The organism is Polynucleobacter sp. UB-Piko-W3 (assembly GCF_018881635.1).
Lineage (GTDB): Bacteria > Pseudomonadota > Gammaproteobacteria > Burkholderiales > Burkholderiaceae > Polynucleobacter.
Genome location: NZ_JACVPY010000002.1, coordinates 426,559 through 484,229 on the forward strand (window position 1 = coordinate 426,559; position 57,671 = coordinate 484,229).

Annotated in this window: 51 protein-coding genes and 1 tRNA gene (2 of these 52 only partly in view); 37 read left to right on the top strand and 15 right to left on the bottom strand. The window is 46.2% G+C overall.

Annotated elements, in window-relative coordinates; all coding sequences use genetic code 11:
- The 10 genes from hflK to ICN31_RS02530 form a co-directional block, all read left to right on the top strand.
- Nucleotides 1–1,216 carry the 3' portion of an FtsH protease activity modulator HflK gene (gene hflK, locus ICN31_RS02485; RefSeq protein ID WP_216258248.1) on the top strand. The gene continues 290 nt to the left of window position 1, outside the view, so only the last 1,216 of its 1,506 coding nucleotides appear in the window; its start codon lies beyond the left edge, outside the window; the stop codon is at nt 1,214–1,216.
- Nucleotides 1,216–2,085, top strand: a complete 870-nt coding sequence (hflC, locus tag ICN31_RS02490) for a protease modulator HflC (protein ID WP_216258250.1) — start codon at nt 1,216–1,218, stop codon at nt 2,083–2,085. Before hflK ends, hflC begins: the two co-directional genes overlap by 1 nt.
- 20 nt (nt 2,086–2,105) lie before the next feature.
- Nucleotides 2,106–3,266 (top strand): ATP phosphoribosyltransferase regulatory subunit, encoded by a 1,161-nt coding sequence (locus ICN31_RS02495; RefSeq protein WP_216258252.1) that lies wholly within the window; start codon nt 2,106–2,108, stop codon nt 3,264–3,266.
- Nucleotides 3,267–3,323: 57 nt separating this feature from the next.
- Nucleotides 3,324–4,667, top strand: coding sequence for an adenylosuccinate synthase (locus ICN31_RS02500; protein ID WP_216258254.1), 1,344 nt, complete (start codon nt 3,324–3,326; stop codon nt 4,665–4,667).
- A gap of 51 nt (nt 4,668–4,718) precedes the next feature.
- Nucleotides 4,719–6,935 carry a malate synthase G gene (locus tag ICN31_RS02505; protein ID WP_216258255.1) on the top strand — a complete coding sequence of 739 codons (2,217 nt, stop codon included), beginning with the start codon at nt 4,719–4,721 and terminating at the stop codon, nt 6,933–6,935.
- Nucleotides 6,936–7,013: 78 nt separating this feature from the next.
- Nucleotides 7,014–7,511 carry a hypothetical protein gene (locus ICN31_RS02510; protein WP_216258257.1) on the top strand — a complete coding sequence of 166 codons (498 nt, stop codon included), beginning with the start codon at nt 7,014–7,016 and terminating at the stop codon, nt 7,509–7,511.
- Between the two features lie 427 nt (nt 7,512–7,938).
- The gene (locus ICN31_RS02515) at nt 7,939–8,622 is read left to right on the top strand and encodes a dienelactone hydrolase family protein (protein ID WP_216258260.1); all 684 of its coding nucleotides are present in this window, start codon (nt 7,939–7,941) and stop codon (nt 8,620–8,622) included.
- A 20-nt stretch (nt 8,623–8,642) separates the two neighbouring features.
- Nucleotides 8,643–9,140: a hypothetical protein gene (locus ICN31_RS02520; RefSeq protein WP_216258262.1), complete on the top strand. Its 498-nt coding sequence runs from the start codon at nt 8,643–8,645 to the stop codon at nt 9,138–9,140.
- Nucleotides 9,141–9,149: 9 nt separating this feature from the next.
- Complete coding sequence (locus ICN31_RS02525; protein WP_216258264.1) at nt 9,150–9,878, top strand: AzlC family ABC transporter permease; 729 nt, start codon at nt 9,150–9,152, stop codon at nt 9,876–9,878.
- Nucleotides 9,875–10,219: an AzlD domain-containing protein gene (locus ICN31_RS02530; protein WP_216258265.1), complete on the top strand. Its 345-nt coding sequence runs from the start codon at nt 9,875–9,877 to the stop codon at nt 10,217–10,219. Before ICN31_RS02525 ends, ICN31_RS02530 begins: the two co-directional genes overlap by 4 nt.
- Nucleotides 10,220–10,301: 82 nt before the next feature.
- On the opposite strand, the gene ICN31_RS02535 is transcribed toward ICN31_RS02530, so the two are convergent.
- Nucleotides 10,302–10,388: transfer RNA gene (locus ICN31_RS02535), tRNA-Leu, on the bottom strand.
- Between the two features lie 157 nt (nt 10,389–10,545).
- On the opposite strand from ICN31_RS02535, the gene rnr reads away from it, so the two are divergent.
- The 3 genes from rnr to ICN31_RS02550 are packed head-to-tail and all read left to right on the top strand — an operon-like array spanning nt 10,546 to nt 13,913.
- Nucleotides 10,546–12,927 carry a ribonuclease R gene (rnr, locus tag ICN31_RS02540; RefSeq protein WP_216258267.1) on the top strand — a complete coding sequence of 794 codons (2,382 nt, stop codon included), beginning with the start codon at nt 10,546–10,548 and terminating at the stop codon, nt 12,925–12,927.
- A 16-nt stretch (nt 12,928–12,943) separates the two neighbouring features.
- Nucleotides 12,944–13,711, top strand: coding sequence for a 23S rRNA (guanosine(2251)-2'-O)-methyltransferase RlmB (gene rlmB / locus ICN31_RS02545; RefSeq protein ID WP_216258269.1), 768 nt, complete (start codon nt 12,944–12,946; stop codon nt 13,709–13,711).
- A 19-nt stretch (nt 13,712–13,730) separates the two neighbouring features.
- Complete coding sequence (locus ICN31_RS02550) at nt 13,731–13,913, top strand: DUF2892 domain-containing protein (protein ID WP_216258271.1); 183 nt, start codon at nt 13,731–13,733, stop codon at nt 13,911–13,913.
- A gap of 25 nt (nt 13,914–13,938) precedes the next feature.
- Here ICN31_RS02550 and tal read toward each other — a convergent pair whose 3' ends face one another.
- Nucleotides 13,939–14,904 carry a transaldolase gene (gene tal, locus ICN31_RS02555; protein ID WP_216258273.1) on the bottom strand — a complete coding sequence of 322 codons (966 nt, stop codon included), beginning with the start codon at nt 14,902–14,904 and terminating at the stop codon, nt 13,939–13,941.
- 100 nt (nt 14,905–15,004) lie between these two features.
- Between tal and rpiA the strand changes: the two genes are divergently transcribed.
- A complete protein-coding gene (rpiA, locus tag ICN31_RS02560) occupies nt 15,005–15,715 on the top strand; it encodes a ribose-5-phosphate isomerase RpiA (RefSeq protein WP_216258275.1) in 711 nt (236 codons plus the stop codon).
- Nucleotides 15,716–15,975: 260 nt separating this feature from the next.
- Here the strand turns inward: rpiA and ICN31_RS02565 are convergent, their stop codons facing one another.
- Together ICN31_RS02565 and argA are read right to left on the bottom strand one after the other, a co-directional pair.
- Nucleotides 15,976–16,248: an oxidative damage protection protein gene (locus ICN31_RS02565; protein WP_216258276.1), complete on the bottom strand. Its 273-nt coding sequence runs from the start codon at nt 16,246–16,248 to the stop codon at nt 15,976–15,978.
- A gap of 32 nt (nt 16,249–16,280) precedes the next feature.
- Nucleotides 16,281–17,645: an amino-acid N-acetyltransferase gene (argA, locus tag ICN31_RS02570; protein ID WP_216258278.1), complete on the bottom strand. Its 1,365-nt coding sequence runs from the start codon at nt 17,643–17,645 to the stop codon at nt 16,281–16,283.
- Between the two features lie 53 nt (nt 17,646–17,698).
- Between argA and hrpA the strand changes: the two genes are divergently transcribed.
- The 11 genes from hrpA (at nt 17,699) to ICN31_RS02625 (ending at nt 31,658) form a co-directional block, all read left to right on the top strand.
- The gene (gene hrpA, locus ICN31_RS02575; RefSeq protein WP_216861389.1) at nt 17,699–21,697 is read left to right on the top strand and encodes an ATP-dependent RNA helicase HrpA; all 3,999 of its coding nucleotides are present in this window, start codon (nt 17,699–17,701) and stop codon (nt 21,695–21,697) included.
- Nucleotides 21,698–21,798: 101 nt separating this feature from the next.
- Nucleotides 21,799–22,788 (top strand): cytochrome D1 domain-containing protein, encoded by a 990-nt coding sequence (locus tag ICN31_RS02580; RefSeq protein ID WP_370624322.1) that lies wholly within the window; start codon nt 21,799–21,801, stop codon nt 22,786–22,788.
- Nucleotides 22,789–22,796: 8 nt separating this feature from the next.
- Nucleotides 22,797–23,585, top strand: a complete 789-nt coding sequence (locus ICN31_RS02585; protein ID WP_216258282.1) for a polysaccharide deacetylase family protein — start codon at nt 22,797–22,799, stop codon at nt 23,583–23,585.
- A 3-nt stretch (nt 23,586–23,588) separates the two neighbouring features.
- Nucleotides 23,589–24,560 carry a sterol desaturase family protein gene (locus ICN31_RS02590; RefSeq protein WP_216258284.1) on the top strand — a complete coding sequence of 324 codons (972 nt, stop codon included), beginning with the start codon at nt 23,589–23,591 and terminating at the stop codon, nt 24,558–24,560.
- Between the two features lie 44 nt (nt 24,561–24,604).
- Nucleotides 24,605–25,474 carry an EI24 domain-containing protein gene (locus tag ICN31_RS02595; protein ID WP_216258287.1) on the top strand — a complete coding sequence of 290 codons (870 nt, stop codon included), beginning with the start codon at nt 24,605–24,607 and terminating at the stop codon, nt 25,472–25,474.
- 4 nt (nt 25,475–25,478) lie between these two features.
- Nucleotides 25,479–26,333: a molybdopterin-binding protein gene (locus ICN31_RS02600; RefSeq protein ID WP_216258289.1), complete on the top strand. Its 855-nt coding sequence runs from the start codon at nt 25,479–25,481 to the stop codon at nt 26,331–26,333.
- A gap of 216 nt (nt 26,334–26,549) precedes the next feature.
- Nucleotides 26,550–27,965, top strand: coding sequence for a type I glutamate--ammonia ligase (gene glnA, locus ICN31_RS02605; RefSeq protein WP_216258291.1), 1,416 nt, complete (start codon nt 26,550–26,552; stop codon nt 27,963–27,965).
- 26 nt (nt 27,966–27,991) lie between these two features.
- A complete protein-coding gene (glnL, locus tag ICN31_RS02610) occupies nt 27,992–29,113 on the top strand; it encodes a nitrogen regulation protein NR(II) (RefSeq protein WP_370624323.1) in 1,122 nt (373 codons plus the stop codon).
- Nucleotides 29,110–30,561 carry a nitrogen regulation protein NR(I) gene (gene ntrC, locus ICN31_RS02615; protein ID WP_216258294.1) on the top strand — a complete coding sequence of 484 codons (1,452 nt, stop codon included), beginning with the start codon at nt 29,110–29,112 and terminating at the stop codon, nt 30,559–30,561. Before glnL ends, ntrC begins: the two co-directional genes overlap by 4 nt.
- Nucleotides 30,554–31,402 carry an exodeoxyribonuclease III gene (gene xth / locus ICN31_RS02620; RefSeq protein ID WP_216258296.1) on the top strand — a complete coding sequence of 283 codons (849 nt, stop codon included), beginning with the start codon at nt 30,554–30,556 and terminating at the stop codon, nt 31,400–31,402. The genes ntrC and xth overlap by 8 nt, the downstream gene beginning before the upstream one ends.
- Before the next feature lie 94 nt (nt 31,403–31,496).
- Nucleotides 31,497–31,658 (top strand): hypothetical protein, encoded by a 162-nt coding sequence (locus ICN31_RS02625; protein ID WP_161491197.1) that lies wholly within the window; start codon nt 31,497–31,499, stop codon nt 31,656–31,658.
- A gap of 29 nt (nt 31,659–31,687) precedes the next feature.
- On the opposite strand, the gene ICN31_RS02630 is transcribed toward ICN31_RS02625, so the two are convergent.
- From ICN31_RS02630 to ICN31_RS02645, 4 genes are read right to left on the bottom strand one after another with little or no spacing between them, the layout of a single operon-like run.
- Nucleotides 31,688–33,811, bottom strand: coding sequence for a M3 family metallopeptidase (locus ICN31_RS02630; protein ID WP_216258298.1), 2,124 nt, complete (start codon nt 33,809–33,811; stop codon nt 31,688–31,690).
- Between the two features lie 19 nt (nt 33,812–33,830).
- Nucleotides 33,831–34,685 (bottom strand): bifunctional methylenetetrahydrofolate dehydrogenase/methenyltetrahydrofolate cyclohydrolase FolD, encoded by an 855-nt coding sequence (folD, locus tag ICN31_RS02635; protein WP_216258300.1) that lies wholly within the window; start codon nt 34,683–34,685, stop codon nt 33,831–33,833.
- Nucleotides 34,686–34,691: 6 nt separating this feature from the next.
- Nucleotides 34,692–35,336: a response regulator transcription factor gene (locus ICN31_RS02640; RefSeq protein ID WP_216258302.1), complete on the bottom strand. Its 645-nt coding sequence runs from the start codon at nt 35,334–35,336 to the stop codon at nt 34,692–34,694.
- A 36-nt stretch (nt 35,337–35,372) separates the two neighbouring features.
- Entirely contained in the window at nt 35,373–37,889 is a 2,517-nt protein-coding gene (locus ICN31_RS02645; RefSeq protein ID WP_216258304.1) for a PAS domain-containing sensor histidine kinase, read from the bottom strand.
- Nucleotides 37,890–38,094: 205 nt separating this feature from the next.
- On the opposite strand from ICN31_RS02645, the gene aceE reads away from it, so the two are divergent.
- Genes aceE through lpdA form a run of 3 tightly spaced genes read left to right on the top strand, consistent with a single transcriptional unit; the run spans nt 38,095 to nt 44,219 of the window.
- Nucleotides 38,095–40,791, top strand: coding sequence for a pyruvate dehydrogenase (acetyl-transferring), homodimeric type (gene aceE, locus ICN31_RS02650; RefSeq protein WP_216258305.1), 2,697 nt, complete (start codon nt 38,095–38,097; stop codon nt 40,789–40,791).
- Between the two features lie 14 nt (nt 40,792–40,805).
- Nucleotides 40,806–42,428, top strand: a complete 1,623-nt coding sequence (gene aceF / locus ICN31_RS02655) for a dihydrolipoyllysine-residue acetyltransferase (RefSeq protein WP_216258307.1) — start codon at nt 40,806–40,808, stop codon at nt 42,426–42,428.
- 9 nt (nt 42,429–42,437) lie between these two features.
- Nucleotides 42,438–44,219 carry a dihydrolipoyl dehydrogenase gene (gene lpdA / locus ICN31_RS02660; RefSeq protein WP_216258309.1) on the top strand — a complete coding sequence of 594 codons (1,782 nt, stop codon included), beginning with the start codon at nt 42,438–42,440 and terminating at the stop codon, nt 44,217–44,219.
- Between the two features lie 81 nt (nt 44,220–44,300).
- Here the strand turns inward: lpdA and ICN31_RS02665 are convergent, their stop codons facing one another.
- A complete protein-coding gene (locus tag ICN31_RS02665; protein WP_216258312.1) occupies nt 44,301–44,675 on the bottom strand; it encodes a hypothetical protein in 375 nt (124 codons plus the stop codon).
- Nucleotides 44,676–44,792: 117 nt separating this feature from the next.
- Here ICN31_RS02665 and ICN31_RS02670 point away from each other — a divergent pair, with 117 nt between their 5' ends.
- Genes ICN31_RS02670 through ICN31_RS02700 form a run of 7 tightly spaced genes read left to right on the top strand, consistent with a single transcriptional unit; the run spans nt 44,793 to nt 51,094 of the window.
- Complete coding sequence (locus tag ICN31_RS02670) at nt 44,793–45,761, top strand: tripartite tricarboxylate transporter substrate binding protein (RefSeq protein WP_216258314.1); 969 nt, start codon at nt 44,793–44,795, stop codon at nt 45,759–45,761.
- 20 nt (nt 45,762–45,781) lie between these two features.
- Nucleotides 45,782–46,447, top strand: a complete 666-nt coding sequence (locus ICN31_RS02675) for an RraA family protein (protein ID WP_216258316.1) — start codon at nt 45,782–45,784, stop codon at nt 46,445–46,447.
- Nucleotides 46,444–47,394: a tripartite tricarboxylate transporter substrate binding protein gene (locus tag ICN31_RS02680; RefSeq protein ID WP_216258319.1), complete on the top strand. Its 951-nt coding sequence runs from the start codon at nt 46,444–46,446 to the stop codon at nt 47,392–47,394. Before ICN31_RS02675 ends, ICN31_RS02680 begins: the two co-directional genes overlap by 4 nt.
- 5 nt (nt 47,395–47,399) lie before the next feature.
- Nucleotides 47,400–48,365 (top strand): tripartite tricarboxylate transporter substrate binding protein, encoded by a 966-nt coding sequence (locus ICN31_RS02685; RefSeq protein WP_216258322.1) that lies wholly within the window; start codon nt 47,400–47,402, stop codon nt 48,363–48,365.
- Between the two features lie 36 nt (nt 48,366–48,401).
- The gene (locus ICN31_RS02690) at nt 48,402–49,421 is read left to right on the top strand and encodes an amidohydrolase family protein (RefSeq protein WP_216258324.1); all 1,020 of its coding nucleotides are present in this window, start codon (nt 48,402–48,404) and stop codon (nt 49,419–49,421) included.
- Between the two features lie 60 nt (nt 49,422–49,481).
- Nucleotides 49,482–50,105 carry an RraA family protein gene (locus tag ICN31_RS02695; RefSeq protein WP_216258326.1) on the top strand — a complete coding sequence of 208 codons (624 nt, stop codon included), beginning with the start codon at nt 49,482–49,484 and terminating at the stop codon, nt 50,103–50,105.
- An 8-nt stretch (nt 50,106–50,113) separates the two neighbouring features.
- On the top strand, nt 50,114–51,094 hold the full coding sequence (locus ICN31_RS02700; RefSeq protein ID WP_255530889.1) for a tripartite tricarboxylate transporter substrate binding protein: 981 nt from the start codon (nt 50,114–50,116) through the stop codon (nt 51,092–51,094).
- Between the two features lie 8 nt (nt 51,095–51,102).
- On the opposite strand, the gene ICN31_RS02705 is transcribed toward ICN31_RS02700, so the two are convergent.
- Nucleotides 51,103–51,636 carry a phasin family protein gene (locus ICN31_RS02705; RefSeq protein WP_216258328.1) on the bottom strand — a complete coding sequence of 178 codons (534 nt, stop codon included), beginning with the start codon at nt 51,634–51,636 and terminating at the stop codon, nt 51,103–51,105.
- A 202-nt stretch (nt 51,637–51,838) separates the two neighbouring features.
- Here ICN31_RS02705 and ICN31_RS02710 point away from each other — a divergent pair, with 202 nt between their 5' ends.
- Together ICN31_RS02710 and ICN31_RS02715 are read left to right on the top strand one after the other, a co-directional pair.
- Nucleotides 51,839–52,726 (top strand): DMT family transporter, encoded by an 888-nt coding sequence (locus ICN31_RS02710; RefSeq protein ID WP_216258329.1) that lies wholly within the window; start codon nt 51,839–51,841, stop codon nt 52,724–52,726.
- Nucleotides 52,727–52,795: 69 nt separating this feature from the next.
- The gene (locus ICN31_RS02715) at nt 52,796–53,836 is read left to right on the top strand and encodes a serine hydrolase (RefSeq protein ID WP_255530890.1); all 1,041 of its coding nucleotides are present in this window, start codon (nt 52,796–52,798) and stop codon (nt 53,834–53,836) included.
- Nucleotides 53,837–53,846: 10 nt separating this feature from the next.
- Here the strand turns inward: ICN31_RS02715 and ICN31_RS02720 are convergent, their stop codons facing one another.
- The 5 genes from ICN31_RS02720 to ICN31_RS02740 form a co-directional block, all read right to left on the bottom strand.
- A complete protein-coding gene (locus tag ICN31_RS02720; protein ID WP_216258331.1) occupies nt 53,847–54,671 on the bottom strand; it encodes an IclR family transcriptional regulator in 825 nt (274 codons plus the stop codon).
- 93 nt (nt 54,672–54,764) lie between these two features.
- A complete protein-coding gene (locus ICN31_RS02725) occupies nt 54,765–55,799 on the bottom strand; it encodes a quinone-dependent dihydroorotate dehydrogenase (RefSeq protein WP_216258333.1) in 1,035 nt (344 codons plus the stop codon).
- A gap of 9 nt (nt 55,800–55,808) precedes the next feature.
- Nucleotides 55,809–56,564, bottom strand: coding sequence for an arginyltransferase (locus tag ICN31_RS02730; RefSeq protein ID WP_216258335.1), 756 nt, complete (start codon nt 56,562–56,564; stop codon nt 55,809–55,811).
- Nucleotides 56,561–57,298, bottom strand: a complete 738-nt coding sequence (aat, locus tag ICN31_RS02735) for a leucyl/phenylalanyl-tRNA--protein transferase (RefSeq protein ID WP_216258338.1) — start codon at nt 57,296–57,298, stop codon at nt 56,561–56,563. Before aat ends, ICN31_RS02730 begins: the two co-directional genes overlap by 4 nt.
- A gap of 20 nt (nt 57,299–57,318) precedes the next feature.
- Nucleotides 57,319–57,671 carry the 3' portion of an NUDIX hydrolase gene (locus ICN31_RS02740; RefSeq protein WP_216258340.1) on the bottom strand. The gene runs 208 nt beyond the window's last position, so the window shows 353 of its 561 coding nt (coding positions 209–561); its start codon lies beyond the right edge, outside the window; its stop codon occupies nt 57,319–57,321.

Sequence of the window (57,671 nt, forward strand, 5' to 3'; positions counted from 1 at the left end):
CAGCACTGATATTCCGCCGCCATCCCAGCGCGGTGGTGGCAATGGTGGCGGTGGTGGCATGAGTGCACCAAACTTTAATTTCACGAATCCCTTTGGTTCCAAGGCTAGCATCCTGATCAGTGCGGCAGTTGTCTTCTTTATTTGGATTTGCAGTGGATTTTTCATTATTCAAGAAGGTCAGGCTGGCGTGGTTTTGACCTTTGGTAAATATGCTGACACCGCTAAGCCTGGCATCAACTGGCGTATGCCCTGGCCAATTCAGTCGGATGAAACAGTGAACCTTTCTGGTGTTCGCTCTGTTGAAGTAGGTCGCCCAGTACTCATTAAGGCAACGAATCAAAAAGATTCCTCCATGCTCACTGAGGATGAAAACATTATTGATGTGCGCTTTGCTGTTCAATATCGCTTAAAAGATCCAACGGATTATTTATTCAACAATCGTGATCCAGATGCTGCAGTGATACAGGCTGCCGAAACTGCCGTTCGTGAAATTGTTGCTCGCAGCAAGATGGATACCGTGCTCTATGAAGGGCGCGAAAAGATTGGTATTGATTTAGCAAGCTCTATTCAGAAGATATTAGATAGCTATAAGAGCGGTATCTACGTTACTAGTGTGACGGTACAAAACGTACAGCCGCCTGAGCAAGTGCAAGCTGCATTTGATGATGCAGTAAAAGCCGGTCAAGATCAGGAGCGCTTGAAGAGCGAAGGTCAGGCCTATGCCAATGACATCATTCCACGTGCTAAAGGTACTGCAGAACGCTTAATTCAAGAGGCTGAAGGTTATAAGGCGAGAGTGGTAGCGACTGCAGAAGGCGATGCGACTCGCTTTAAGCAAGTATTAGTTGAATATGCCAAGGCGCCACAAGTGACGCGTGATCGGATGTACATCGATAGCATGCGCGAGATGTACAACAATGTGACCAAGATCTTGGTGGATACAACTAAGAGCAATAGTCTTTTATATTTACCGCTTGACAAGATTGTTGCTCAAGTCAGCGCAGAAAGTGCGCAGGCTGCTAGTTCTCAAGTAAACCAATCCAACACGTCTACTCCAACTGGAAGTGTGACAGTGGGTGGTGCAACTGGATTGAATAATCCAGCCCCAACGAACAGCGGTAATACAACATACTCAGCACCCGCTGTTAATAATGCCAATGATCGCTCCTTAGATAAGCGCGATGGTTTTCGTAGTCGTGATCGGGACCCTAGATAATGAATGCAAATCGCTTAATCGCTGCAGGTATTGCCTTCGTTGCGGTGATCTATGTCTTATCGTCCAGCATTTTCATAGTGGATCAACGTAAATTTGCGGTTGTTTTCGCATTCGGCCAAATCGTCCGCGTGATTGAAGAGCCTGGCTTGCGCGTGAAACTGCCAGCCCCATTTGAAAGCGTACGGTTCTTTGATCGTCGTATTCTGACAATTGATAATCCAGAGGCAGAGCGCTTTATTACTGCAGAGAAGAAGAATCTCTTGGTGGATTCTTTTGTGAAATGGCGCATTGTTGATCCTCGTAAGTTCTTTATCAGCTTTAAGGGTGACGAGCGCTTGGCACAAGACCGCTTAACTCAGCTAGTGCGTTCTGCTTTGAATGAAGAGTTCACGAAACGCACTGTGCGTGAGTTGATCTCTGATCAGCGTGAAGAGGTCATGCAGGGGATTCGTAAAAAAGTGGCTGATGATGCGGCTGATATTGGCGTAGAGATTGTGGATGTTCGCTTAAAGCGTGTAGACCTCTTAGCTGAGATTAGCGATTCGGTATATCGCCGGATGGAAGCAGAGCGTAAGCGGGTAGCTAATGAATTGCGCTCAACCGGTGCTGCTGAGTCTGACAAGATTCGAGCCAACGCTGAACGTCAACGCGATACGATTTTGGCTGAAGCCTATCGTGATGCTCAAAAGATTAAAGGAGCCGGAGATGCTAAGGCAACCGCTTTGTATGCTGAAGCATTTGGTCGTGATGCACAGTTTGCTCAGTTCTATCAGAGCTTAGAAGCCTACCGAAGCTCTTTCAAGGATAAGAAAGACATTATGGTGGTTGAGCCTAATGGCGAGTTCTTCAAGTTCCTGCATAAAAAATAAGAAAGTGAATCATCTAGATCATGAATCGTTGGTTGCTTCCTGAAGATATTGCAGACGTTTTGCCGGCCCAGGCTCGCAAGGTGGAGACTTTGCGTCGCGCTATCTTGGATCTCTATCAAACCTACGGTTATGAACTAGTTGCTCCACCGATTTTAGAGTTCTTAGATTCTTTATTGACGGGCACTGGCTCGGATCTCAATCTCCAAACCTTTAAGTTGGTAGACCAAATGTCGGGTCGCACCTTAGGCTTACGTGCCGACATGACTCCACAAGTTGCGCGGATTGATGCCCACTTATTAAATCGCGCAGGAGTCACCAGGCTTTGCTATGCCGGCTCTGTAGCGCACGCTCGTACCCCAGTGGGTAGCTCTGCTCGTGAAGATTTGCAGTTAGGTGCAGAGATTTATGGTTGCGCTACCTGGGAGGCTGATTTTGAGGCTATCACTTTGCTGCTCAAAACACTCTCTATTGCAGGCGTCGATAAGGTTTATCTTGATCTATCTCACGCCGGTATCTTGAGCGGTATCTTGGCTGACCAGAAGCTAGACAAAGAGACTATTGAAACCTTGTATGGCCTATTGCAGACCAAAGATCGTCCGGGTCTTGGCAAGTGGGCTGCCTGCTTGCCGGCCAAAACGACTGATGCGCTGATGGCGCTCACAGAACTGAATGGTCCTTGCGCTGAAGTTTTGGCAAAGGCTAAAAAAGTATTGCCGCAGCATGCTGCAATTGATCAAGCTTTAGCAGGCCTCGAGCGCTTAGTTGTCGCAGTGAGTTCATCTAGTGGCTTAGAGACTAGTATTGATTTAGCAGACTTGCGTGGCTATCAATATCACAGCGGCGTGATGTTTGCAGTCTATGTAGACAAGCTGCCACAGCCGATTGCCAGAGGTGGACGCTATGATCACGTAGGTCAAGCCTTTGGCCGCGCACGTCCTGCTACTGGATTCTCATTAGATTTGTTGACTCTGGCTAATCTATCGCCATTGAAAGTACGCAAGCTAGCAATTGCAGCGCCTTGGCTTGAAGATATTAGTTTAAGCAAAGCGATTACAGCTTTACGTGATTCTGGTGAAGTGGTTGTTCAGGTGATGGCTGGTGAAAAAGTAGAGGCTGCCGAATATGAATGTGATCGAGAGCTAGTAAAGCAGGGTAACTCTTGGGAAGTAAAGAAAAAATAAAGCAAAGCAACATAGCTAACTTCAACCAATTTTGTAATTATCTTTTTGGATTTCAATATGTCTTCAAAGCAGCAAGCTAAAGGTCGTAACGTAGTTGTCATTGGCACTCAGTGGGGTGATGAAGGCAAAGGAAAAGTAGTTGATTGGTTAACGGATCATGCAAAGGCAGTAGTTCGCTTTCAGGGTGGTCACAACGCAGGCCATACCCTCATCATTGGTGGCAAGAAAACGATTCTTCGTCTGATTCCATCTGGAATCATGCACAAAGAGGTGATTTGCTATATCGGTAACGGCGTGGTTCTATCCCCCGAAGCGCTCTTTAAAGAAATTGGTGAGCTTGAAGCTGCTGGTTTGGATGTTCAGTCCCGTTTGAAGATTTCTGAAGCAACGACTTTGATCCTGCCGTATCACGTGGCAATTGATCATGCTCGCGAGAAAAAGCGTGGTGAAGCAAAAATTGGTACGACCGGACGAGGCATTGGGCCAGCATACGAAGATAAAGTAGCACGTCGTGCTTTGCGCGTTCAGGACTTATTCTATCCAGAAAAGTTTGCAGTGCAATTGCGTGAAAACTTGGAATATCACAATTTCATGCTCACTAACTACTATGGCGCAGAGCCAGTCGATTATGAAAAGACGCTAGCAGAGGCAATGTCCTATGCGTCGCGCATTAAGCCCATGGTAGTGGATGTCTCTAGTGCACTATATGCAGCTGAGCAGGCTGGTCAAAATCTCCTATTTGAAGGGGCGCAGGGTACCTTGCTTGATATTGATCACGGCACCTATCCCTATGTCACCTCTAGCAACTGCGTAGCAGGTAATGCTGCTGCTGGTTCTGGTGTTGGACCAGACTCTTTGCAATATATATTAGGCATTACTAAAGCGTATTGCACGCGCGTTGGTGCTGGCCCATTCCCAAGTGAGCTCTATGACCATGACAACCCAGCAAAGCAAGATCCCATTGGTATCCGTCTGGCTGAAGTCGGTAAAGAGTTTGGCTCTGTAACGGGTCGCCCACGCCGCACTGGTTGGTTAGATGCAGCCGCATTGAAGCGTTCAATCCAGATCAATGGTCTTTCGGGTTTGTGTATTACTAAGTTAGACGTACTCGATGGCTTAGAAACTATTCGCTTGTGTGTTGGCTATAAGCTCGATGGCAAGACTCTTGATGTATTACCACGCGGCGCTGAGTCTGTTTCACGCTGCGAACCGATTTATGAAGATTTCCCATGCTGGAAGGGTACTACCTTTGGCATTCGGGAGTGGGATAAGCTCCCAGTAGAAGCGCAAAAGTTTTTGCGTCGTATTGAAGAGGTTGTTGGTAAGCCTATCGCCATGGTCTCAACGGGACCAGAGCGCGATGAGACCATCTTGCTCCAGCATCCTTTCCAGGAATCATAGAAAATAATTTATTCACCCTTTTTATTCACTTTTGCTTAAGAAAATATCAACATGACTGCGCGCACTACCTGTAATGGCCTTCAAGTAGCAACTCCCTTGTACCGTTTTATCGAAGACAAAGTACTACCAGGTACTGGCATTAAAAGCGCAGATTTTTGGAAGGGTTTTGATGAGATCGTCAAAGACTTAAGCCCCAAAAATGAGGCCTTATTAGCTAAGCGTGATCGCCTACAGGCTGATTTAGATCAATGGCATAAAGCCAATCCAGGCCCCATCAAAGATATGCCTGCATATCGTAAATACCTCAAAGAAATCGGTTATATCGATGAGGTACCAGATACTATCTTGGCCACCACTCAGAATGTAGATGATGAACTGGCGCTCCAGGCTGGCCCTCAACTTGTAGTGCCTGTACTAAATGCACGTTACGCTTTAAATGCTGCTAATGCCCGTTGGGGTTCTTTGTATGACGCCCTATACGGTACAGACCTGATTTCAGAAGAGGGCGGGGCTACTAAAGCTGGAGACTACAACCCCATTCGAGGTGCAAAAGTAGTTGCCTATGCACATCAGTTTTTAGATGAATCTGCTCCCCTAGCTAAAGCTTTATATAGAGATGTAGTGGCCTATAGCGTTGTAGATAAAAAGTTGTCCGTCAAATTAAAAGACGGTAGCACTACCGGCTTAGTTGATGAAAAACAGTTTGTTGGTTACCAAGGCGATGCTGCTACACCAAGCTCTATTTTGCTACGCAATAACGGTATTCATATTGATATCGAAATTGATAAGACCAAAACCATTGGCGCTGCTGATCAAGCTGGTGTAAATGATGTAGTGCTTGAAGCGGCCCTCTCCACTATTTTGGACTTAGAAGATTCTGTTGCAGTAGTTGATGCTGACGATAAAGTACTGGCTTATGAAAACTGGTTAGGCATTCTTAAAGGTACTTTAGTTGAGGAGGTGAGTAAGGGCGGCAAAACCTTTACTCGTTCACTGAATCCAGACCGTAAATACACAGCAGGCATTGGTGCAGTCAATGCTAAAGATGGCGTTGTGACATTGCATGGTCGATCACTTTTGTTTCTCCGTAACGTAGGTCATCTGATGACCAATCCTGCCATCATCACCAGTGAAGGTAAGGAAATCTACGAAGGTATCCTAGATGCAGTAGTGACAGTATTGATTGCTTTGTATGACATTAATCGCCCAGCGACTCAAGCGATTGGTAATACTCGTAAAGGCTCTGTATATATTGTGAAGCCAAAAATGCATAGCCCAGAAGAGGTGGCATTTGCGAGCGAGCTCTTTGGCCGTGTTGAGAAATTGCTTGGCTTGCCAGAGAACACAGTGAAGTTGGGAATCATGGACGAAGAGCGCCGCATGAGCGTCAATATTAAAGCGGCCATTGCCGCTGCTGGCGCACGCGTTGCTTTTATTAATACTGGGTTCTTAGATCGTACTGGCGATGAAATGCATACCGGAATGCACGGTGGTGCCATGGTGCGTAAAGGAAGAATGAAGATCGCTAAATGGTTTGGAGCCTATGAGCGCCGTAACGTATTAGCAGGTTTAGATTGTGGCCTTCGTGGTCGTGCACAGATTGGTAAAGGTATGTGGCCTGCGCCAGATCTCATGAAAGAGATGGTGGAGCAAAAAGGTGCACACCCTCAAGCTGGCGCTAATACAGCTTGGGTGCCATCACCTACCGCCGCTACTTTGCATGCAATGCACTATCACCAGATTAATGTTGAGCAAATCCAAAAGGATATGGAAAAGCAAGATACCAAAGCTGAGTATGAAGCTCTCATGGACAACCTCTTGACTGTTCCCATTGCGCTCTTTCCTGATTGGACTAAAGAAGAAATTCGGGAAGCGCTGAATAACAATTGCCAAGGTATTTTGGGATATGTAGTTCGCTGGATTGATCAAGGTGTTGGTTGCTCTAAGGTGCCCGATATCTATAACGTAGGGTTAATGGAAGATCGCGCCACCTTGCGTATTTCTAGTCAGCATATTGCTAACTGGTTGCTACACAAATATGTGACTAAGGCTGAAGTGAACGAGGCTCTGCAACGTATGGCGACTATTGTTGACATGCAAAATGCAGGCGATCCCCTCTATAAGCCCATGATGCCGAACTATAAAGATTCCTATGCGTATCAAGCCGCAAGCGATCTGATCTTTAAGGGCCTTGAGCAGCCAAATGGTTATACCGAACCATTGCTACATGCTTGGCGCTTGAAAGTAAAAGCAGCGCAAGCGAAGTAACTTCATGAGTACTTGAGATCAAAATGGATTTGCCCGCAAAGCAAATCCATTTTTTATTAGGCACATTAATAATCCGATATGTTTAGCTTTCTAAATCCATTCGCTAGGTCTTCGCAAACTTACCCCCTTCAATTGAATGACGGGGGTAGGGAGCAGGCTGGCTTTAAGGGTGGGGCTGGGGACTGTGTTGTGAGATCAATCGCTATTGCTGCCAAACTGCCCTATATGCAGGTCTATGAAGACTTAAGAAATGCTAATGAAACCTATGCCCAACTTCGGAACGATCGTTTGGCAAGGCGCCTTAATGACAAGGGTGCATCCCCTCGAAATGGGAACCATCGCAATGTCTTTCATGATTACATCCTAGGGCTAGGGTTTGAGTGGGTGGCAACGATGAAGGTGGGGGCGGGCTGCCAAGTTCACTTGCGGCCTAGCGAGCTTCCAGATGGGATATTAATTGTGAAGGTTTCCAAACACTTAACTGCAATAGTTGATGGAGTGATTCAAGATACGCATGATCCATCGCGACGTGGAAATCGCTGTGTTTATGGCTATTACATTTTGAAATCAGCTTAAAAGTACCCAATAAAAAAGCCCCGAAGCATAGCTCGAGGGCTTTTATGAATATCTAGCTGAAAACAGCCAAATTTAGCTATAAATCAGCAATAAATTACCAATTTGCGCTGTTTTTATGACTTTTCTGTTCCAGAGTCTTGGCTTCTTCCCACGCAGCAGATATTAGGGTAAAAAAGTCCCGAATTGCGTACAAAGGCTTAAAGCTAAGGTTACTGTTCTGTAGAAAACCAACTGAGTTTGAGTGTGACATTGAGAATCTCCTTAAGGGTATACCCTAATAATACACCTAATGCCAAAAGAATGCTGCGTAGCAACAAATCAACCTTTTAAAGGTTTCTTCATTTGGTGTTTGAGCTTCAAAGTCCCCCAAGGGGATTGCATACAGGGCCATTCAAGTAAAGTGTTCGGATATAGGTAAGGAGATCACATGATTCAATTTAAAAGACCCGATGGTAGTTCCGTTGACGGGTATTTAGTCGAGCCGACTGATAAAGCAAATGCCCCTGGCGTGGTGGTCATTCAGGAGTGGTGGGGTTTGGATGAAGAAGTGAAGTTAGTAGCAGAGCGTTTGGCTCAAGCTGGCTATCGTGCCCTAGTCCCTGACCTGTATCGCGGTAAGGTAGCACTCGAAGCAAATGAAGCTGAGCATTTAATGAATGGTTTGAACTTTGGTGATGCAGCCACACAAGATATCCGCGGCGCAGTTCAATACTTAAAAGCGACTGGCAGTAAGAAGGTTGCTGTGACTGGATTTTGTATGGGTGGTGCATTGACTATTCTGTCGGCATGCAATGTACCCGAGCTCGATGGCACGATTGTTTGGTACGGCTATCCTCCTTTGGAGTATGTTGATGCGGCCGCTATTAATAAGCCAATGTTGGCCCATTGGGCATTGCATGATGAGTTCTTTTCGATTACAGGTGTAGACCAACTAGAGGATAAGTTGAAGCAGGCTGGTACCAGCTATGACTTTCATCGTTACGATACCAAGCATGCCTTTGCTAATCCAAAGTCTGCTATTCGTGGTCTGCCGCCTTTGGAGTACAACGCCGAGGCAGCAAAGCTAGCCTGGGAGCGAACAATGGAATTCTTAAAAAAGAACTTGGCTTAATTACTCAATAAGACTTCACGATGCATTTGTTCTCTGAAAATCTCGCTTTAGAAATTGCTTCTTACTATCGCAATCTCGCCCTAGCGCATGGCGTAGTACCAAAAGTGTTCACCTTGGTGAATGGCGAGGGGGATCAGTTTCTATTCTTTATCGATGATCTCAAAATGGAGAAGGAAGAGGAGGATCAGTTCTTGGCGTATATCGCCAAAGAGCACGATGCCGTTTCTTATGCCCGTGGTACCTTAGTGATTATTGAAAAGAGCCAGCAATATATTGAGTTTGCAGTGGTAGATCGTGATGATGAGGAGGCCATTGTCTGTTCTGCAGAACTCACACGAGATATGGACGATAAGCCAATTGGCCTTACTGAGTTTGACAAAACAGCAGTCAAGAAGAGCTCCATTGTTTTTGGTGGACTTTATGCGCCAGTTAAACTAGCACACGAAAAAATAGAAGACTTTGAAAGTCTATGGGAAGAGATGAAGCCCAAGATTTTGCATCGCTCTATGGGCATTTAAACTGTCCATATGACGCCAGCACAACAGCGAGAATTTATCCGTGGCTTTAGGGGGATGTCCCATTCTGCCGTGACCATCGTGACATGGAGTGTTGTGACAGGCATTGCCATGGCCAAGTCTACATTAACCGTACAACAAGCCATTGCAATGAGTCTGCTGGTCTATGCCGGTTCAGCTCAACTTGCCGCACTGCCTTTGATTGCTGTGGGCGCACCCATTTGGGTGATCTTGGTGACTTCTTTCATGGTGAACTTGCGCTTTGTTATTTTTAGTCTTGGACTGCAGGCGCATTTTTCTTATCTATCCACCTGGCGCAGAATTCTGCTGGGCTACTTCACTACCGATTTCTCTTATCTAGCGCATCTCAGACGCTTTCCAAAGCCAGAGACCAAGGAGGAGCTAGCTGCTGATCCAGAGCATTTACGCTTGTATTCAATGATAGGTTTTCAATCCGCTAACTGGATTGCTTGGCAGATCGCCTCTATCACAGGAATTTTATTGGCTAGTCAAATTCCGAATGATTGGGGATTGGAGTTTGCTGGTGCTGTTGCTTTAGTTGTCATTATTGGGCCGATGCTAGATCGGACCTCAGCCAAGTGGGCCGCAGTCACGGCGGGAGCTGTTGCGGTGATGACGTATGGTATTCCATACAGACTCAATATTATTCTGGCAATTGCTGCTGCATTATTCGTGGGGATCATATTAGATAAATCTCCAAAACAAAGAGTACTCTCATGAGTAATGACGCTAGCATGAGAATTGCCTATCTCATCATTGGACTGGCTGCGGTGACTTTTGTCTCGCGTAGTTTCTTTATTCTGCTTGGTAATCGCATCAAGGTTTCAGAATGGGTCTTGGAGACAATTCGTTATGCGCCTTTGGCTGCCTTGATTGCTATTTTGGCGCCAGAAATCTTTTTGCCTGTAGGTGCCTCCAGTATTACGGAATTCAATCTACGACTTCCGAATATCTGGGGTGGAATGGCGGCGATGATTGCTTTCTACTTCAGCAAGAAAATGATTCCAACCCTGGTGATTGGCATGGCAGTCTTTACAGCAGCACGGTTTTGGTTTGCCTGATAAAGAGTGTGGAAGAGGAGAGGAAAACAAGGCCACTTGCAATCCGCTGATTTGACCCCATATAAGGTCAAGTGAGAGTGTTTGGTGCCCAGGAAGGGACTCGAACCCCCACAACCTTACGATCGCCAGCACCTGAAGCTGGTGCGTCTACCAATTTCGCCACCTGGGCATGCCTCTATTATAGGGGGATGGCTGTTTCAGAGGCTGATCTAGGCTAATTTGGCTTTTCCCCTGCAGACTCAATGGTTTGATACAGTAGGCTTATTCATAACAAAAATAGATATCAATAGATAAATAGCAAGGGCATGTATTGCCGAAGGAATTAAATGCGTAAAGCAAAAGACTTGGTGCCACGTGAGGCTGATCGTTTAGGAACAGTCCAAGGCCACCGAGATGGATTTGGGTTTGTCATTCCCGATGATGGTGGTGAAGATATTTTTCTCTCTGAACGAGAGATGTCTCGCGTCATGCATGGCGATAGAGTCAACGTCAAAGTATTAGGAACAGACCGACGTGGCCGCCCAGAGGGGCAGATCGTCGAAGTAGTACTACATGCAAACAAAGTCGTGATTGGTCGCCTCCTCAATGAAAATGGCGTACTCATTGTTGCCCCAGAAGATAACCGCATTGGCCATGACATATTGATTCCTCCTAAAGGGCAGGGTCAAGCAAAACTGGGTCAAGTCGTTAGTGTGGAGATCATCGATTACCCAGATAGCTATCGCCAAGCCCTTGGTCGCGTGGTTGAAGTCTTGGGCGAGATTGATGATCCAGGCATGGAGATTGAGATCGCTGTACGTAAGTATGGTGTGCCCCACGAGTTTTCAGCTGCCGCCATGAAAGAGGCCGCCGCACTCCCAGATTCTGTGCAGCAAGAAGACTTAGAGGGTCGTGTTGATTTACGAGATATCCCTTTAGTCACAATTGATGGCGCTGATGCCAGAGACTTCGATGATGCTGTCTATTGCGAGCCGATCATGCACGGCAAGACCAAGGCCTGGCGTTTAATTGTTGGGATTGCTGACGTTTCCCATTACGTCAAGCCAGGTCACCCATTGGATGATGAAGGTTTGTTACGGGCTACTTCGGTCTATTTTCCAAGACGCGTCATTCCGATGCTCCCCGAGAAGATCTCCAATGGCTTATGTTCCCTCAATCCTAATTTAGATCGTCTATGCATGGTCTGTGATTCCGTAGTGGATAACAACGGCATTGTCTTAGCCTATCAGTTCTATCCTGCGGTCATGCATTCTGCCCAGCGTTTCACCTATGACACGGTTTGGGAGATTCTCTCGAATAGTAAGGGGCCTGAGGCTGCACGTTTTGCACAGTTCAGCCCATTGCTTGGCAATCTGTACTCCTTATATAAGATTTTACTAGCGGCTCGTGAGAAGCGGGGCGCTATCGAATTTGAAACCACTGAGACTCAGATCATTAGTAATGAGCTTGGCAAGATTTTGCGGATTGAGCCACGCCTTCGTAATGATGCACACCGCTTAATTGAAGAGTGCATGTTGACGGCCAACGTTTGCGCTGCTGACTTCATTGATAAAAATAAACACTTAAGTTTGTATCGCGTCCATGGTGAGCCTTCTGAAGAGAAGTTATTGACCTTACGCCAAGTATTAAGAACCTCCAGCCTTTCACTAGGTGGTGGTGAAAAACCAAAGCCACGTGATTTTGCAAAATTGATGCGTGAGATCAAGGATCGTCCTGATGCCAATATGCTGCAGTCAGTAGTCTTGCGCTCTATGCAACAAGCGATGTACCAGCCAGATAACGAAGGCCACTTTGGCTTAGCTTATCCAGCGTATTCACATTTCACCAGCCCCATTCGCCGCTATCCAGACCTACTCACGCACCGTGTGATTAAGTCGATTCTGCAGAAAAAGCCTTATGTCCCGGCATTGTCCCCAACGGTCCCCTTAAATTTAACGCTACCTCGCAAAGGCAAGGGTCGTCTAAATGCAGTCAATGCCAAGAAGTCTCATAGCGATGCGAAAGCCGATACCGCTAAAGGGGTTAAAACACCTAAAGGGGCTAATGCAGCCCTCCCTATTTGGGGTCAATTGGGCGTGCATTGTTCATCGAATGAGCGTCGTGCTGATGAAGCTTCGCGTGATGTTGAGGCGTGGCTCAAGTGCTATTACATGCGAGACCATTTAGGTCAAGAATATGCTGGCACTGTAACGAGCGTTGCGAACTTTGGGTTATTTATTCAGCTCGAGAATCTCTTTGTAGAAGGTATGGTCCACGTTACTGAACTTGGGGGCGATTATTTCCAATATGATGAGGCTAGGCAAGAATTACGCGGAGAGAGAACTGGCATTCGCTATCGCTTGGGTGATCGCTTACATGTTCTGGTTAGTCGTGTAGATCTAGATGCCCGTAAGATTGAATTTAGTCTGGTGAAGTCGATAGGCGCTGAAGTGGGTGGCTCATCTAGCCGTCGCCAGCTAATACTAGCGACTGATACTGGAAGACCCAATAAGAAAGCCGCATCCAAGAAGAGTCGTCCTTCCAGTAAAGCTCCCCAAAAGCCTAGCGGCATTAATGTAAATGCTGCAAAGTCTGCAGGTAATTTGAGTGCCAATCAATCGAAGAGCAAAGCTAGTCGTAAGAATGGAAAAGCAAAGCCAGGCCGATCTGTTGGCAAGCCTGCTGGCAGTAAGCCGCCAGTCCGCAGTACTAATGCCCGCCGCAAATAAAGAGTAAATAAAACACATGAAACAAATATTAGTTGGCTTTCATGCAGTTCAGGCGCGTTTACGCGTTGACCCAGATAGCCTGAAGTCGGTGTACTTTGATCCTAGTCGTCGCGATAGAAGGATGGGTGATTTTTTAAAACAAGCTGAAGAGATTTTGGGTGAGCGCTTGCATGCTGCTGATGCTGAACGCTTACATAAGTTGACTGGTCATGATCGTCACCAAGGCGTTGTTGCCTTAGCTGAAAAAATGACGATTGCGCGAACTATCACTGAAGTAGTTGAGGATGCTGAGAGTGCACAGAAGAAATCCTTATTCCTCGTTTTAGATGGTGTTACCGATCCTCATAACTTTGGCGCCTGCTTGCGTGTTGCAGACGGCGCAGGGGTTGATGCTGTCGTGATTCCAAAAGATCGTTCTGCTTCAATTAATGCAACGGTAAGTAAAGTATCGAGCGGCGCATCTGAAGTAATGCCAGTCATTACTGTGACTAACCTCGTACGCAGTATGAAAGAGATGCAAGAAGCTGGCGTCTGGCTAGTGGGTACCGATGATGAAGCTGAAAAGTCTATCTATGACCTTGATCTCACCGGCCCTATTGCCATTGTGATGGGAGCAGAGGGTGAGGGCATGCGTCGCCTGACAAAAGAGACCTGTGATGAGCTCGTCCGCATCCCAATGCAGGGTGTAGTTGAAAGTTTGAATGTTTCTGTTGCAAGTGGCGTATGCTTGTATGAGGCATTAAGACAGCGCCTAGCGAAAGCAAGCAACAAAGCTGCCAAGTAAGTTTACTGAAAGGCCTTATATGAAATGCAATATTGGCAACACTGACCGTATTCTGCGCATTACCGTTGGCGCTATTCTCATCGGTTTAGCAGCCTTTGGCATTGCTGGACCGTGGGCATGGATTGGAATCATTCCTCTAGTAACTGGCGTATTCAGAATTTGTCCAGCCTATAACTTGCTAGGCATTAATACTGCTAAATAGCAAGACAAGCAGGCAGTTAGAAGCTTTACTTAGCGAGCAAGGCTTCTAGTTTTTCTGTATCGATACAAAAATTACGAATACCCTCAGCCAGCTTCTCAGTGGCCATTGCATCATGATTTAATTGCAGGCGAAAACTGGACTCATCGAGCTTCAATGGAGTGATGTTTCCATGGCGAGCACTACCTGCATCCAGCTTTTTGCTAACTACAGTACTACTAGTTTGTAGTTCTGCCAAAAGCTCTGGACTAATCGTCAATAAATCACAGCCTGCTAACTCCAGAATCTGGCTGGTATTGCGAAAGCTCGCACCCATGATTTCAGTAGAGATACCAAAGTGTTTGTAATAGCTAAATATTTTCTTGACTGAAGTCACGCCAGGATCATTTGCAGCACCATGACTAGCATCATTCCAATTGGCGCCGAGCTTTGCTTTATTCCAATCAGTGATGCGTCCCACAAATGGGGAAATCAACTTTGCATTTGCTGCACCACAAGCTGCCGCTTGCACTAAGGAGAAGAGCAAAGTCATATTGCAATGGATGCCTGCGGCTTCTAATTCTTTTGCAGCCGCAATGCCTTCCCAAGTGCCAGCAAGTTTGATCAAGATGCGTTTGCGATCAATCCCATGTGACTCATACAAAGAAATCAGGTGCTTGGCCTTAGTAACGGTCGCTTTGGTATCAAAAGAAAGCCTTGCATCAACCTCGGTAGAAACGCGACCTGGAACAATTTTGAGGATCTCCAAACCAAACGCAACCAGAATGTAATCCACCAAATCAGTGGGACTCATTCCTGGATGGGCATCTTTAACGGACTGCACTAGGGATTGATAATTACTTTGCTGGGCCGCCTTGAGAATGAGCGATGGATTGGTTGTCGCATCCTGCGGTTGGAACTCTTGCATGCGCTCAAAGTCGCCCGTGTCGGCAACCACCGTGGTGAGCTTTTTAAGCTGCTCTAGTTGGTTAGGGGCTAAAGAGGTGCTATTCATGGATTATCTTGTTTGCTGAAGTGAGTTTCTTTTGAATATCATATGATAGATGTATTAATGACTCCATTCCAGTCAAGGCATAAGGGCGTTTAGCAGGCATATGAACCAAGATCAACTCAAACAAATGGTGGGCGAGGCAGCGCGGGATGAAGTCTTAAAACTGCCTGCCGGGCAAATTTTAGGGGTTGGCACAGGCTCAACCGCCAATTGCTTTATTGATGCTTTAGCCCCTCATAAAGATCATTTCGCAGGAACGGTATCGAGCTCAAACGCAACAACCGAGCGCTTGCTCAAGCATGGCTTTCAGGTTCTAGACCTCAATGACGTGACTGATTTACCTGCCTATGTCGATGGTGCAGATGAAATTGATCCAGCAGGTCACATGATTAAAGGTGGCGGTGGGGCTCTGACGCGCGAAAAAATTATCGCATCGATGGCTAGGCAATTCATTTGCATTTGTGATTCATCAAAGCAGGTTGCCGTTCTGGGTAACTTTGCGCTGCCAGTAGAAATCATCCCCTTAGCAAAGGGCATAGTGAGTAGAGAATTAGAAAAATTGGGCGGTAAGGTCACGCTCCGCCTGGCTAAAAATACCCATGCTGATTTAAATCAAACTCCAAGCGAGCCCTTTGTTACGGATAACGGCGGGTGGATTTTAGATGTGGCAGGTTTAAAGATTGCTGACCCCATCAAGATGGAAGCGCAAATCAATCAAATTGCAGGCGTGATCACAGTTGGACTCTTTGCTAAAGAAAAAGCAAACCTCTTGCTGGTCAGCAATGCTTCTGGCTTAGAAAGATTAGTGCTTTAGAGATAAAAAAACCCGACGGGGCATCCCCATCGGGTTGTTTGCCATGGTTTGCATGGCGCAGGCGCTCGGAAGGTATTTAGTTCCTTAGCCTATGAGTGCATAGATGTACTCATTCTGAAGTGGCTTTCGCCAATGTAGCGGGGCACTATATCTGCCTTGCTACGATTACATCCTATGCCTAGCTATTCAGAGAGTCAACAGCTGGGAACAAGTTTTATGTATTTATTAATGCTGTGCTGCAATAGCTCTCAAGCAGTAGCTTATTCTGCTGGCGGGGTGTAGCCTTCTGCCATATCCGCGCCACCTTCAAAGAAGTACTTCTCAACCTGCTTGAGAAGATACTGGCGAGCACGAGGATCAGCCATATTGAGGCGGTTTTCATTAATCAACATGGTTTGATGCTTTAACCATGCAGCCCAAGCTTCTTTGGATACTTGATTCCAAATCTTTTTGCCCAGCTCACCTGGAAGCGGGGCAAAATCCATTCCTTCGGACTCTTTATTGAGCTTGATACATTGAACCATGCGTGCCATCTGTAATACCTTTCTGATTGATCTCTTTTTTCTTATAGATCTTTAGTTAAAACCATGGACTTACGGTCCCAGTTGTAAATCTGTTTTCTTTCTTCGGGCAAGTCTTCTACTGTTGCCCGCTTAAAGCCACGCTTTAAGAACCAATGCTCGGTTCTCGTAGTGAGAACAAATAATTTTTTAATGCCTTCTTGTTTGGCGCGCATTTCAACTCGCTTCAAAAGTCGCTCGCCATCGCCTGAGCCTTGAACATCAGGATCAACCGCCAGGCAAGCTAGTTCACCAACGCCATTCGGAAAAGGGAAGAGGGCAGCGCAGCCAAAGAGAACGCGGTCATGTTCAATCACTGAGAAGCGCTGAATATCACGCTCAATCACATCTTGACCACGAGCTGCCAAGATACCTTCATCCTCTAGTGGCATCGTCAATTGCAAAATACCGCCCACATCATCTTGATTGGCTTCGCGCAAGTTCTCAATATCAGAAGAAGCCAGCATCATGCCGATACCATCGTGGGTAAAGAGTTCTTCAAGTAATGCACCATCTTGATTGCATGGCAAGAAGTGAACACGACTTACTCCTGCTTTGATAGCTCTTCCAGAGATATTGAGCAAGCTCTTCATGCCGATATCTAAATCCTTCTTCTGGGCCATATAGTCTTGGAGTTGAGGTAATGACAGCTCGGTAATCAAATCACCTTCTGCATCATGAAGCCCTTTATAGGGGCTTAAGAAGATCAACTTATCTGCCTTAAGAGCGGCAGCAGTAGAGGCTGCCACATCCTCATAGGCCAGATTGAATGCCTGCCCAGTAGGAGAAAAACCTAAAGGTGAGAGTAAGACAATCTTATTGCTATCCAAAGACTGCGTAATAGAAGTAGAGTCCACCTTACGTACTAAACCTGTATGGATGTAATCAGTGCCCTCAACAACACCTACTGGCATTGCAGTGATGAAGTTTCCAGAGATAACGGAAATACGCGATCCTGCCATTGGAGTATTTGGTAAGCCACGACTAAACGCAGCTTCGATATCAAGACGCAATTCACCAGCGGCTTCTTTGACACACTCAAGTGCAGCGGCATCGGTAATCCGATAGCTATGCATAGCGGTCTTGCCAAACTTACTCTTAATCTTGCGTAAGGTCAGCTGCTCTTCAATCTGTGGACGAATGCCGTGGACCAAAACAATTCGCATGCCCATGGCATGCAACATGGCGATATCTTCAATCAGATTCTCAAGACCAATTTCCTGAACGAGCTCACCAGCAAAGGCGATGACAAAGGTCTTTTCACGGAAGCTATGGATGTAGGGCGCAACATCGCGCAACCACCCTACAAAGGGGAAGTTGGAGGTAGATTCTTCGGCACTTGAGGCCTGGTTCGGTGCATTTGTTGGCATAGTGAGAAAATTATAGGGTGCAAGAGCCCATAAACCAACAAAAACCCAAAGCAATGCCAAAGCCTGTGCCTGCTTCCAACACCTCACGCAGGCTAGAGATCCGCTTTCCGGAAGAATTGCCCGTCTCTGGTCAAAGGCAAATCATCAAGGATGCCCTGCAGAATCACCAAGTAGTGATTGTTTGTGGAGAGACCGGCTCAGGTAAGACTACCCAGCTACCGAAGATCTGTTTGGACCTTGGTAGAGGCACCATCAACGGCGGCAAGTTGATTGGCCATACCCAGCCTCGCCGCATAGCAGCTACTGCCACAGCCAAGCGAATTGCCCAAGAGCTAGGCTCCCCCATTGGTCAGGATGTCGGCTATCAAGTGCGCTTCGCAGATAAAACAAGTAATACCGCTTCGATTAAGTTGATGACTGATGGCATTTTGCTAGCAGAGACGCAGCGCGATCCTCAGCTCAATGCTTACGACACGCTCATCATCGATGAGGCCCACGAACGCAGTCTGAATATTGACTTTCTTCTGGGTTATTTAAGGCAGTTACTTCCCAAGAGGCCCGATCTTAAATTGATTATTACCTCAGCCACGATCGATGCCCAGCGTTTTGCAGAGCATTTTGCGATCAACGGTAAGGTGGCCCCCGTGATTGAAGTGAGCGGCCGTCTCTTTCCGGTGGAGCAACGGTATTGCCCGCTGGAGCCGGACTCTAAACCCGACGGTAAAAAAGAATCTAAGACTGCTAAGGAAATCCCAGAAACAGTCGCAGAAGAAATCGCCAATGTTTGGCGTGAAGGCGCATCAGGGGCTGGAGATGTACTGGTCTTTTTACCAGGCGAGCGGGAGATCCGGGATTGTGCAGAGGCGCTGCGCAAGGATCATGTTTTGCAACAACGCTTTCATCCAGAAATTCTCAGCTTGTTTGCCCGTCAATCGGTAGCCGAGCAAGAAAGAGTCTTTAGCCCCGGTAATGGTCGTCGCATCATCCTGACAACCAACGTTGCCGAGACATCCTTAACAGTGCCGAACATTCGCTATGTGATTGATAGTGGCTTAGCTAGAGTCAAGCGTTATTCCTATCGTAATAAGGTGGAGCAATTACAGATTGAACCGATTTCGCAAGCGGCCGCTAATCAAAGAGCGGGGCGCTGCGGCCGGGTATCGGATGGTATTTGCATTCGTTTGTATAGCGAGCTTGATTATCAAAGCCGCCCTAAATTTACTGACCCAGAAATTCTGCGTAGCTCATTAGCAGCGGTACTTCTGCGGATGAGTTCACTCCGTTTGCCAAAAATTCAGCACTTTCCATTTATTGATAAACCATTGGGCAGAGCCATTACCGATGGCGTACAACTGCTTGATGAATTGGGTGCTATTGAGTTTGATGAATCCGATGCCTCTGATGGCAAAGACATTAACAATAGCTTTAAGCTCACGGCAATTGGTAAGCAGTTGGCTGACCTACCGCTAGATCCTCGGATTGGCAGAATATTATTGGCTGCTAAAGAGCAGAATGCCTTAAGAGAAGTGACTATCATTGCCTCTGCCTTGGCAACCCAAGATCCGCGTGAGCGACCGATGGATCAGGGCGCTGCTGCAGATCAAGCGCACCTGCTGTTTGTAGATGAACGCTCTGAGTTCCTTAGTTTTGTAAAACTCTGGCATTGGTATCAAGATGCTTTGCAACATAAACAGAGCAATCGTCAACTAGAAAGCTTATGCAGAAGTAAATTCTTATCGCCACGCCGTTTACGTGAGTGGCGAGATGTGCATAGTCAGCTGCACACCATGCTTGCGGAAAAAGGCTGGAAAGAAAATGGCCTTGCAGCAACTTATGAGCAAGTCCACTTATCTCTACTCACAGGCCTTCTAGGTTATGTTGCTAAAAAAGAAGAAGATGAAAAGTCTCAAGACCGCAATAGTAAGACTGGTGGTTATGTGGGTGCCCGTGGCATTCGGCCGTTTATCTGGCCAGGCTCAACGATTGGCAAAAAGGCAGGGGCTTGGATATTGGCAGGTGAGCTACAAGAAACCAGTCGTATGTATGCTCGCACGATTGCCAAGATTGAGCCGCAGTGGGTTGAGAGGGTTGCAGCGCATCGCCTGATTAAATCCCTGAGCGACCCCTTTTGGGATAACCGTCAGGGTGAGGTCATGGCATTTGAACGTGGCACCTTATATGGCCTACCGATCTATCATGGCCGACGGGTGCGCTATGAACCGCACAATCCAGAAGAAGCCAGAGAATTATTTATTCGCCAAGCTTTAGTGCAAGAAGAAATGTTCGGGCGTATGGATACGCCAGCCCTCTATCGTGAAACAGAGGCTGATGCCAAAAAACAATATCCCGGACTCTTTGGGTTCTTCTGGCATAACTGTCGCCTTATTAAAGAAATCGAAGCACTGGAGCATCGCTCACGGCGTCCCGATGTCTTGGTAGATGATGATCTGCTCTTTGCTTTCTATGAGTCACGTATTCCGAAAGAAGTTTGTAATCGCGAAGGACTCAAAGCCTGGTTTAAGAAAGAACTCAACCTAGATAGCCAGTTACGACTTGAAAAAGCAGACTTGATGCGCCATGAGGCTGCTGGCATTACGGTTGATCGCTATCCTAAAAAGATGTTGGTAGGCGGTGCGGAGCTTAATCTGACGTATCACTTTGAGCCGGGTAGCCCAAAAGACGGAGTTACTTTAGTAGTGCCGCTCACGCAACTTAATCAAGTCGATGGCCGTCGTTGCGAATGGTTAGTGCCAGGCATGTGCGAAGAGAAGGTGCTACTACTACTCAAATCCCTACCGCAAAAATTACGCCGTCATTGTGTGCCACTCCCTGACTATGCAAAGTCATTCCTAGAGCGCAAGTTAGATGAAAAACAATTTGGCATGGGCGACTTTTTAGATAGCTTAATTAGCGATATTCGTAAAGAGCGTGGTTTAGAAATTAAGCGTACTGACTTTAGGCCTGAATCGCTTCCTTTGCATTCGTCAATGAACTTTAGGCTCATAGACGAGCATGGCCGTCAACTTGAAGTCGAAAGAAATCTCGCCCGTCTTCGTGCTGAGTACGGAGAAACTGCTCGTAGTGCTTTCCAGGCAATCGCCCAAGAGACTGCCCAAGTGGAGCTGGGAGTTGATCCTCCTAAAGCTACCGGCACCCAATTTCATGAGAAGGCTCGCTCAGTTGAGCAGGGCGGCTATCGCTCTTGGGAGTTTGGCGAGCTACCGGAAACTCTAGAAATTCAAAAAGGGAATAAAACCTTGTTCGGTTATCCCGCATTAGTTGACCGAGGAGACTACTGTGATCTAGAAGTCTTTGATGACTTGCTAGAAGCGAGAAAACAGCATCACCTAGGATTACGTCGACTATTTACTCTCAGTAACAAAGACACCCTAAAAGCATTGCAAAAACAATTACCTGGTATTCGAGAATTAGGATTGCTCTTTATCAATATTGGTTCAGTAGAGGGATTAATCGAGCAAATTCTCAATCTGGCACTAGAGCGTGCATTTATGAGTGAGCCACTTCCAGTCAATGCGGAGCAATTTACAGAACGCTTGCAAGCTGGTAAACCCCGATTGGCGCTGATTGCTCAAGAGGTCTCACGCCATGCCTTAAATGCCTTACAAGCTCATGCTGATTTGCAAAAGAAGATGGCTAGTGCAAAAGCATCCTCAACGGCAGCTTATGCAGATATGCAAACCCAAATACAAGCTTTGATCTTTCCCCAGTTTGTTGCCCAAATTCCTTATGGACAGCTTGTGCATTTACCGCGTTATCTCAAAGCGATTGCCATGAGAATCGATAAGTTACGCTCTAATCCCAGCCGCGATGCCCAATGCCAAAAAGATTGGGAGTCAGTTGCAAGACCTTGGCAAAAGTTATTACAAGGAAGCAAGGGATCTGCCTCCTATGCCATGACCGAGGATCAAGCTTTGCAGGATTTTCGATGGCAGCTCGAGGAGTTGAGGGTGGCTTTATATGCTCAAGAGCTCAAAACTCCCACCCCAATGTCCCTAAAGCGACTCGAAAAGGTATTAGCTAGCTTGCGCTAGTTAAAATCCATCAGGCTTTAGAGGTCTTTAATTGAGTCTTGATTGCTTACAATAGCGGAATGTACACATTTATCACGATTAGAGGTTTTCGCAATATTGCAATTATCTCTTTATTGACCCTATTCTCAGCAAATCATTTTGCTATTGCGCAAACTGCTCCCATACCAAGTTCTGGGGCTAATCAGCCAAAGCTAGCAGTGATTCTCAATTCAGGCGAAGCATCAGTGAGTTTGATTGATATGCCAAGCCGCCAGGTGATTAAAACAATTCCTGTTGGTAAGGAGCCCCATCATCTGATGTTGACCCCAGATGAAAAAACACTATTGATTGCCAATGCCGTAGGCAATGATGTAGTGTTGATGAACCCAAGCACTGGTGAATTAACCGGTAGAATTCCAAACATCATTGATCCTTACCAAATTGGGTATTCACCCAATCACAAATGGTTTGTAGCAAACGGCAATCGTTTAGACCGTGTCGATATTTATGCAGCTAATGGCGCTGATCTCAAGCTAGCTAAAACAGTGAAGTTAGCAAAGACACCGAGTCATATTGCATTTACAGCAGATAGCAAAATTGCTTTCATTACATTACAAGATTCCAATCAGCTTGCAGCAATTGATCTAGAAACACAAAGTGTGCTCTGGGTGATGCCTACAGGTAAGGTTCCTGCTGGCTTATGGATGACACCAGGCGATCAGTATGTATTAGTGGGCATTACTGGCGAAGACTTTGTCCAGGTGATTGACTGGAAGGCGCGCAAAGAAGTCAAGCGTATCCTCACTGGCAAGGGCGCCCATAACTTTCGCCCACTAGGTGATAAGAAGCATGTATTTGTCAGCAATCGTATTGCATCCTCTATTAGCCTAATCAATATGCAAACTCTAGAGAAGATTGGCGATATTACTGGTCTTCCTGCTGGTCCAGATGATATGGAAATTACTCCTGATGGCAAAACCTTGTGGGTCACGCTACGCTTTGCCAAAAAAGTCGGCGTGATTGATATCCCCTCCATGAAATTAATGACGGTGATTCCAGTGGGTAAATCTCCGCATGGCGTATTCTTTTACCCCAGAGCTTCCTGGGAATAATATTCACCATGAAGTACGGGCAACTTACCCAACTCACAGTAGCGCTGCTGATCACTTTTTTGGGATTGAGCGCCAACGCCCAAACAGCTAACTGTAATAAAACGACTTACCTCACATTTGATACTGGCAATATGGCTGTTGCTGAAAAAGTGGCTGAGATACTCAAGCGCCAAGAGGTCAAAGCAACTTTTTTCCTCTCCAACGAAAAGACTTTCCGTGGCGACTTTGCCTTTGATGATGCCTGGAAAGTCTATTGGCAAGAGCGGCTTAAAGAAGGACACCACTTTGGCAGTCATACCTACGACCACACTTATTTAGTCAAAGATGGACCCCAAGGCGAAGTTTTTGTGAAGCCTCAGTTTGGGCCTAAGGCTGGCATGACAATGCTTTACAACGAAGCATCCATGTGCAAAGAGATTCGTCGGGTAGATCTTCGCTTTGTAGAGTTAACAGGCCAGCCATTGCAAAAGATCTGGCGCGCGCCTGGCGGTAAAACCTCACCAAACTTGATTCGGATGGGGGATATGTGTGGCTATCAACACTTTGGCTGGGCGCCGAGTGGTTTTTTGGGGGATGAGCTCAACTCTGATAAGTACCCAAATAGCACTCTTTTGGAAAAGGCTAGTCGCGAGATCAAAGATGGTGATATCACCATGGCCCACTTAGGTATTTGGTCCAGAAAGGATCCTTGGGCTCCGGCCGTATTAGAGCAGCTCATCATTAATCTCAAGAGTCGCGGCTTTTGCTTTGGCGTATTGCCCAAGGCGAACAAAAATTTGGCAAATCAGTCAAAATAAAGCATGGACTTAAGCTTAACCACTTCAGCAATCTCCAGCGCTTATGGCAGCGTTCAGGAGTTTTTGTTTGCTAATATCGTTGGACCTCTTCTATATCAGTTTGATTTGATATCTTGGGCAGAAGATATTTTTGATGGCATCGATTGGTTTTTATTTGGCTGCATTCAGATTTTTCTGATTATTGCTCTATTGAGAACTTGGGAGCGTGTAGCCCCTGCAGAGACGCAAGAGCGTTTTGCTAAGAGTAGTAGGGCAGATGTGATCTATACCTTATTTCATCGACTCGGTATTTTTCATGGTTTGATCTTCATTGCTTTGTCGGGCTTCTTTTTTCAGATGGATGCCATCTTGCATGATTTCCGTTTTGATCGCCTGAATGTGGAGTCTTGGTGGCCTGGTGTGACTTCAATACCGCTAGTCAGTTTTCTAGTCTACTTGGTCCTTCTCGATCTGGTGGGCTATCTCTACCATCGCGCCTCACATGCATTTCATTGGTGGTGGCAGTTGCATGCTTTGCATCATAGTCAAACGGTCATGACTGCTTGGTCAGACAATCGTAATCACATCCTAGATGACATCATGGATGCAGCAGTGACCGCATTTTTTGCACTCCTATTTGGGGTGTCCCCAGGGCAATTCATTATTCTCATTGCATTGAGTCAATTTATTCAAAGCTGGCAACATGCCAATATCAAGGTCCATCTAGGTAAGGCGCAATATCTTTTGGTATCGCCGATGTTTCATCGCATGCATCATGCAGTAGGGTATGGCCATGAAGCACAAGGCAAGCCTGGTGTATTGGGTGGTTGCAATTTTGGTATTTTGTTTCCCTGGTGGGATATGCTGTTTAAAACAGCCATATTCCCTAAAGAGGTCTATCCTACAGGTGTCAGAAACTTGGTCGTATCGCACAATGTCTTTGCTCAACAATGGCAAGGCTTGCTACGTGCAGTGAAAGAGCTTAGAGCAAAGTAAATCAATGAAGTAAGGCATACGAGTAGGTATGTAATAGGAGCTTTATGGTTGGACTGCCACAAGTATTTAAATCATTTGGATTGGCTCTAGTGGGAACGATGCATCCCAGAATGCTGTGGCTTAGCTTGCGACCATTCCTAATCGTATCGATTCTCTGGGGTTGCCTGATTTGGCTCACATGGACCCCCGCACTAGCAGTGCTTAGTGAGTTTCTGACCAACTCCCTGTTTACGAATTGGATTCAAGAGGGCTTGATCTGGGCTGGCTTTGAAAACGCTAGAGCTTGGATTGCGCCTTTATTTTTTGTCATGCTGATTATTCCGCTGATCACCATTAGCTTGTTGATGTTCATTGCTTTTACAACGGTACCCACTATTGTGAAGATTGTGGTGAGGCAAGCGCACTATCAAGATTTAGAGTGCAAACGGGGCGGCGGTTTATTAGGCAGTCTGATTTATACCTTATGGTCAGCGCTTATCTGTCTTGCATTGGTCATGCTGACATTGCCAGTGTGGTGGGTCCCACCACTGGTAGCAGTGTTACCGCCATTGCTCTGGGGATGGTTAACGATGCGTCTGATGTCTTATGACGTGCTTGCTAAACATGCTAGCGTAGAAGAGCGTGATCAGCTATTGGAAAAATTCCGTTGGCCTTTACTTTGTATGGGCATCGCTTCCGGAATGCTGGGTGCGGTACCCACATTCTTCTGGGCTACATCAGCATTAGCCTTAGTACTGTTTCCAATCGTCAGCTTTGTTGCTCTCTGGATTTATTCTTTAATCTTTGTGTTTGCAGGTCTGTGGTTTAGCCACTTCTTATTAGATGCTCTTAAAGAGCTACGCCAAGAAGCATTGGATCAAGCATTGACAGTACAAGCGCGTGTAGTTGAAGCGAAGCTTCCTTCCCATGGCTGATGTAATGAACAAAGTTGAAATAGATGCCCCAAAAGATGGAGTAGCTCATGCGCAACGCCGCTTTGGTCTAATTGTGATTGGTGATGAGATTCTATCGGGTCGTCGTCAAGATAAACATATGGCCACATTGATTGAGCTACTCAATGAGCGTGGTCTAAGCCTCGCATGGGCGAAGTATGTAGCTGATGATCCCAAGCAGATTACTGCAACACTCAAAGAAAGTTTTGCAAGTGGTGATGTGGTGTTTAGCACTGGTGGCATTGGTGCGACACCGGATGACCACACCCGTCAATGCTCTGCATTGGCACTGGGAACCAAAACGCAATTACACACCACTGCGCGAGAATTAATTGCAGGTCGCATTCAGTCAACGGCAGAAGGCGATCCCGTCAAGGCAGATTTAAATACGCCAGAGAATCAACATCGCTTCAAGATGGGTGAGTTCCCCATTGGTAGCGATATCATTCCCAACCCATATAACCAGATTCCGGGATTTCGAATCAAGGAACACCACTTTGTTCCTGGCTTTCCAGTCATGGCAGCGCCCATGATGGCTTGGTGCTTAGACACCTTCTATAAAGACCTCTTTCACCAAGAGAACTGGGCAGAGCAAAGTTTCATTGTTCCCAAGGGTATTGAGTCAACTTTGACGCCTTTAATGGAACGTATTGAAGCTAATTTTCCGGGGGTTAAGGTGTTTAGTCTGCCTTCTGTTGGTGATGCTGCAAAGGGAGGTGTCTATGCTCAGCGTCACATCGAGTTGGGAATCAAGGGTAACGCCAACCTTTTAGAGGACGCCTGGCTTGCACTCAGAACGGGCACCCAAGAGCTAGGCTATGAAATTCACGATATCAAATAAACAGCAAAACCCTTTATTTGCACCAAATAAGTGCAAATAAAGGGTTTTTAGGCTGACCGGGAGTAAATCGAGCACTTTAATAGTGCAATAATAAGTGTTCCCATTTGTTTGCTTCAGTAAATTACATACATCCATTAGGCATGTTTGATGCCTGGAATAAACAGGGGTGTATGCCTTAGGTTTGAATTCCGAATTTAGTTAATAGAGGAGATTTGCATGACGAAGACCGTCGCTGATGTGATGAAGTTAGTTAAAGAGAAAGAGTGTACTTTCGTTGATTTCCGTTTTGTAGATACAAAGGGTAAAGAGCAACACACTACAGTTCCGATTTCTGCTTTTGACGAAGATAAATTTGAGAGCGGTCATGCATTTGACGGCTCTTCTATCGCTGGTTGGAAAGGTATTGAAGCTTCTGACATGTTGCTCAAACCAGATCCAACAGCTGCTTACATCGACCCATTCTATGAAGAGCCAACTTTGGTGTTGACTTGTGATGTGATCGAGCCAGCTGACGGCAAGGGTTATGACCGCGATCCACGCTCTATTGCAAAACGTGCAGAGGCGTATTTAAAGAGCACTGGTTTAGGTGATGCCGCTTACTTTGGTCCAGAGCCAGAGTTCTTTATTTTTGACGGTGTTCGTTGGGGTGCCGATATGCAAGGTTGCTTCGTGAAGATTGATTCCGAAGAGGCTCCATGGTCATCAGGTGCAGAAATTGAAGGTGGTAACACCGGTCACCGTCCAGGTAAAAAGGGTGGTTACTTCCCAGTTGCTCCAGTAGATACATTCCAAGATATGCGTTCTGAAATGTGTTTGATCTTGGAGTCACTTGGTATTCCAGTAGAAGTGCATCACCATGAAGTTGCTGGTCAAGGCCAAAACGAATTGGGTACCAAGTTCAGCACATTAGTACAGCGCGCTGACTGGACTATCTGGCAGAAATACGTTGTGCATAACGTTGCGCATGCTTACGGCAAGACTGCAACCTTTATGCCTAAGCCAGTAGTGGGCGATAACGGTTCTGGTATGCACGTTCACCAATCTGTTTGGAAGAATGGCGAGAATTTATTTGCAGGTAATGGTTATGCTGGTTTGTCAGAGTTTGCTCTGTTCTACATCGGCGGCATCATTAAGCATGCGAAAGCACTTAATGCCATTACCAACCCAGGTACAAACTCATATAAGCGTTTGGTCCCAGGCTTTGAGGCGCCAGTGAAGTTGGCATACTCAGCACGTAACCGCTCTGCTTCTATCCGTATTCCACACGTACCAAATCCTAAGGGTCGTCGTATTGAAACTCGTTTCCCAGATCCATTGGCTAACCCATACCTCTGCTTCTCTGCATTGTTAATGGCTGGTTTGGATGGCGTGCAGAACAAGATTCATCCGGGTGAAGCTGCTGACAAGAACTTGTATGACTTGCCACCAGAAGAAGATGCAAAGATCCCAACGGTTTGCGCAAGCTTGGAAGAAGCCTTGGATGCCTTGAAGAAAGATCACGAGTTCTTGACTCGCGGTGGAGTATTCACTGAGTCCATGCTCGATGCCTATATCAATTTGAAGATGGAAGATGTCACACGTTTCCGTATGACAACCCATCCAATCGAATTTGATATGTACTACTCCCTGTAAGCGAAGGAGAGAGATTGAGCGCAGGTCTGTTGCGCAATTCGTTCAAGGGAGCAGCTACGGCTGCTCCTTTTTTTCCGACATTGCTTGATCAGATGCCCAATGCCATCGTGGTATTTGAGGCGGAGACCCAACAATTGGTTTATGTGAACCCAGCTGCTGAGTCAGCGCTGGATTTATCCCGTAAATCACTTGAGGGTCAATCTGTGCATGATTTATTTGGTGATACGGGCGCTTTGAATGACATGATCTCAGAAGTGAAGCTTGGACATGTTTCCGCTCAACGCCAAGAAATGGTTTTACATTCCTTACCAGGTAGCATCCATCAAGACTCTATCCAGGCGCATGTCGTTGTCGCTGCACTGGATGACCCCGATCTCATCATGATGGAGTGGTTCCCAATTGACCAACAGTTGCGCAGTGAGCGCGATGAGCGTGTGACACAGCAAGTAGAAGCCAATAAGCAATTAATGCGTAATCTGGCGCATGAGATTAAAAACCCTTTAGGTGGGATTCGTGGGGCTGCTCAGTTATTAGAGTTTGAGTTGCCTGAAAAAGGTTTGCGTGAGTACACGCAAGTCATTATTAAAGAGTCCGATCGTTTGCAGGACTTGGTAGATCGTCTCTTGGCGCCGCATCGTAAGGCTCATGTTATTGAAGCATTCAATGTGCATGAAGCGCTTGAGCGAGTGCGTAGTCTAGTATTAGCAGAGTTCCCAAAGGGCCTGAAGATTATTCGTAATTACGATACTAGCCTTCCAGATGTGATGGGTGATCGCGAGCAATTGATTCAGGCGACTCTGAATATTGTGCACAATGCAGCGCAAGCACTCTCCGAAGAGATTAGTCAGGGCATTGCCCAAATCGAACTGAAAACTCGTGTCGCACGTTCGGTCACGATCGCAAAGCAACGTTATAAATTGGCGATGGATTTACACGTGATCGATAACGGACCCGGCATTCCAGAAGAAATGATTGAGCGCATCTTCTTTCCATTGGTATCGGGAAGAGAAGGGGGTAGTGGCTTAGGTCTCACCCTAGCGCAGACTTTTGTACAACAACATCAGGGCTTTATTGCTTGCGACAGCCGCCCTGGACGAACTGATTTCCATATTCAAATTCCATACCGTAGGCAGGAGAGAGCATCATGAAACCAATTTGGATCGTCGACGATGACCAATCAATACGCTGGGTTCTAGAGAAAGCCTTGGCGCGAGAGAATATTCCGCATAAAAGCTTCTCTAATCCTAATGATGTCCTCAATGCGCTCGAGAAAGAAGCTCCTCAGGTGTTGATCTCAGATATTCGGATGCCTCGCGGGAATGGCTTGGACTTGCTACAGCATGTCAAATCAAGTCATCCCAATCTACCCGTCATTATCATGACTGCCTACTCTGATCTTGACTCTGCAGTTTCCTCATTTCAGGGTGGTGCGTTTGAGTATCTCACCAAACCGTTTGATGTCGAGAAAGCCGTTGAGTTAATTCATCGGGCAATAGAGCAGGGCATTCGCAATGATTCAGGAGCAAAGGAGCTATCCACATTGAGACAAGATGCTTCTGAAATTATTGGCCAAGCGCCTGCGATGCAAGAAATCTTTCGTGCGATTGGTCGCTTAGCTCAGTCTCATGCAACCGTGCTGATCACTGGTGAGTCTGGTACTGGTAAAGAGTTAGTAGCGCATGCATTGCATAAACACAGTCCCAGAGCCAAGGGACCATTTGTATCACTGAGTACTTCAGCCGTCCCTAAAGATCTACTCGAATCAGAATTATTTGGTCATGAGCGTGGTGCCTTCCCAGGCGCACAGACCTTGCGTCGTGGTCGCTTTGAGCAGGCCGATGGTGGCACTTTATTCTTAGGTGAAATTGGCGACTTACCATTTGATTTGCAAACTCGACTCTTGCGTGTTTTAACTGATGGGCACTTCTACCGCATTGGTGGTCAAGATCCCATCAAAGCGAATGTTCGCATTATTGCCTCAACCCACCAAAACCTAGATAGCAGAGTTGCAGCAGGTTTTTTCCGGGAAGATTTATTACATCGCTTGAATGTCATGCGTTTGCGCATGCCTTCACTGCGTGAGCGTAGTGAAGATATTCCGATGCTGGCAAGACACTTTATGCTCAGTTGCGCTAAGTCATTAGGTGTTGAGCCTAAGAAGCTTTCTGATGAGGTATTAAAAGAGATGACAGCGATGCCATTTCCAGGCAACGTTCGTCAGTTAGAGAACTTATGTCATTGGCTGACAGTCATGACGCCCGCAAATATCATCGGCGTTAGTGATTTACCTTCAGACATCATGGCGCAAGCTGGTGAGCAGCCTGTCATATTGCATGGCGAATCTGCCCCCACAAACCCAGCTGCTGCAAAATCGGCTGCAGGTGATTGGGAAAGCGGGCTTGGGCGCTTAGCCACCAAAATGCTGCAGGATGGTGATAAAGAGGTTTACGATGCGCTATGCTCGCGGTTTGAGAAAGCAGTGTTGCAAGCCGCGCTGGAAGTAACGCGTGGTCGCAGGGTTGAGGCAGCACAACGCCTTGGCATCGGACGCAATACGATTACACGTAAATTGCAGGAACTGGGGATAGATGACTGATTCAATTCGAATTGCGGCGTGGAATGTCAATTCCTTAAAGGTTCGCCTTCCACACGTGCTTCGTTGGTTGCAAGATCAGGAAAAAAAGCAGCAGTCGATTGATGCCTTGTGCCTACAAGAACTCAAGCTCACTGATGACAAGTATCCCCATCAAGAGCTAGAGGCAGCGGGCTATCTTAGTATCGCCGCAGGGCAAAAGACTTATAACGGGGTTGCCATCATTGTGCGTAAAGCTGCTTTAGCAGCAATTGCCTCTGATACAAGCACAACCTTTCTCAAGCCCACTAGAAATATCCCCGGGAATGATGATGAGCAGCAGCGCATCCTTGCCGCTACTATTCCGTTTGCAGGAACAAAACCTATTAGACTGGTCTCAGCTTACTTTCCAAATGGACAATCACCCGATAGCGATAAGTTCATTTACAAACTAGATTGGTTAAACAAACTACACACTTGGTTAACAGATGAGCTAGAGCAAAACCAACGCTTAGCACTTCTCGGTGACTACAACATTGCGCCAGAAGATCAGGATGTGCATGATCCAAAAGCGTGGGAAGGGCAGAACCTGGTTTCACCACTAGAAAGAAACGCTTTCCAAGACTTAATCAATCTTGGTTTATCTGATTCCTTCAGAATGTTTGAGCAAGCGCCCAAAACTTATAGTTGGTGGGACTACCGCATGATGGGTTTCAGAAGAAATGCCGGCATGCGCATTGATCACATTCTATTAAGTGAAGCCCTTAAAGAAAAATGCAGCGCCAGCATAGTCGATAAGGAGCCTAGAACCTGGGAGCAGCCTTCTGATCATGCGCCTGTGATAGCTGTTATTCAGAAAAATTAGACAAAAGATTGACTGTTACATCCTCCAAAGCATGAAATCGCTTTTTGTCTTAAGATTACGCTTTATTAAAAAATGATCTTTTTAGGGAATCAATATGTTTGCTAAAACAACAGTCAGCGTTCTTGCCCTTGGCATAGTCATCGTGGGCTTGCTGCAATTTTTTGACGATGGCAGTTATCTCGTCTTCGTCCTTGGCATGGTAGTTTATTTCTTGGCGACTATTTCTGATTCTATTTGCAAAAGAATAGGCAAATAAACCCTTCCATCTTGGATGGGCTACGCTATTTAAGCTAGCCCGCCATGCCGTAGTAAAGCATCTATACTCGGCTCTCTACCGCGGAAGGCTTTAAAGGATTCAGCAGCAGGGCGACTACCGCCCACCTCCAGAATTTCTTCTCTATATCGAGTTCCAGTTTTAGCATCCAGCACACTGCCAGTCAGTTTTGCTGCTTCCTCAAATGCAGAGTAAGCATCTGCAGAAAGAACTTCAGCCCATTTATAGCTATAGTAACCAGCGGCATAGCCACCAGCAAAGATATGGCTAAAGGAATTAATCCAACGAGAGATTTCAGGCTGTGGAATGATGTTGTATTGATTCGCAATACTTCTTGAAACCTCAAGCACTGCATGACCATTAGCGCCTTTCGCATCAAAGCTCGAATGTAAGCGCCAATCTGTTAAGGACATCACAATTTGACGCAAAGTTGCTAAACCATTCTGGAAGTTTTTGGCAGCCAGAATTTTGTCAAAGAGCTCGCGCGGTAATGGCTTACCAGTTTGCGCATGAGCTGTCATTTTCTCGAGCACTTCCCATTCCCAGCAGAAGTTTTCCATAAATTGACTTGGCAATTCAACCGCATCCCATTCAACACCATTGATACCTGAAACTCCTAAGGCGCTCACCTGGGTGAGGAGATGATGCAGGCCATGACCACTTTCATGAAAGAGGGTAATCACATCATCATGAGTAATCGTAGGCTGGCGCAATATCCCATCCACTGTTACTGGAGGAGCAAAGTTGCACACGAGATAGGCTACTGGTATCTGGATTTCTCCATTGGCTAGTTCTCTACGACCACGAGCGTCATCCATCCAGGCGCCACCACGTTTACCAGGGCGTGCATAGGGATCTAAATAGAAATAAGCCCGTATTTTTCCAGCCAGGTCTTTCACAGCAAAAGACTGCACATCCGCATGCCAAGTCGGTAAGTCAGCAGCTTCAATCTTGACACCAAAGAGTGTCTGAATCACTTTAAATAAGCCATCTAATACTTTGGGTAATGGGAAATACTGCTTGAGTTCATTTTCGGAGAAGGAGTAGCGCGCTTGCTTTAAACGCTCAGCGGCAAACGGAATATCCCAAGGCTCAAGGCCATCTACAAATCCAAGCTCCGCCTTTGCGAACTCACACAGTTCTTCCCAATCCTTCTGGGCAAATAGTTTTGATTTAAGCGCAAAGTTCGTTAAGAAGAGATCAACTTCGTCAACGGTGTTAGCCATCTTAGGTGCCAAACTGAGTGCTGCGTAATTGGCGAATCCAAGCATGCGCGCTTCTTCATCTCGCAGGCGCAATTGTTCCAACATATTCTGAGTGTTGTCCCAATCAAGATTGCCCTTGGTGTATTGAGGCGCTAGTTCTGATGAGCGAGTGACGTAGCCCTGATACATCAGGCGACGTAGATCCCGATTCTCGGAATACTGCATGACTGGATAGTAGGACGGAAAATGCAAGGTAAAAGCCCAGCCTTGGAGATTCTTTTGCTGCGCGGTATCTGCAGCTGCAGCGATAGCATCTTCTGGTAAGCCAGCAAGATCTGCCTTATCACTTACTAGATGAACAAAGCCATCAGTCGCATCTAAGACATGATCTGAAAATGCCTTGCCTAGAACGGCTTGCTCATCCTGAATGGCAGAAAAGTGCGGTTTATCAGCATCACTCAGTTCAGCGCCGCCTAAACGAAAATCTCGTAGCGAGTTTTCAATCACCTTCTTTTGTGCACGATTGAGCTTTGCAAAGTCAGGACTATTTTTGAGTGCTTTAAATTTCTGATAGAGCGCTAAGTTTTGCCCAAGGCTAGAAAAGAATGCAGTGACCTCAGGCAGCATCTCTCCATAAGCGGCCCTTAATTCAGGTGTGTCGGCAACACTGTTAAGGTGGGAGATCACCCCCCAAGATCTTCCTAGTGCTTCGGTCGCATCTTCTAGAGGCTCAGCCAACGCATCCCAGCTCGACGGTGTTTTTGGATCCGTTGCTGTATCTACAGCAGCTTGTGCATGCTTCAGTAGAAACTGAATGGCAGGAGTAATGTGCTCGGGCTTTACTTCTGAGTAGGCAGCGATGCCACGACCAAAAGTCAGCAGAGGATTATTTTGTAATTGCGCAGGTAGGGTAAGGAGGGCTGTATTCATACCCTCTAGCTTAATGGATCTAGGGCTTGGCTGCTTTTTCTGCCGCTTCTAAAGTATTCATGAGCAGCATAGTGATCGTCATCGGACCTACGCCACCTGGTACAGGGGTGATCCAGCCAGCGATATATTTAGCCGCATCAAAATCGACATCGCCACAGAGTTTGCCATCTGGCAGGCGATTGATACCCACGTCGATCACGACAGCACCTGTTTTCACCATATCGCCAGAAATCATCTTAGGTTTGCCAGTGGCCACCACCAGAATGTCAGCATCTTTAGTGTGGTGAGCTAAATCGCGGGTCTTACTATTGCAAATAGTCACCGTTGCACCAGCTTGCAACAGGAGCATGGCCATAGGCTTACCCACAATATTAGAAGCACCCACAATCACGGCACGAGCACCTCGAATAGGGTAATCAATACTCTCCAAGAGTTTCATGCAGCCATAGGGAGTGCAAGGTTTGAACTCTGGCTGACCAACCATTAAAGCACCAGCGTTGGCAACGTGAAAACCATCTACATCTTTTTGGGGGGCAATGGCCTCGAGTACGCGCTCAGCAGCAATGTGTTCTGGCAAAGGCAATTGCACCAAGATGCCATGAATGGATGGATCTGCATTGAGGGTTGCAATACGAGCGAGTAATTCTTCTTCGCCTAGTTCAGCAGAGTAGCGCTCCAATACCGAATGAAAGCCAACATCTTCACAGGCCTTCACTTTATTGCGGACATACACTTGGCTAGCAGGATTTTCACCCACCACAATGACTGCTAAGCCAGGACGAACGCCCTTAGCAGTAACAATTGCACCCCGTGCTGCAATTTCAGTACGAATTTTTTTAGAGAGGGCAACGCCATCTAGTAATTGTGCAGGCATAAGAAATTAATTCGGTTGTGGATCTGAGAGCGCCAAGCGAAGAAGATCAGCTACGGTATTGACGTTGAGCTTTTCCATAATATTAGCGCGGTGGGCTTCAACTGTCTTAATCGAGATGCCAAGATCATCGGCAATTTGTTTATTGAGGCGACCAGCAACGATACGCTCTAATACTTGACGCTCACGACCAGTTAGCTTACTCAGTAAGCTCTGAGTAACTTTGCGCTGACTTGCTTGTGAGTAATCTACCCTCGCTTTAGCAAACATGCGGTCGACCAAACTACAGAGATCATTTTCTTTAAATGGCTTCTCAATAAAGTCTACTGCGCCACGTTTCATCGTTGAGACTGCCATCGAGACATCACCGTGACCAGTAATAAAGGCCACTGGCATTGGAAAGTTTTCAGTGGTTAAACGCTCTTGAAGTTCAAGGCCTGACATCCCTGGCATACGAACATCTAAGATTGCACAAGAGATCGTCGACTTATCAGTGCTTTGCAAAGACTGCAAGAAACGCTCAGCGCTGGCATGACAGCGCACTACATAACCATTACTCTCTAAAAGCCATGTGAGTGAATCACGTACAGCCTCATCATCGTCAACGACATAAACGACTTCGGCTTGGTTTGGTTTGGCAGCAGCTAAGTTCATAGGGGGTCTCGCAAGGTCAATCTAAAAATCGGATATTTATCCATTTTCCATCGAATCAGGGGATTCTAGGGGTAGAAGCATTGTAAAGGTGCAGCCAGCTAGTTTAGTGCGTTCGGAGTCCATCACATTCGATGCCCAAAGTCGCCCATGATGAGATTCGATAATGGAGCGGCAAATATTGAGTCCCATGCCCATTCCATCCGCTTTAGTGCTAAAAAAGGGCTCAAACATGCGTTCTAAGACGGATTCTGCAATACCACCCCCAGAATCCGTGACCTGAATACGCATCATGGCTGGGAAGGTGCTGGTATCTAAATCGGCACTAATGTTGACGGGTGGGGCTGACCAACGGGAGGAGAGGGGATATGCCTCGCGCACGCTATCGAGGGCATTTTTTAGAAGATTAACTAAGATCTGCAGAATCAGCACGGGGTCTACATTAACCTCGGGCAAATCATCTGCCAGTTGAGAAGTAATACTTAAGCGATGGCGATGCGCTTCAATTTCTACAAGACCTACTGCGTCATCAATGATTGTTTTGATCGATGAAAATTTACGTTGAGGCTCACTGCGTTTCACAAATCCACGAATGCGTTGAATGATGGTGCCCGCACGGTGCGCTTGTTCAGATGCTTTTTCTAGAGCCGGCAAAATATCTTTATTGATTGCTGGATCAATATTGCCCTCTAGACGTTTTGCAACACCCATGCAGTAATTAGAGATAGCCGATGGAGGCTGATTTAATTCATGCGCAAGAGAGGACGCCATTTCACCCATCGTAGTAAGACGGCTTGTAAATTGCATGCGCGCTTCTTGTTGACGCGCCAAATCGTCAGCCTCTTTGCGGATAGTAATATCAGTGGCAATCAAGAGTTGAGCCAAGCGACCATCTACCCAAGGGATGAAACGGCGGCGGACCTCAAACCATTTATTGCTTCCATCATCGAGTTGAACTTCTTCTGATTCAGATTCTTGATATAGGAATGAACTTGGAATACCTGGCGGGGAGTCTTGTAGATCCTTGGCAAGTTCATGCAAAGTTTCAAGATTATTAGGATTACCAGCCAATTTGAAGTGGCCTTGAGCATCATCACCAAAGTTCTCTCGATAGAAGCGATTGGCAAATAGAAGTTTGTCATTCTCAAGATCCACCACGGATACTGCTGCATCAAGCCCCTCAAGTACAGTAACAAAACGCTCTTGGGATACGGCAAGCTCTTCGCGAATCTTTTTGGGTTCCGAGATATCAATCAAAGAGGTAATCCAACCCGTTTGCTTCCCTTTCTCATTAATCAAGGGAGCAATAAAGGTACGCGTTTGGATTTGCGATCCATCACGGCGCAAAATAGCGCCTTCAATTCCTGTTTTTGATATGGCTTCAGATTCCAGGGCTTGATTCATCTTCTCAACTAGTTCCTCGCGCCTAGAGTCGGGCCAGAAAGGGAATGGCGGGGTTAAGCCAATCAGCTCATTTGCTGACCAGCCAGTCATCTCGCAAAATGCGCGGTTCACATAAGTAATACGCTTTTCCATGTCATGCGCTCGAATGCCAACAGGGGTAGAATTTTCCATGGCATTACGAAAGTTCGTTTCTGTACGAAGGCTCGCTTCCGCTTCTTGGCGGACTTGCATTTGTTTTAAGACTGACCACAAACTCCAAATCACGAAGGCACACAATCCCAGCACAACGCCAATTAACATTCGGAAGGTGAGATTGGTGGGCGGAGGATAGGTATCAATCCGTAAAGTGAGGTTCGGACTGAGAACGCCAATGTCTAAACTCGTCTGGTTACTAAATGCGCGTTTTGGGGTATTTCTATCGGATGAAATCGACAACACTCTTTCGTTGTCCGTGAGAAGCGTAAAGCGGTAATGGGCCTTGAGTTCTGATGGCACCAAATCGAGGACACCTTGAGTGGTATAGAGGGCGGCTAAATACCCAATAATATCTCCGCCAACAATATTGGGAACTACCTGCCAAAAAACAGTTTTTCTTTCTTTTTCGAGTGGATCATTACTTGGAAGATTTAAGTTAATAAACTGGCTAAACGATGCTCTGTTTGTACTTCTACTGAGTTCGATTGCATTGTTCAATCCCTCATTGGCCGATTGGTCGTTTTGTGTTCTGTTAATCCAATCTGATTTGTTATTACTTAAGGGGGCCGTCCATAGCCACTGATTTTTTGGATCAATCCAGATGATTTTGACAATTTCATGGTTGTTGTTGACCAAATCAACGGCTTGCTCGTAAGCAATTTTTCTCAGTCTTTCCTTATCCTCACTAGCCGCTAGCTCTCGATTAATGCTGACTAAGACATCAAAATTATTTACAAAGCGAAGCTGTATGCGTTGCTTAGCCAAAGAGAGCTCTCTAAATAGAGCCGATTCTTGCTGGTTCTTTTCTTGTAATTGCAGGGTACCCAAAATGACGCCCATGACTGCCGTAAAAATAACAATGGCAATGAGGGGGGTATATACGAGCTTAAATCCTCGGATTTTTCGGAGCCATTTGAATGGGCTAAGGATTAATCTAGAAGAGACCGAAATTTTCATGAATGAGGCTTATTTTGCCTGATTACGCTATTGAAAACGCTATTTCCTGTGTAAATTCAAGATCTTATTTGCAGTGCAATAAAATATCATATTATGAGAAATATTATCATTATGTGGAAAATTGCTTGTTTAGACCTACATTACTTTTTAGAATATTGTCTATAAGGTGAACAATAAATTGCGAAGTACTCATTGGAGATAAGTTATGGCCGCAGTTCCAGAACAAGTATTAGGTAAACAGAATTCTCAGGACGTCGATCCTGGTGAAACTCAGGAATGGTTACAAGCCCTAGATGGCGTTATCCATAATGAAGGCCCTGAGCGCGCAGCTTATTTAATCGATCAACAAATTTCTCATGCCAGAGTGAACGGTGTAGTACAGCCATTTCATGCAGAGACTCCTTATATCAATACGATTCCAGTGGAGAATCAAGCTCGCTTACCGGGGGATCAGAATGTTGAGCACCGCATTCGTTCCTATACCCGCTGGAATGCGATGGCGATGGTTCTGCGCGCCAATAAAGACACCAACGTTGGTGGACATATTTCTTCTTTCCAGTCTGCGGCAACGTTGTATGACGTAGGCTTCAATCATTTTTGGCATGCACCTTCACCAGAGCATGGCGGCGATCTGATTTTTGTTCAAGGTCACTCGGCTCCAGGTGTATATGCACGCGCATATATGCTGGGACGTTTATCTGGCGAGCAACTAGACAACTTCCGCCAAGAGGTTGGCGGCAAGGGTATTTCTAGCTATCCACATCCATGGTTAATGCCAGACTTCTGGCAGTTCCCAACGGTATCAATGGGCTTAGGCCCAATCATGGCGATTTATCAAGCGCGCTTTATGCGCTACATGCAGGACCGCGGCTTTATCAAGGCTGAAGGCCGTAAAGTTTGGGCCTTCTTGGGCGATGGTGAAACCGACGAGCCAGAATCCTTAGGCGCGATTGGTATGGCTGGCCGTGAAAAACTGGATAACCTCATTTTTGTAGTGAACTGTAATTTGCAGCGTCTTGACGGACCAGTGCGCGGTAATGGCAGCATCATTCAAGAACTCGAGGGTGAGTTCCGTGGTGCTGGCTGGAATGTGATTAAGGTGGTGTGGGGCGGTCAGTGGGATGCTCTATTTGCCCGTGATAAAAAAGGTATCTTGATGCAGCGCCTTGGCGAGATCGTTGATGGCCAGTATCAAACGATGAAGTCTAAGAATGGTAGCTATGTTCGCGAGACTGTATTTAATACCCCAGAATTAAAAGCATTGGTGAGCGACTGGAGTGATGATGAGATTTGGCAATTAAATCGTGGCGGCCATGATCCCCATAAAGTCTATGCAGCCTTTCATGCAGCAGTCAATCACAAGAATCAGCCAACCGTAATCCTCGCTCACACCATTAAAGGTTATGGCATGGGTGGATCTGGTGAGGCGATGAATATTGCTCACCAAGCAAAGAAGATGAATGACGACGATGTACGTCGTTTCCGTGATCGTTTTGAGATTCCCGTAAAAGACGAGGACCTCGATGACATGCCTTTGGTGAAATTTGCCGATGGTAGCCCTGAGCTTGATTACATGAAGGCGCGTCGCCAAGAGTTGGGTGGTTATTTACCGCAGCGTCGTATGAAGGCAGAGAGTTTGCCAGTGCCTGCATTGGATGTGTTTGCTCCACTACTTGAAGCCACTGCAGAAGGTCGTGAGATTTCGACAACGATGGCATTTGTACGTCTGCTCAATACCGTTGTGCGCGATAAAGTTTTAGGTAAACGGGTAGTTCCGATTGTTCCTGATGAATCCCGTACCTTTGGTATGGAAGGCATGTTCCGTCAACTCGGTATCTGGAACCAATTAGGGCAGCTCTACACACCTGAAGACCATGACCAATTGATGTTCTACAAAGAGGACAAGACGGGTCAAATTCTGCAAGAGGGCATCAATGAAGCGGGCGGTATATGCGATTGGATTGCAGCCGCAACTTCTTACTCTACCCATGGCGTACCAATGTTGCCTTTCTACATCTTCTACTCGATGTTCGGTTTCCAGCGTATTGGTGACTTAGCATGGGCAGCGGGTGATATGCGCAGCCGCGGTTTCTTGTTGGGCGGTACAGCTGGTAGAACGACTCTGAACGGCGAAGGTTTACAGCATGAAGATGGCCATAGCCACCTGTGGAGTGGGGCAGTACCAAACTGTATTAGTTACGACCCGACATTCGCGTTTGAATTGGCAGTAGTGATTCAAGATGGTATGCGTCGTATGTTAGAAGTTCAGGAGGATGTTTACTACTACATCACCTTGATGAATGAGAACTACGCCCATCCAGGAATGCCAAAGGGTGCTGAGAAAGACATCATCAAAGGGATGTATAAGTTGAAGTCTGTGGGTGATGACAATGCGAAGTTACGCATTCAGCTTCTCGGTTCAGGAACTATTTTCCGTGAAGTAATTGAGGCAGCAGAAATACTTCACAAGGACTGGGGTGTTGCCTCTGACTTGTGGGGTTGCCCAAGCTTTACTGAGTTAGGCCGAGATTGGAATACTGTTCACCGTAGCAATCTCTTAAATCCAACAGCAGCGCCGCTACTGTCTCACGTGGAGAAGTGCTTAAAAGATACTTCAGGCCCAATCGTTGCAGCTACCGACTATGTGCGTTTATTTGCTGAGCAGATTCGTCCAGCGATTCAGCATATTGGTCGTCGCTATGAAGTATTGGGTACGGATGGCTTTGGCCGCTCTGATACTCGTGAAAAATTGCGTGACTTCTTTGAGGTTGATCGTCGCTGGATTGTGGTGACTGCTTTGAGATCTTTGGTAGATGCTGGCCAGATGGATCGCCAAAAACTTGCACAAGCTATTCAGAAGTATGGCATTGATACCACTAAACCAAACCCAATGACGGTTTAAAACGAGAAGAATTCATGAGTCAAACAATTGAAATCAAAGTCCCGGATATCGGCGACTATAAGGATGTGCCTGTCATTGAAGTCTTGGTGAAGCCAGGTGATCACGTTGAGAAAGAGCAATCGATCGTTGTGCTTGAGTCTGACAAAGCAACCATGGACGTTCCCTCATCGCACTCTGGTGTCGTAAAAGAAGTCAAAGTGAAGATTGGCGATAATCTTTCCCAAGGATCCGTTGTGATTACATTGGAAGAGAGCGGGGCTTCAGTTGCTGCGCCAGTGTCGCCCCCTATTCAAGCTATCCCAGTAGCATCAGCCTTGGTAAGCGCACCAGTAAGTTCAGGTGCTGCTGCTGTTGAAATCAAAGTGCCTGATATCGGCGACTATAAAGATGTACCCGTCATTGAGGTGTTAGTTAAAGCTGGTGATCGCATTGAAAAAGAACAATCGATTGTTGTGCTTGAGTCTGACAAAGCAACCATGGATGTTCCCTCATCGCATGCGGGTGTCGTAAAAGAAGTCAAAGTGAAGATTGGTGACAATCTTTCCCAAGGGTCGGTGGTCTTGATTTTGGAAGGTGGATCATCTGCCTCTGTAGCTGCTCCGGTAGCAGCACCAGTAGCGCAAGCGCCAATCAGTAAGCCTGCAGCCGTTGAACCACCAGCTGTTCGTGCTCCAGCACCTCCTCCAATATCGAACCCAGCACCAGTAGTGGATGCATCTCTTAGCCATGCAAGTCCATCAGTGCGTAAATTTGCCCGTGAACTAGGTGTGACTATTCAGCAGGTCAAAGGATCTGGTCCCAAGGGTCGCATTACCCAAGAAGACGTACAAGCGTTTATTAAGGCAGCCATGAGTGGTGGTGCTGGTAGCCCCGCTGCAGCATCGAGCGGCCAAAGCTTGGGTGGTTTGAATCTGATTCCTTGGCCAAAAGTCGATTTCACAAAGTTTGGTGAGATTGAGCGCCAACCATTAAATCGGATTAAGAAGTTGACCGCGGCGAATCTTGGTCGTAACTGGGTCATGATTCCGGCAGTGACGTATCACGAAGATGCAGATGTGACTGACTTAGAGGCATTTCGTGTCGAGACAAATAAAGATAATGAGAAAAGGGGCGCCAAGATTACGATGCTCGCTTTCTTGATGAAAGCTGCTGTAGCTGCTCTGAAGAAGTATCCAGAATTCAATAGCTCGCTTGATGGTGACGATCTAATATTGAAGAAGTACTTCAATATTGGTTTTGCTGCAGATACGCCAACAGGCTTAGTAGTGCCAGTCATCAAAGATGTGGATAAGAAAGGCATCTTCGAAATTGCCAAAGAAACTTCTGAGCTAGCGGCATTGGCACGCGAGGGTAAGCTCAAGCCAGATCAAATGCAGGGTGCAAGCTTCACAATCTCTTCTTTAGGTGGCATTGGTGGAACTTACTTCTCACCAATCGTGAATGCTCCAGAGGTCGCCATTCTGGGTGTAAGCAAAGCTGCTATGAAACCAGTATGGGATGGTAAGCAATTTGTGCCCCGTCTGATCTGTCCATTATCCCTTTCCGCAGATCACCGCGTCATTGATGGCGCATTGGCTACACGGTTCAATCTATATATTGCACAACTTTTAGCCGACTTCCGTCGTGCTACGCTGTAAGGGGGATTGATGGCTAAGCAAATAATCCTCGTGCCTGATATTGGTGACTATTCTGATGTACCAGTCATTGAAGTGCTGGTTAAGGTTGGTGATGTCGTTGAAAAAGAGCAGCCTTTATTGGTGCTCGAGTCTGATAAGGCAACCATGGAGATTCCGGCAGATGCTGCTGGAACGATTACTAGTATTGCAGTCAAACTAGGCGACAAAATTAGTAAGGGTTCTGTGATTGCTGAAATTGAAGCAAGTAGCGCCGCGCCCGCAGTACCAGCCGCTGCAGTGCCTCCACCAGTTCCAGCAAAAGTCGCAACGCCAGTCATGCCAGCACCGGTCGCTGGTCAATACAGTGGCAAAGTAGATCACGAGTGCGAAGTGTTGGTTCTTGGCGCTGGCCCTGGGGGCTATAGTGCCGCATTCCGAAGTGCTGACTTGGGTATGAATACCGTTTTAATTGAGCGTTACTCGACCCTAGGTGGCGTATGCCTCAACGTCGGCTGTATTCCATCTAAAGCATTGCTTCACACCACTGCAGTGATGGATGAAGTTAAAACGATGTCCAAGCATGGCATTACGTTTGGTGAGCCAAAGATTGAGATTGATCAATTGCGTGGCTACAAAGATTCTGTGATTGCGAAGTTAACTGGTGGTTTAGCGGGCATGGCTAAAGCACGGAAGGTAAAAACTGTTCGTGGCTTAGGCCGTTTCTTAGATGCCCATCACGTCGAGGTAGAAGTGACTGGTGGTGCTGGTCAGGATCTCACAGGTCAAAAAGAAGTGGTGCGTTTTCAGAAGGCGATTATTGCGGCTGGTAGTCAGCCTGTGAAATTACCATTCTTGCCAGAGGATCCTCGTATTGTAGATAGCACTGGCGCTTTATTACTGAAGAGCATCCCCAAAAGAATGCTTGTTATTGGTGGCGGTATTATTGGTCTAGAGATGGCTACGGTATACAGCACACTCGGCTCGCGTATTGATATCGCCGAGATGATGGATGGCCTGATGGCTGGCGCTGACCGTGATCTGGAAAAAGTCTGGGAGAAGTTCAATGCCGGACGTTTTGAAAAAATTATGCTCAAGACTCGCGCTGCTAAAGCCGAAGTAAAGCCTGATGGTATCAAGGTGAGCTTTGAGGGCGAGAATGCACCCGCAGAACCTCAAACATATGACTTAGTCTTAGTTGCTGTTGGACGATCTCCAAATGGCAAGAAGATTGATGCTGGTAAAGCCGGTGTGCAAGTAGATGAGCGTGGCTTTATTTCGGTTGATAAACAAATGCGCACTAATGTGCCCAATATCTTTGCCATTGGCGACATTATTGGTCAGCCTATGTTGGCGCATAAAGCGGTACATGAAGGTCACGTTGCAGCTGAAGTTGCAGCAGGACAGAAATCTTATTTTGATGCCAAGCAGATTCCATCGGTTGCGTACACTGATCCAGAGGTAGCTTGGGCTGGCTTAACGGAAGAGCAGTGCAAAGCCCAAGATATCGCTTATGAAAAAGGCTTATTCCCATGGGCTGCTAGCGGACGTGCGATTGCTAATGGTCGCGATGAAGGTTTCACAAAACTCATCTTTGATGCAACGACCCATCGCATTATCGGTGGCGGCATTGTAGGCACGCATGCTGGCGATTTGATTGGTGAAGTTTGCCTGGCAATTGAGATGGGCGCTGATGCTGTTGATATTGGTAAGACTATTCATCCGCATCCAACTCTGGGCGAGTCGGTCGGCCTGGCTGCAGAAGCGGCGCATGGCCATTGCACTGATTTACCGCCGGTCAAGAAGAAGTCTTAGCAAAGAGCTGATCTTCTGAGTTGCTGCAAAAGCCCCGAGTAATCGGGGCTTTTGCATTCCTACTTCAAGCAAATATCAATCTTAAGTAATGAGATGTCCATTTAATTCTCGGATGCGCTCATCTACGTAATAACCACCACATTCCGTGTAACGGAGGTATTTGCATCCGCAATGCTTACATTCATAGACGTCAGACTTGTTGTAGGGGTGGAAGGATATGGAGATTGGGGCATCCTTGGACCATATATTGGTTCCCTTGGGATGATGCTCTTCCCAGCACTCTGGGGCGTCTTCAACCCTTAGGGTTCCTATGCACTCTAGGGCCTTCGTGATAAAGCCACCAGGGACGCTTTCCCAAGCTACACAAGATAAAGATTGGCAATCAACGCACTTGCTCTTCCCCTCAAAAGATCGGGCAAATCCTAGCAATGTCTCTCGATCAACTGAATTGGTCATTTAGTGGCTATTTGGATAATCCGATGTAATGTTGTCAGAGTAAGGTATATTTTTACAAAAGAATAGATGTTAGCGCATGTATGAATACAGAGCGCCACAAAAATGGGGACTAAAAAAATGAAAAAACAATTATTGCTGCTTGCACTTTCTTGCTCGGCGCTATGTTCTGGGACTGTTTTTGCACAAAGTGCTTACCCCTGTGCAGTGGTTAAGTTTGTTTCGCCATATCCCCCTGGAGGTACAACAGATATTTTGGCTAGAATGCTGGCGCCTGGTTTAGCCAAACAGCTCGGTACAAATGTTGTGGTTGAGAATAAGGGTGGAGCAAGCAGCAATATTGGGACTGAATTTGTGGCTAACTCAGCTTCTGATGGTTGCACTCTATTACTCGGAAATAATACTGGTATCGTGATTAATCAAAATTTGTATAAGTTAAGAATAAATCCATCTAAAGACTTGGCAGCGGTTGCAGAAGTAGCTTCTGTACCCTTGGTGCTTTATGTGAATGCATCAGTACCTGCAAATACTGTCGGTGAGCTGGTAGAGCTTATTAAAAATAATCCTGGTAAATACAGCTATGCATCTGGCGGTAGTGGGAGTCCACAGCATCTGATGGCAGAAATGCTGAAGCTTGAAAAGCAACTAGATATGACGCATATACCCTATAGAGGGCAGGGACCAGCCATGGCTGATGTTCTTGCTGGCCAAGTACCGATTGCATTTGAGACAACAACAGCTATTTCAGCGCAGATGACATCGGGCCGTATTCGTGCGCTAGCAACAACGGGTTTAGTGCGTCCTAAAAACTTTCCAAATATTCCTACTATGAAGGAGCTTGGGTATTCGAGCTTTGTTATAGAGAATTGGTATGGCATTTTTGTTGCAGCTAAAACTCCGTCCGTTCTGATTGCGCGATTAAATCGAGCATTTAATGCTGTCATGAAGGAGCCAGAAGTTGCAGTAAGTCTGAATAAGATGGGCTCAAGTGATGTAGCAGGGACGTCAGAGCAATTTACGCAATTTATCAATAAAGAAATTCCATATTGGGAGTCTTTGGTTAAGCGCACAGGCGCAACAGTGGATTAAAAATAAAAGAGGATAGCAACATGAATAATGGTTATGAAATTAATCCAAGAAAAGAGGCTTTTAAGGAGGGGATCGTAGCTCTGACGGGATTGGCAACCTCGGTTGTCAGTGATGTATTGGGTCGGACTATTGGTGCAGTCAATATATTGCCGGTGAATAAGTCGCCAGTTTCCGTATGCGGTAATGCTGTCACAGTCAGCGTTAGGGCTGGCGATAACTTGATGATTCATAAAGCGCTACAAATCCTTCAGCCAGGGGATGTGCTGGTGGTTGATGGTGGAGGAGATATCTCTCGAGCATTATTTGGTGAAATCATGATGACTGTTGCTAAATCAAGAGGCGCAGTTGGTGTAGTTTTTGATGCAGCGATTCGGGATGTTGAGGCTTTTGAAAAGCATCGCTTTCCATGCTGGGCCCGTGGCGTCAATATGCGTGGCCCCCTTAAGGATGGTCCAGGCAGCATTAATGTATCCGTTTCCATAGGAGGTATGGTGATTCATCCAGGCGATGTGGTTTTGGGTGATTGCGATGGCATCATTGCTTTGTCTCCTGAGTTGGCATTAGAGGGCGCCAGATTGGGCAAAGAAAAAGAGATTACTGAGCGCAAAACAATCCAATCCATTGTTGATGGTCAATATGATGATTCTTGGGTTGATGCAACTTTGAAACAGAAAGGCGTTATATGAAGCTTAAGAGAATCTTGACGGTACTTTTAAGCCTTTTTTCCCTCAATGCGATAGCGGCATTTCCAGATAAGTCGATTAAATTCTTAGTTCCTTGGCCGCCAGGCGGAGCAACTGATCAAGTTGCTCGTATCTTGGCAATACCCCTTACGAAAGAACTTGGCGTCACTGTTTTTGTTGAAAACAAGGGTGGGGCTGGTGGCAATATAGGTACGCAAGCTTTTGTCCAAGAGAAGCCAGATGGATATTCAATCTTAATGGCAACCAGTTCAACTAACGCTGCAGGCCCTCACTTATTTGCAAATCAGGGATTTGATGCTGCCAAAGACTTCACCCCAGTAGTGTTGGTATGCACTATTCCAAATATTATGGTCGTGCCTGAGTCATCGCCGTGGAATAGCATGAAAGACTTGATTTCTGATGCTAAGCAAAACCCTGGAAAGTTTACCTATGGCTCTGCAGGTATTGGCGCATCTCAGCATTTGGCTGGCGCACAATTTAAAACTGTCACTGGTTTAGATGTTCGTCACGTTCCATACAAGGGAAGTGGTCCTGCTGCCTTAGATTTAATGGCTGGACATATCGATATGATGTTAGATACTGGCTCGCTGAACAATATCAAGGCGGGTAAATTAAAAGCCTTAGGTGTAGCTGCAGATAAGCGCATCCCTGAATTACCTAATGTCCCAACAATGAAAGAGGCTGGAGTGCCAATGGTTGCGAATGCTTGGTATGGTGTGATGTTGCCTGCTGGTGCACCAAAGGACATTACTGAGAAACTCAATGCCGCCTTCAATAAAGTCTTAAAGGATCCAGAGGTACGTAAAACTCTTCAAGGTATTGGCGCCCAAATTGATGGCGGCTCAGTAGTCGACTTTACAAAGTTCTCACAGTCAGAGATTAAGCGCTATGAAGGCATTGTGAAAATGTCAGGAGCCCCCAGAGAGTAATTTTCATGAAAAAAATTATATTTAGCTTCTGGCTTGTAGCCAATCTTCTTTTTGCTAGCAATCTGATGGCTCAAGACTATCCAACTAAACCCATTAAGGTTCTAGTTGGATATGCCCCTGGTGGTGCAGTTGATTTAGTTGCTAGAGCTTTAGGACAAAGCCTCTCAGCCTCTCTTAGTCAGTCGATAGTGATTGAAAATAAGCCGGGAGCTGGGACAAATATTGCCGTTAAGCAGTTGATTGATAGTCCGCCTGATGGGTACACATTAATGGTTGCTGCAAATGCCTTGGCAGCAAATATGTCTTTATATAAGCCACAACCCTTTGATATCGATAAAGACATTACGCCAATTGCCATGATTGGCCGCGTACCTGTAGTGATCGCAACCTCTGCTGAAGGTAAGTATCAAAAACTATCTGATTTGATCAAAGCTGCAAAGGCGAATCCTGATTTGATTACCTATGGAACCCCTGGTAACGGTGGCGCGCCACATATGGCCATGAAATTTTTCGAGCAATCCTCGGGGATTTCTTTAAAACAAATTCCCTACAAAGGTGGAGCTCCTGCGATTACAGATCTTATCGGGGGGCAGTTGGATTTGGTTGCTGTAAATATGTTGGAAATTGCTCCGCATGTCAAAAGTGGCAAACTCAAGATTGTTGCCGTGATGAGCGCAAAGCGTTCCCCAATATTTCCAGAGGTGCCCACCGTTGCGGAATCCGGCTATCCAGGTTTTGAGGCTTCCGTGTGGTACAGCTTAATTGCACCCGCTAAGACTCCAGCGTCTATTGTGAAGACGCTGCATACTCAAGTTGAGAAAGCCTTGCAGTCTAAAGAGATGACGGAGCGATTGGGCTCTGTTGGTGGAGAAGTAAGTCCTGGAACTATCGCTCAAGCAGCATCTTTTTTAAATTCGGAGCGTAGGCGTTACGAGAAGCTTGTGCGTGAAGCCAACATTCAACCAGACTAATTTTTGCTGACATCAGCACCATAAAGGAAAGAACAGATGATTATTGATTGTCATGGCCACTATACAACAGCACCAAAAGCGTTGAAGGCTTGGCGTGATGCTCAGGTTGCTAATTTAAATACACCAGAGTTAGGCCCTAAGGTGTCTGATTTAAAAATTAGTGATGATGAAATTCGTGAGTCTATTGAAGAAAATCAACTGGCTAGAATGAAAGAGCGGGGCATTGATGTCACCATCTTTTCACCACAAGCCAGCTTTATGGCTCACCACATAGGTGATTTCAATACCTCAGCTACATGGGCGGCTATATGTAACGAGCTCTGCTACCGAGTTACCCAACTTTTCCCAAAACACTTTGTAGGTGCTGCAATGCTACCCCAGTCGCCAGGGGTTGATATCAGTACCTGTTTGCCTGAGATGCGTAAATGCATGAATGAATATGGATTTGTAGGTATCAACCTGAATCCTGATCCTTCAGGGGGGCACTGGCGCGACCCGTCATTGAGTCATCCACAATGGCATCCCATTTACGAAGAAATGATCGCTTTAGATGTGCCAGCAATGATTCATGTGAGCACAAGTTGCAATGAATGCTTTCATACTGTTGGTGCCCATTATTTAAATGCAGACACTACTGCATTCATGCAATGCTTAACTTCAGATTTGTTTGCACAGTTTCCTGCTTTGCGTTTCTTAATTCCGCATGGGGGTGGAGCAGTCCCTTATCACTGGGGTCGATTTAGAGGACTTGCGAAGGATATGAACATCCCTGACATTAATCAGAAATTGCTAAACAATATTTATTTCGATACTTGTGTGTATCACCAGCCAGGGATCAATCTGCTCACCGAGGTGATTCCGACTAAGAATATTCTCTTTGCATCCGAAACGTTTGGGGCTGTGAAAGATATTGATCCTGATACTGGATTTTATTTTGATGATACGCGTCGCTATCTAAACGCGGTTGATAGCCTTAGTAATGAAGAGAAATCCATGATTTTTGAAGGCAATGCGCGTAAGGTATTTTCTAGAATTAATAATAGAATTCCAAAGTAAGTGAGGGATATGATGACGTCCGAAGAGTTTGATCATTTGTACAGGGGCCGATTGGAGAAATTGGCCACTTCAAATTTGAGCGATGCTCTTGATAAGTTAGGTATTGCGGCCGCCGTGATCGGTATTGTTCCGCAGTGGGGTAAGACTAAAGTAATTGGTAGGGCAATTACGATCCGAATGATTGCTGCAGGCGCTGCCCAAAGCAAGGCTCATCTCGGTGTCGACGCTATCTTTTCTGCATCTCCTGGTGATGTGATTGTGATTGATAACCGTGGTGATCTGAACAACAACTGTTGGGGTGAGATTCTCTCGATGGGAGCTTTGCAAAAAAAGATCTCAGGGGTAGTGGTCGATGGCGCCGTTCGTGATGTCGATACCTGCGAAGAATTCGGATTCCCAGTACATGCAAGAGGTACAGTCCCCATCACTGCTCGAGGACGCATAGTTCAAGAGGCCTGGAATATCCCCGTTAGGATTGGAAATATTCCCGTATTGCCCGGTGATGTGATTGTTGCTGACGTCAACGGAGTCGTAGCGATTCCTGCTGGCAAGATTAAAGAGGTATTAGATGCAGCGGAGAATATTGCTGCCAAAGAGCTAGCAATGGTTGAAGCATTAAGAGCAGGGCAGTCAATTCTTGATGTGGATAAGCAATTTAACTACGAACAAATGTTGAAAAGTTAGGCGCCGATATGAATTCAATGTATGTCCCGAGAATGATTTTAAAAACTCTTTGCTTGATCTGTTTTGGATTGAGTGCTCAATTGGTATACGCCCAGTACCCATGCCCTGTCATCAAAATCATTTCGCCTTATCCACCTGGTGGGGCGAGTGATGTTCTCGCAAGAATGTTAGTTCCTGCACTATCAAAACAATTAAATGCCAGTGTGATTGTTGAAAATAAGACGGGTGCCAGCGGCAATATTGGTACTGACTTTGTGAGTAGTGCTGCCGGCGATGGTTGTACTTTATTGCTCGGCAATAGCACAGGCGTTGTCATTAATCGGAATCTATACAAACTTCGCAATGACCCCATTACTAGCTTGAGGCCAGTGGCTGAGATAGCTGCAGTACCGATGGTGCTCTATGTTAATTCATCGGTTCCTGCAAACTCTGTCGCAGAGTTAATCGCTTTGATTAAGAAGGAGCCAGGCAAATATAGTTTTGCTTCCCCAGGTAGCGGCAGTACTCATCATCTTTTAGGCGAATTACTCAAGCTTGAGCAAAAGCTGGATATGACTCACATTCCATACAGAGGCTCTGGACCAGCAATTGTCGATGTACTGGCTGGTCAAGTGCCGATGGCATTTGAGTCTACTAGTGCAATGGTTCCTCACTTAAATAGCGGTAAGGTGAGGGCGCTTGCAACTACTGGAGCGGTGCGAGCAAAAAATTTGCCAGATGTTCCTACTATGAAGGAGCTTGGATACCCTAAGTTCGTTGTAGAAAATTGGTATGGCATCTTTGTTCCAGCCAAAACGCCAACAGCACTGGTTAATCAGTTAAATAAAGAAATTAATAAAATATTGGCCTCGAGTGAGGTTGCCGAGAGCTTATCGAAGATGGGTTCTTTAAATAGCGAACAAACTCCCGAGCAATTTGCAGCGTTTGTCAAAAAGGAGATCCCTTACTGGGAGCTACTGGTTAAGCAGTCTGGCGCAACTGCAGAATAGTTCTTTAATTATTTCTTTTTAGCTGTCTTCATCGCCTTATCAGTAGCACTATTGAGATTAGTCTGAGCAACATTCACTGCATGCTTCACAGCCTTTTGACTGTTTTCATATACGTTGTTAGCAGAAGCAATGGCTTGCTTCATTGCGTCAATGGCAGCATCAGAACCAGCAGGGGCATTCTGAGTCCACTCTTCCACTAAAGCATTGATCTTTTGCTGGCCTAGCTGAAACTCTTTTTCAGCAGATTTAGTAAAGTTGTTTTGAGTTTCATGAGCCAAGTCATATAAGTGACGACTGTAAGCCATGATCTTTTCAGCCATTGGTTGAACAGCTTCTGCTTGGTGGGCGAGGAGCTGTTGGATATCTTTCACTTCCAAAGCTTTCTTAGCGCTCGTCATGCTGTCACTCAAACTTTGCTTTGCAATATGCATATTGAGTTCAACTAATTTTTCAATGCTTTGGAGTGCTTGATTTGTGAGACTGCTCAAGGTTTCTAAATTCGCCTTTTGCGCCGCAGCCAATTGTTCTGGTGTTAAGTTCATTTCAATCCCCTCAGATGGCTTTTCGCCTCATTTGTACTTACAACCAATGTCTCACTCTATACCCCTGCTAGTAATTTGCAACATATTGCGTTGCATCATAAATACTCATTCCGAGTATAGATTTGAGCTTCAGGAGCAGCTTTAAAAAAAGCCTAAAATCATAGATTAAATAAAAAATTCTAATATTTTCAGTAAGTTAACCATGAAGCCCAGCTTAGATAGTGTCATTGCACCGATATTCGTGCTGATTTGGAGTACGGGCTTTGTCATTGCTCGTCTAGCAATGCCTTATGTCGAGCCAGCAACCTTCTTATTTTGGCGCTTTGCAGGGGTTCTGGCAGCCATGGCGGCACTCAGTCTGATCTGGCGTATTACCTGGCCAAGTTGGCCACAAATGACGCATATTGCTGTTGCTGGCACCTTGCTCCAGTTTGGGTATTTATTCGGAGTATGGTTTGCTGTCCACTTAGGAATGACAGCAGGCTTAGTGGCCATCATCGTCGGATTGCAACCCATTTTGACTGCGTGGTTCGCTGCCTGGGTCTCTGAACAAGTCTCACCACGGCAGTGGATTGGCTTAGGCTTTGGCTTTGCAGGCGTTGCCCTAGTGGTGATGGCAAAAATTAGCTTTGCCCATATTCCACTGGCTAGTTATGTCTTGGCAATGATCGCATTACTTTCGATTACTTTTGGTACGCTGTATCAGAAAAAATATTGTCCCGTATTTGACTTAAGAGCAGGATCATCGATTCAGTTTGGGGTCTCTGCCATTCTTTGCTTTATTTATATGTACTTCTTTGAATCAGGTGTGATGGTCTGGAATGCATCAGTTATTGGCGCCTTGTTATGGTCAATTTTCCCGCTATCGATCGGCTCAATTAGTTTGCTATTTATGATGATTCGCAAGGGCGCTGCAACTAAGGTAACCAGCTTTCTTTACCTCACACCCCCGACAACAGCACTAATGGCTTGGTTCCTCTTTGGCGAGCCATTTACGCTCATGATGGCGCTAGGATTGGGTTTGACGATGACAGGGGTTGTACTGGTAAATACCCGCCAAGCCAATAGGATAGCGACCATTGCTGAGTAGGGTGCTATCAAATGTCCAAGATGGGGCTAATAAATCCATCCTGAGCTGTGAAATTAATTATCATTCCGTATGTTGAAAGTTTTGGAAGGTATTTTTGGGATGTATTTGAATCGACTCTCGATCTTGATCTTGGCTGTAGTTTTTGCGTGCGGCGCTTCTCTGAATGCCCCGGCCATTGCTGCCAGTCAAGACAAAGAAAAAAAGCCCAAGACCAATAAAGTAGTCGTTAAAAATACTAAATCCACTAAACAGCAAAAAGCAGTTCGTGTTACTGTCACGCGCTCATCTGAGCCCGCTCCCTCCCACCCTTCATTTGCAACAGCGCTGGGTTTGCGAGGCCAGCATGATGAGCTTAGCCTCAAGTCGAGTGTTGCTATGGTTGTTAATCAAGATACTCAAGAAGTGTATTTTGAAAAAAATTCTTCTGTCAGCCTACCAATCGCCTCTATTACTAAGTTAATGACTGCCATGGTTGTTTTAGATTCCAAGCTACCTTTGGATGAGACCATTGTGATTAATGCGGATGATGTTCGTAGCTATGCTAAATCTCGTCTCGCGGGCGGCACAGTCATGACGCGTGAAGAGGCTTTATTGCTTGCTTTGATGTCCTCTGAGAACCGTGCAGCATATACCTTGGCCAGAAACTATCCTGGGGGTGTTTCAGGTTTTGTAGATGCTATGAACCGTAAGGCCAGAGAATTAGGAATGGAGCATTCTCGTTTTGCTGATCCTACGGGCCTAATGAGTGAGAACGTAGCCTCTGCCGAAGATCTAGCCCGTATGCTAAGCGCTGCCTACCAGTACAAAATGATTCGTGATTTTTCAATTTGGCCAGATTTAACGATGGTGATCGGAAATCGGCCACAGAAGTTTTTAAATACCAATCGTTTAGTACGCTCTGGTGATATGAATATCGGCTTACAAAAAACGGGTTTCATTAACGCAGCAGGGAAGTGCTTAGTGATGCAGGCCAGGGTGAACAACACACCATTGCTATTAGTATTTTTAGATTCTGTTGGTACCCAATCTCGTTTTGCTGATGCGGTACGCGTGCGTGACTGGTATGAGCGTATGCCCTTAGGCACGCAACCAGTTCGTCGCTTGATGTAATGGGTTTTGGCTAGGCTAGTGAGCCTGGCTCGGTCGTTTTAGGTTTGTAACCCAGCCCTTTAGAAATTTGTAGGGCAGTATCCTGCAAGGCTTTGAGCCAGTCTGCTTGCATGCGATCTGTAGGTGAGCTGAGTGATAGACCTGCAACCAATTTTCCAGTGTCATCCAAAATAGCAGCAGCGAAACAGCTTACGCCGAGTTCTAACTCTTCATCATCGCGGGCATTGCCTTCTTTTCGGACTTGATTGAGGGCGGCCTCTAATTTTGTTGCATCAGTAATGCTATTGCGAGTGTGTCCTGATAAGCCAGTACGAGTGACATAGGCGCGAACTTGATTGGCATCATCGCTTGATAAAAATAATTTACCAACGGAGGTGAGGTGTAGTGGAGCCCTGCCACCGATAGCACGAACCACTTGCATGCCAGAGCGTTCGCTATAAGCGCGATCGATATAAACGATTTCATCACCTTGGCGTACCGATAGATTGATGGTCTCGCCAGTGAGTTTATGTAAAGTGCGCATGGGAGCTTGAGCTGCCTCGCGAACCGAGAGTCTTGCCTTCACTAAGTTACCAAGCTCTAAGAGTTTTAGGCCAAGTCGATAAGTGCCGCCATCGCCCCGTTCAACTAAACGGCAGGCAACCATATCATTCAGAATGCGGTGGGCAGTAGAGGGGTGAAGACCAGTTTGCTCGGCCAAATTTTTGAGGCTGCTCGATTCTTCTTGCTCAGCTAAGGCATCGAGCAGATTCATCATCCGCTCGACTACCTGGATGGCTGTTTTAGCAACTTCCCCAGTGCCTCTGGCATTTTTGACAGCTTTAGTCGTGCTCATGGGCTCTATTGTAGCGATTTCAGCTGAAATTGCATATTGTGAAACGCTATTTTAAAGATATCTGGGCTACAAAGCCCTGTTTTAGCGCTAGCTCTAAGAATCTCTGAGGGCTTTCGCGCACTCGCTGACGAGATCAGGGCCCCTGTAGATGAGGCCGCTATAAATCTGTACCAGGCTGGCGCCGGCCATGATTTTTTCTTTTGCATCAGCCCCGGACAAAATACCGCCAACACCGATGATGGGTAGCGTATTTCCTAATCTTACCTTGAGTGTTTTGATCACCTCAGTAGAAGCCGCGCGCACTGGGGCACCCGACAATCCACCTGCTTCTTCACAATGCTGCATACCTTGTACGGCATCTCGTGCAATCGTTGTATTGGTAGCAATGATGGCATCGATACCAAACTCCATGGATAGATCGGCAATCAAATTAATATCGCCAGACTCTAAGTCAGGTGCAATTTTTAAGAAGAGTGGTTTACGCACACTATAGCGATCACTCAAACGTTTCCTGGCTTCATCTAAACGGCTCAATAATGAGCGCAACATTGCTTCGCCCTGGAGAGCCCGTAGGTTCTGAGTATTGGGGGAAGAGATGTTCACAGTAATGTAGGAGGCAATTTCATAAACAGCCTCCATTGCCAGAATGTAATCACTAGCGGCATCTCCAATTGGTGTACTGGCATTCTTGCCAATATTCATTCCTAAGATGCCACCTTCTTGCCAAAAACGTGAGCGGCGCACTCTATACACGCAAGCATCAACACCGTCATTATTAAATCCCATACGATTGATGATGGCCTGCGCTTCTGCAAGTCTAAACATGCGTGGCTTTGGATTTCCCGGTTGTGGACGGGGTGTGACTGTGCCGATTTCTAAAAAACCAAATCCGAGAGCGGCCAACGCATCAATATGTTTGCCGTCTTTGTCTAAGCCAGCAGCTAAGCCCACTGGGTTTGCAAAGGTGATGCCACAAAGCGTTCGAGGGTCAGCCACAGGTTTGCCAATGAGGTGTTCAAGCAAGCCCCAGCGCTGTGCACGATCTAAATTGCTGAGAGTGAGATTATGGGCTTGTTCGGGATCTAAACAAAAGAGCCAGGGACGTAAAAGAGAATAACGGTCGATCATGGGTAGATATTATGGCTCAGCTAACCCAGGCAGCGCCTGCCAATGATCATCAATTAAACCTTCCATCGGCTGATAGTTGGCCTTATAAGACATTTTTTCACTCTCTTGAATGTAGTAGCCGAGGTAGAGGTAAGGAAGCCCGAGTATTTTGGCCTGCTCGATTTGCCATAAGATGCTGTAACTACCAAAGCTAGATCCATGCACCGAGGTATCGAAGAAGGTATATACCGAAGAAATCCCCTGATCTAAGATATCAATCATGCTGACCATGCGCAGGCGTCCTGGATGCGTATCATGTGGGCCATCCCTAAACTCCACAATGCGCGAGTTGACGCGGCTCTGCAATAGGAACTGCATGTATTGCTCTTGATCATCGCTATCCATTTCTCCGCCAGCATGCCTCTCATTTTGATAGCGCTGGTATAGCTGATAGTGCTCCTCTTGATAGCCTAAGTTCAGAACAGATACTTCTAAGCCAATATGTTTTTTCCAGGCACGACGTTGACTGCGAGAGGATATAAATTCATTCACTAGAATGCGAGTGGCAATGCAGGCTCTGCATTCATCGCAATAAGGGCGATAGGTATACAGGCCACTGCGACGAAAGCCGGCATTTAACAGCTCACTATAAGTATCCGCATGAATTAAATGAGATGGTGTTGCTACTTGTGAGCGGGCTGTGCGATTAGGCAAATAAGAGCAAGGGTAGGGTGCCGTTGCATAAAACTGTAATGCGGTGAGCGGAAGTTCTTTGAGCCTAGTCATAGCCAGTGGGTCAACATTGTTTTGTCAAAAGTCCAAGATAGTTCAATCTTAGTTTGATTCAAAGATATTTGCAGTTGTTCCAGAAATTCACGTCGGGAGATGGGGGCTGCACCCAGGGAATGAAGGTGTGAGGTCTCTTGTTGACAATCAATCATGCAAATTCCATTTTGAAGACACCAAGCGCTTAAGGCGGCTAAGGCAATCTTGGAAGAGCCAGGTTTGCGGCTAAACATGGATTCCCCAAAAACCATAGAACCAAACGATACGCAATATAGACCGCCAATGATCTGACCACCTTCAGTCACTGCGATGCTATGGGCATGACCTGCATCATGAAGTGCAGTGTAGGCCTCCATGATTTCATGGGTGATCCAAGTGCCATCTTGATCCTTACGGGCGCTAGTGGCGCAAGCACGAATCACTGCTCCAAAATCTTCATCTACTACGATTTGTGAATGAAGGTCTTGGCAGAAAAGGCGAATGTTTTTTTTCAGAGAGTCGCTGCATTTAAATTCTGTAGGCTTGAGCACCATGCGGGGATCTGGCGACCACCATAAGACGGGTTGATTATCGGAGTACCAAGGAAAGATCCCGAGTTGATAAGCTTGAGATAACTGCCCAGGATAAATGCGTTCGCTCACTGCAATCAGCCCTGGAACGCTAGGATCGGGATCAGATTCAAGCAGTGGGTTTGGAAAGGAGTCCTGTGGACCTAGCCAAGCAATCTGACTCATCACTTAATCCACTTCAAGCACTAAATTCTCTCGGATGGCAGCACATCACGACTGCGCACCTGAAATTCTTTGCCTGTTTCTAAAAGGCCTGCAGCGCGGTCAGCAAAGAACCATTCCAGTGTTTGCTTGACCGTTGGGAAAGCCAACTCTGTCCAAGGAATTTCATGCTCATGAAAGAGAGCAACCTCAAGACTTTCTTCGCCAGCGCAAAATTGTGGAGAGTTCATTTTCGCTAGGTAGAACAGATGCACCTGTTCTGCATGAGGAACATTTAACAAGGAGTAGAGTGGACCCATTTCAACCTGAGCACCAGCCTCTTCAAGAGTTTCTCTAGCGGCGCCGTGACTAGTGCTTTCACCAAGCTCCATAAAGC

Bases quoted from the DNA above. Each gene is read 5' to 3' on its own strand.
- hflC (WP_216258250.1), top strand. From the start codon at position 1,216: ATGAATGCAAATCGCTTAATCGCTGCAGGTATTGCCTTCGTTGCGGTG.
- ICN31_RS02495 (WP_216258252.1), top strand. From the start codon at position 2,106: ATGAATCGTTGGTTGCTTCCTGAAGATATTGCAGACGTTTTGCCGGCC.
- ICN31_RS02500 (WP_216258254.1), top strand. From the start codon at position 3,324: ATGTCTTCAAAGCAGCAAGCTAAAGGTCGTAACGTAGTTGTCATTGGC.
- ICN31_RS02505 (WP_216258255.1), top strand. From the start codon at position 4,719: ATGACTGCGCGCACTACCTGTAATGGCCTTCAAGTAGCAACTCCCTTG.
- ICN31_RS02510 (WP_216258257.1), top strand. From the start codon at position 7,014: ATGTTTAGCTTTCTAAATCCATTCGCTAGGTCTTCGCAAACTTACCCC.
- ICN31_RS02515 (WP_216258260.1), top strand. From the start codon at position 7,939: ATGATTCAATTTAAAAGACCCGATGGTAGTTCCGTTGACGGGTATTTA.
- ICN31_RS02520 (WP_216258262.1), top strand. From the start codon at position 8,643: ATGCATTTGTTCTCTGAAAATCTCGCTTTAGAAATTGCTTCTTACTAT.
- ICN31_RS02525 (WP_216258264.1), top strand. From the start codon at position 9,150: ATGACGCCAGCACAACAGCGAGAATTTATCCGTGGCTTTAGGGGGATG.
- ICN31_RS02530 (WP_216258265.1), top strand. From the start codon at position 9,875: ATGAGTAATGACGCTAGCATGAGAATTGCCTATCTCATCATTGGACTG.
- rnr (WP_216258267.1), top strand. From the start codon at position 10,546: ATGCGTAAAGCAAAAGACTTGGTGCCACGTGAGGCTGATCGTTTAGGA.
- rlmB (WP_216258269.1), top strand. From the start codon at position 12,944: ATGAAACAAATATTAGTTGGCTTTCATGCAGTTCAGGCGCGTTTACGC.
- ICN31_RS02550 (WP_216258271.1), top strand. From the start codon at position 13,731: ATGAAATGCAATATTGGCAACACTGACCGTATTCTGCGCATTACCGTT.
- tal (WP_216258273.1), bottom strand. From the start codon at position 14,904: ATGAATAGCACCTCTTTAGCCCCTAACCAACTAGAGCAGCTTAAAAAG.
- rpiA (WP_216258275.1), top strand. From the start codon at position 15,005: ATGAACCAAGATCAACTCAAACAAATGGTGGGCGAGGCAGCGCGGGAT.
- ICN31_RS02565 (WP_216258276.1), bottom strand. From the start codon at position 16,248: ATGGCACGCATGGTTCAATGTATCAAGCTCAATAAAGAGTCCGAAGGA.
- argA (WP_216258278.1), bottom strand. From the start codon at position 17,645: ATGCCAACAAATGCACCGAACCAGGCCTCAAGTGCCGAAGAATCTACC.
- hrpA (WP_216861389.1), top strand. From the start codon at position 17,699: ATGCCAAAGCCTGTGCCTGCTTCCAACACCTCACGCAGGCTAGAGATC.
- ICN31_RS02585 (WP_216258282.1), top strand. From the start codon at position 22,797: ATGAAGTACGGGCAACTTACCCAACTCACAGTAGCGCTGCTGATCACT.
- ICN31_RS02590 (WP_216258284.1), top strand. From the start codon at position 23,589: ATGGACTTAAGCTTAACCACTTCAGCAATCTCCAGCGCTTATGGCAGC.
- ICN31_RS02595 (WP_216258287.1), top strand. From the start codon at position 24,605: ATGGTTGGACTGCCACAAGTATTTAAATCATTTGGATTGGCTCTAGTG.
- ICN31_RS02600 (WP_216258289.1), top strand. From the start codon at position 25,479: ATGAACAAAGTTGAAATAGATGCCCCAAAAGATGGAGTAGCTCATGCG.
- glnA (WP_216258291.1), top strand. From the start codon at position 26,550: ATGACGAAGACCGTCGCTGATGTGATGAAGTTAGTTAAAGAGAAAGAG.
- ntrC (WP_216258294.1), top strand. From the start codon at position 29,110: ATGAAACCAATTTGGATCGTCGACGATGACCAATCAATACGCTGGGTT.
- xth (WP_216258296.1), top strand. From the start codon at position 30,554: ATGACTGATTCAATTCGAATTGCGGCGTGGAATGTCAATTCCTTAAAG.
- ICN31_RS02625 (WP_161491197.1), top strand. From the start codon at position 31,497: ATGTTTGCTAAAACAACAGTCAGCGTTCTTGCCCTTGGCATAGTCATC.
- ICN31_RS02630 (WP_216258298.1), bottom strand. From the start codon at position 33,811: ATGAATACAGCCCTCCTTACCCTACCTGCGCAATTACAAAATAATCCT.
- folD (WP_216258300.1), bottom strand. From the start codon at position 34,685: ATGCCTGCACAATTACTAGATGGCGTTGCCCTCTCTAAAAAAATTCGT.
- ICN31_RS02640 (WP_216258302.1), bottom strand. From the start codon at position 35,336: ATGAACTTAGCTGCTGCCAAACCAAACCAAGCCGAAGTCGTTTATGTC.
- ICN31_RS02645 (WP_216258304.1), bottom strand. From the start codon at position 37,889: ATGAAAATTTCGGTCTCTTCTAGATTAATCCTTAGCCCATTCAAATGG.
- aceE (WP_216258305.1), top strand. From the start codon at position 38,095: ATGGCCGCAGTTCCAGAACAAGTATTAGGTAAACAGAATTCTCAGGAC.
- aceF (WP_216258307.1), top strand. From the start codon at position 40,806: ATGAGTCAAACAATTGAAATCAAAGTCCCGGATATCGGCGACTATAAG.
- lpdA (WP_216258309.1), top strand. From the start codon at position 42,438: ATGGCTAAGCAAATAATCCTCGTGCCTGATATTGGTGACTATTCTGAT.
- ICN31_RS02665 (WP_216258312.1), bottom strand. From the start codon at position 44,675: ATGACCAATTCAGTTGATCGAGAGACATTGCTAGGATTTGCCCGATCT.
- ICN31_RS02670 (WP_216258314.1), top strand. From the start codon at position 44,793: ATGAAAAAACAATTATTGCTGCTTGCACTTTCTTGCTCGGCGCTATGT.
- ICN31_RS02675 (WP_216258316.1), top strand. From the start codon at position 45,782: ATGAATAATGGTTATGAAATTAATCCAAGAAAAGAGGCTTTTAAGGAG.
- ICN31_RS02680 (WP_216258319.1), top strand. From the start codon at position 46,444: ATGAAGCTTAAGAGAATCTTGACGGTACTTTTAAGCCTTTTTTCCCTC.
- ICN31_RS02685 (WP_216258322.1), top strand. From the start codon at position 47,400: ATGAAAAAAATTATATTTAGCTTCTGGCTTGTAGCCAATCTTCTTTTT.
- ICN31_RS02690 (WP_216258324.1), top strand. From the start codon at position 48,402: ATGATTATTGATTGTCATGGCCACTATACAACAGCACCAAAAGCGTTG.
- ICN31_RS02700 (WP_255530889.1), top strand. From the start codon at position 50,114: ATGAATTCAATGTATGTCCCGAGAATGATTTTAAAAACTCTTTGCTTG.
- ICN31_RS02705 (WP_216258328.1), bottom strand. From the start codon at position 51,636: ATGAACTTAACACCAGAACAATTGGCTGCGGCGCAAAAGGCGAATTTA.
- ICN31_RS02710 (WP_216258329.1), top strand. From the start codon at position 51,839: ATGAAGCCCAGCTTAGATAGTGTCATTGCACCGATATTCGTGCTGATT.
- ICN31_RS02715 (WP_255530890.1), top strand. From the start codon at position 52,796: ATGTTGAAAGTTTTGGAAGGTATTTTTGGGATGTATTTGAATCGACTC.
- ICN31_RS02720 (WP_216258331.1), bottom strand. From the start codon at position 54,671: ATGAGCACGACTAAAGCTGTCAAAAATGCCAGAGGCACTGGGGAAGTT.
- ICN31_RS02725 (WP_216258333.1), bottom strand. From the start codon at position 55,799: ATGATCGACCGTTATTCTCTTTTACGTCCCTGGCTCTTTTGTTTAGAT.
- ICN31_RS02730 (WP_216258335.1), bottom strand. From the start codon at position 56,564: ATGACTAGGCTCAAAGAACTTCCGCTCACCGCATTACAGTTTTATGCA.
- aat (WP_216258338.1), bottom strand. From the start codon at position 57,298: ATGAGTCAGATTGCTTGGCTAGGTCCACAGGACTCCTTTCCAAACCCA.